The sequence below is a fragment of the Ensifer adhaerens genome (assembly GCF_028993555.1).
GTDB classification, from domain to species: Bacteria; Pseudomonadota; Alphaproteobacteria; order Rhizobiales; family Rhizobiaceae; genus Ensifer; species Ensifer adhaerens_I.
The window spans coordinates 1,811,608-1,868,176 of the sequence record NZ_CP118611.1 but is presented as its reverse complement, the minus strand read 5'-3'; the positions used below and the strand labels follow the sequence as shown (position 1 = coordinate 1,868,176).

The 56,569-nt window shown below is 60.5% G+C and carries 52 protein-coding genes and 4 pseudogenes (2 of these 56 running past the window's edge); 32 read left to right on the top strand and 24 right to left on the bottom strand.

Going from position 1 to position 56,569, the window contains the following annotated elements:
* On the bottom strand, positions 1-325 hold the beginning of the coding sequence (locus PWG15_RS36595; protein ID WP_425536776.1) for a class I SAM-dependent methyltransferase. It extends 341 nt beyond the left edge of the window; 325 of the gene's 666 nt are visible here — the first part of the coding sequence; it begins with the start codon at positions 323-325; its stop codon lies off the left edge, out of view.
* 425 nt (positions 326-750) lie between these two features.
* Here PWG15_RS36595 and PWG15_RS28650 point away from each other — a divergent pair, with 425 nt between their 5' ends.
* From PWG15_RS28650 to PWG15_RS28610, 9 genes are all read left to right on the top strand, one after another.
* On the top strand, positions 751-1,179 hold the full coding sequence (locus PWG15_RS28650) for a GSU2403 family nucleotidyltransferase fold protein (RefSeq protein WP_342457060.1): 429 nt from the start codon (positions 751-753) through the stop codon (positions 1,177-1,179).
* Between the two features lie 597 nt (positions 1,180-1,776).
* The gene (locus PWG15_RS28645; RefSeq protein WP_275024884.1) at positions 1,777-2,364 is read left to right on the top strand and encodes a hypothetical protein; all 588 of its coding nucleotides are present in this window, start codon (positions 1,777-1,779) and stop codon (positions 2,362-2,364) included.
* 22 nt (positions 2,365-2,386) lie between these two features.
* Positions 2,387-3,064 carry a hypothetical protein gene (locus tag PWG15_RS28640; protein ID WP_275024883.1) on the top strand — a complete coding sequence of 226 codons (678 nt, stop codon included), beginning with the start codon at positions 2,387-2,389 and terminating at the stop codon, positions 3,062-3,064.
* 6 nt (positions 3,065-3,070) lie between these two features.
* Positions 3,071-4,426 carry a hypothetical protein gene (locus PWG15_RS28635; RefSeq protein WP_275024881.1) on the top strand — a complete coding sequence of 452 codons (1,356 nt, stop codon included), beginning with the start codon at positions 3,071-3,073 and terminating at the stop codon, positions 4,424-4,426.
* Position 4,427: 1 nt separating this feature from the next.
* Positions 4,428-6,602: a hypothetical protein gene (locus tag PWG15_RS28630; protein ID WP_275024880.1), complete on the top strand. Its 2,175-nt coding sequence runs from the start codon at positions 4,428-4,430 to the stop codon at positions 6,600-6,602.
* A 19-nt stretch (positions 6,603-6,621) separates the two neighbouring features.
* Entirely contained in the window at positions 6,622-7,698 is a 1,077-nt protein-coding gene (locus PWG15_RS28625) for a hypothetical protein (protein WP_275024878.1), read from the top strand.
* Positions 7,699-7,711: 13 nt separating this feature from the next.
* Positions 7,712-8,560: a peptidoglycan-binding protein gene (locus tag PWG15_RS28620; RefSeq protein WP_275024877.1), complete on the top strand. Its 849-nt coding sequence runs from the start codon at positions 7,712-7,714 to the stop codon at positions 8,558-8,560.
* A 40-nt stretch (positions 8,561-8,600) separates the two neighbouring features.
* Complete coding sequence (locus tag PWG15_RS28615) at positions 8,601-9,329, top strand: hypothetical protein (protein WP_275024876.1); 729 nt, start codon at positions 8,601-8,603, stop codon at positions 9,327-9,329.
* Positions 9,330-9,425: 96 nt separating this feature from the next.
* Entirely contained in the window at positions 9,426-10,175 is a 750-nt protein-coding gene (locus tag PWG15_RS28610) for an amidohydrolase family protein (RefSeq protein WP_275024874.1), read from the top strand.
* Here the strand turns inward: PWG15_RS28610 and PWG15_RS28605 are convergent.
* Positions 10,151-11,548, bottom strand: a complete 1,398-nt coding sequence (locus PWG15_RS28605; RefSeq protein WP_275024873.1) for a sigma-54-dependent transcriptional regulator — start codon at positions 11,546-11,548, stop codon at positions 10,151-10,153. The two genes, PWG15_RS28610 and PWG15_RS28605, sit on opposite strands and share 25 nt — an antisense overlap.
* 768 nt (positions 11,549-12,316) lie before the next feature.
* Between PWG15_RS28605 and PWG15_RS28600 the strand changes: the two genes are divergently transcribed.
* Positions 12,317-12,826 carry a PTS sugar transporter subunit IIA gene (locus PWG15_RS28600; RefSeq protein WP_275024872.1) on the top strand — a complete coding sequence of 170 codons (510 nt, stop codon included), beginning with the start codon at positions 12,317-12,319 and terminating at the stop codon, positions 12,824-12,826.
* Positions 12,827-13,155: 329 nt separating this feature from the next.
* Entirely contained in the window at positions 13,156-14,934 is a 1,779-nt protein-coding gene (locus tag PWG15_RS28595; RefSeq protein WP_275024871.1) for a cation:proton antiporter domain-containing protein, read from the top strand.
* Between the two features lie 748 nt (positions 14,935-15,682).
* Here PWG15_RS28595 and PWG15_RS28590 read toward each other — a convergent pair.
* From PWG15_RS28590 to PWG15_RS28575, 4 genes are all read right to left on the bottom strand, one after another.
* A complete protein-coding gene (locus PWG15_RS28590) occupies positions 15,683-17,302 on the bottom strand; it encodes an MFS transporter (RefSeq protein WP_275024870.1) in 1,620 nt (539 codons plus the stop codon).
* A 53-nt stretch (positions 17,303-17,355) separates the two neighbouring features.
* Positions 17,356-18,354 carry a glutaminase A gene (gene glsA / locus PWG15_RS28585; protein ID WP_275024869.1) on the bottom strand — a complete coding sequence of 333 codons (999 nt, stop codon included), beginning with the start codon at positions 18,352-18,354 and terminating at the stop codon, positions 17,356-17,358.
* A 239-nt stretch (positions 18,355-18,593) separates the two neighbouring features.
* Complete coding sequence (locus PWG15_RS28580) at positions 18,594-19,631, bottom strand: AI-2E family transporter (protein WP_275024868.1); 1,038 nt, start codon at positions 19,629-19,631, stop codon at positions 18,594-18,596.
* 89 nt (positions 19,632-19,720) lie between these two features.
* Positions 19,721-21,163 carry a metal-dependent hydrolase family protein gene (locus tag PWG15_RS28575; RefSeq protein WP_275024867.1) on the bottom strand — a complete coding sequence of 481 codons (1,443 nt, stop codon included), beginning with the start codon at positions 21,161-21,163 and terminating at the stop codon, positions 19,721-19,723.
* A 133-nt stretch (positions 21,164-21,296) separates the two neighbouring features.
* Here PWG15_RS28575 and PWG15_RS28570 point away from each other — a divergent pair.
* The 6 genes and pseudogenes from PWG15_RS28570 to PWG15_RS28545 form a co-directional block, all read left to right on the top strand.
* Positions 21,297-21,434, top strand: a pseudogene (locus tag PWG15_RS28570) (DUF1194 domain-containing protein); the annotation flags it as partial.
* A gap of 992 nt (positions 21,435-22,426) precedes the next feature.
* Positions 22,427-22,621, top strand: a complete 195-nt coding sequence (locus PWG15_RS36490; RefSeq protein ID WP_342457074.1) for a sulfatase-like hydrolase/transferase — start codon at positions 22,427-22,429, stop codon at positions 22,619-22,621.
* Between the two features lie 86 nt (positions 22,622-22,707).
* Entirely contained in the window at positions 22,708-23,889 is a 1,182-nt protein-coding gene (locus PWG15_RS28560; protein WP_275024865.1) for a M14 family metallopeptidase, read from the top strand.
* Between the two features lie 112 nt (positions 23,890-24,001).
* Positions 24,002-24,307 (top strand): hypothetical protein, encoded by a 306-nt coding sequence (locus PWG15_RS28555; protein WP_275024864.1) that lies wholly within the window; start codon positions 24,002-24,004, stop codon positions 24,305-24,307.
* A 513-nt stretch (positions 24,308-24,820) separates the two neighbouring features.
* Entirely contained in the window at positions 24,821-25,864 is a 1,044-nt protein-coding gene (locus PWG15_RS28550; RefSeq protein WP_275024862.1) for an IS110 family RNA-guided transposase, read from the top strand.
* Between the two features lie 211 nt (positions 25,865-26,075).
* A pseudogene (locus PWG15_RS28545) lies at positions 26,076-26,834 on the top strand (LysR family substrate-binding domain-containing protein).
* A 29-nt stretch (positions 26,835-26,863) separates the two neighbouring features.
* Here the strand turns inward: PWG15_RS28545 and PWG15_RS28540 are convergent.
* The 4 genes and pseudogenes from PWG15_RS28540 to PWG15_RS28525 all read right to left on the bottom strand — a co-directional run bounded on the left by PWG15_RS28540 (position 26,864) and on the right by PWG15_RS28525 (position 29,097).
* On the bottom strand, positions 26,864-27,067 hold the full coding sequence (locus tag PWG15_RS28540) for a cold-shock protein (RefSeq protein WP_275027241.1): 204 nt from the start codon (positions 27,065-27,067) through the stop codon (positions 26,864-26,866).
* Between the two features lie 174 nt (positions 27,068-27,241).
* Positions 27,242-27,655, bottom strand: a pseudogene (locus PWG15_RS28535) (2'-5' RNA ligase family protein); the annotation flags it as partial.
* Between the two features lie 188 nt (positions 27,656-27,843).
* The gene (locus tag PWG15_RS28530; protein ID WP_275027240.1) at positions 27,844-28,593 is read right to left on the bottom strand and encodes an exonuclease domain-containing protein; all 750 of its coding nucleotides are present in this window, start codon (positions 28,591-28,593) and stop codon (positions 27,844-27,846) included.
* A gap of 132 nt (positions 28,594-28,725) precedes the next feature.
* Positions 28,726-29,097 carry a hypothetical protein gene (locus PWG15_RS28525; protein WP_275024861.1) on the bottom strand — a complete coding sequence of 124 codons (372 nt, stop codon included), beginning with the start codon at positions 29,095-29,097 and terminating at the stop codon, positions 28,726-28,728.
* 435 nt (positions 29,098-29,532) lie between these two features.
* Here PWG15_RS28525 and PWG15_RS28520 point away from each other — a divergent pair.
* A pseudogene (locus PWG15_RS28520) lies at positions 29,533-30,313 on the top strand (DUF1194 domain-containing protein).
* Between the two features lie 94 nt (positions 30,314-30,407).
* On the opposite strand, the gene PWG15_RS28515 reads toward PWG15_RS28520, so the two are convergent.
* From PWG15_RS28515 to PWG15_RS28490, 6 genes are all read right to left on the bottom strand, one after another.
* A complete protein-coding gene (locus PWG15_RS28515) occupies positions 30,408-31,430 on the bottom strand; it encodes a GlxA family transcriptional regulator (protein ID WP_425536775.1) in 1,023 nt (340 codons plus the stop codon).
* Positions 31,427-32,521 carry an ABC transporter ATP-binding protein gene (locus PWG15_RS28510; protein ID WP_275024858.1) on the bottom strand — a complete coding sequence of 365 codons (1,095 nt, stop codon included), beginning with the start codon at positions 32,519-32,521 and terminating at the stop codon, positions 31,427-31,429. The genes PWG15_RS28515 and PWG15_RS28510 overlap by 4 nt, the downstream gene beginning before the upstream one ends.
* Positions 32,518-33,345, bottom strand: a complete 828-nt coding sequence (locus PWG15_RS28505) for an ABC transporter permease (RefSeq protein ID WP_275024857.1) — start codon at positions 33,343-33,345, stop codon at positions 32,518-32,520. The genes PWG15_RS28510 and PWG15_RS28505 overlap by 4 nt, the downstream gene beginning before the upstream one ends.
* Positions 33,342-34,187, bottom strand: coding sequence for an ABC transporter permease (locus tag PWG15_RS28500; RefSeq protein ID WP_275024856.1), 846 nt, complete (start codon positions 34,185-34,187; stop codon positions 33,342-33,344). The genes PWG15_RS28505 and PWG15_RS28500 overlap by 4 nt, the downstream gene beginning before the upstream one ends.
* Before the next feature lie 104 nt (positions 34,188-34,291).
* Complete coding sequence (locus PWG15_RS28495; RefSeq protein ID WP_275024854.1) at positions 34,292-35,425, bottom strand: polyamine ABC transporter substrate-binding protein; 1,134 nt, start codon at positions 35,423-35,425, stop codon at positions 34,292-34,294.
* A gap of 89 nt (positions 35,426-35,514) precedes the next feature.
* Complete coding sequence (locus tag PWG15_RS28490) at positions 35,515-36,429, bottom strand: LysR substrate-binding domain-containing protein (RefSeq protein WP_275024852.1); 915 nt, start codon at positions 36,427-36,429, stop codon at positions 35,515-35,517.
* A 98-nt stretch (positions 36,430-36,527) separates the two neighbouring features.
* On the opposite strand from PWG15_RS28490, the gene PWG15_RS28485 reads away from it, so the two are divergent.
* The gene (locus PWG15_RS28485; protein ID WP_275024851.1) at positions 36,528-37,313 is read left to right on the top strand and encodes a creatininase; all 786 of its coding nucleotides are present in this window, start codon (positions 36,528-36,530) and stop codon (positions 37,311-37,313) included.
* 67 nt (positions 37,314-37,380) lie between these two features.
* Here the strand turns inward: PWG15_RS28485 and PWG15_RS28480 are convergent, their stop codons facing one another.
* Positions 37,381-38,595, bottom strand: a complete 1,215-nt coding sequence (locus tag PWG15_RS28480; RefSeq protein ID WP_275024850.1) for a M24 family metallopeptidase — start codon at positions 38,593-38,595, stop codon at positions 37,381-37,383.
* 140 nt (positions 38,596-38,735) lie between these two features.
* On the opposite strand from PWG15_RS28480, the gene PWG15_RS28475 reads away from it, so the two are divergent.
* Complete coding sequence (locus tag PWG15_RS28475; RefSeq protein WP_342457076.1) at positions 38,736-38,984, top strand: hypothetical protein; 249 nt, start codon at positions 38,736-38,738, stop codon at positions 38,982-38,984.
* Between the two features lie 29 nt (positions 38,985-39,013).
* Here the strand turns inward: PWG15_RS28475 and PWG15_RS28470 are convergent, their stop codons facing one another.
* The gene (locus PWG15_RS28470) at positions 39,014-39,796 is read right to left on the bottom strand and encodes a pyrroline-5-carboxylate reductase (protein WP_275024849.1); all 783 of its coding nucleotides are present in this window, start codon (positions 39,794-39,796) and stop codon (positions 39,014-39,016) included.
* 2 nt (positions 39,797-39,798) lie between these two features.
* Entirely contained in the window at positions 39,799-40,518 is a 720-nt protein-coding gene (locus tag PWG15_RS28465) for a GntR family transcriptional regulator (protein ID WP_057248657.1), read from the bottom strand.
* 199 nt (positions 40,519-40,717) lie between these two features.
* On the opposite strand from PWG15_RS28465, the gene PWG15_RS28460 reads away from it, so the two are divergent.
* The 10 genes from PWG15_RS28460 (at position 40,718) to PWG15_RS28415 (ending at position 49,998) form a co-directional block, all read left to right on the top strand.
* Positions 40,718-41,548: a substrate-binding periplasmic protein gene (locus tag PWG15_RS28460; RefSeq protein WP_275024848.1), complete on the top strand. Its 831-nt coding sequence runs from the start codon at positions 40,718-40,720 to the stop codon at positions 41,546-41,548.
* Positions 41,549-41,621: 73 nt separating this feature from the next.
* Positions 41,622-42,392 (top strand): amino acid ABC transporter ATP-binding protein, encoded by a 771-nt coding sequence (locus PWG15_RS28455; protein ID WP_275024847.1) that lies wholly within the window; start codon positions 41,622-41,624, stop codon positions 42,390-42,392.
* 11 nt (positions 42,393-42,403) lie between these two features.
* Positions 42,404-43,072 carry an amino acid ABC transporter permease gene (locus PWG15_RS28450; RefSeq protein WP_275024846.1) on the top strand — a complete coding sequence of 223 codons (669 nt, stop codon included), beginning with the start codon at positions 42,404-42,406 and terminating at the stop codon, positions 43,070-43,072.
* 10 nt (positions 43,073-43,082) lie between these two features.
* Positions 43,083-43,748, top strand: coding sequence for an amino acid ABC transporter permease (locus tag PWG15_RS28445; protein WP_275024845.1), 666 nt, complete (start codon positions 43,083-43,085; stop codon positions 43,746-43,748).
* A gap of 35 nt (positions 43,749-43,783) precedes the next feature.
* Positions 43,784-44,662, top strand: coding sequence for a dihydrodipicolinate synthase family protein (locus tag PWG15_RS28440; protein WP_275024844.1), 879 nt, complete (start codon positions 43,784-43,786; stop codon positions 44,660-44,662).
* A gap of 63 nt (positions 44,663-44,725) precedes the next feature.
* Entirely contained in the window at positions 44,726-45,958 is a 1,233-nt protein-coding gene (locus tag PWG15_RS28435) for an NAD(P)/FAD-dependent oxidoreductase (RefSeq protein ID WP_275024843.1), read from the top strand.
* A 36-nt stretch (positions 45,959-45,994) separates the two neighbouring features.
* Positions 45,995-47,464: an aldehyde dehydrogenase family protein gene (locus PWG15_RS28430; protein ID WP_275024842.1), complete on the top strand. Its 1,470-nt coding sequence runs from the start codon at positions 45,995-45,997 to the stop codon at positions 47,462-47,464.
* Positions 47,461-48,492, top strand: coding sequence for a proline racemase family protein (locus PWG15_RS28425; RefSeq protein WP_275024841.1), 1,032 nt, complete (start codon positions 47,461-47,463; stop codon positions 48,490-48,492). Before PWG15_RS28430 ends, PWG15_RS28425 begins: the two co-directional genes overlap by 4 nt.
* Complete coding sequence (locus tag PWG15_RS28420; protein WP_275024840.1) at positions 48,489-49,241, top strand: SDR family NAD(P)-dependent oxidoreductase; 753 nt, start codon at positions 48,489-48,491, stop codon at positions 49,239-49,241. The genes PWG15_RS28425 and PWG15_RS28420 overlap by 4 nt, the downstream gene beginning before the upstream one ends.
* Positions 49,242-49,245: 4 nt before the next feature.
* Positions 49,246-49,998: an SDR family NAD(P)-dependent oxidoreductase gene (locus tag PWG15_RS28415; protein WP_275024839.1), complete on the top strand. Its 753-nt coding sequence runs from the start codon at positions 49,246-49,248 to the stop codon at positions 49,996-49,998.
* A gap of 847 nt (positions 49,999-50,845) precedes the next feature.
* On the opposite strand, the gene PWG15_RS28410 is transcribed toward PWG15_RS28415, so the two are convergent.
* The 3 genes from PWG15_RS28410 to PWG15_RS28400 form a co-directional block, all read right to left on the bottom strand.
* Positions 50,846-51,001 (bottom strand): SHOCT domain-containing protein, encoded by a 156-nt coding sequence (locus tag PWG15_RS28410; RefSeq protein WP_425536774.1) that lies wholly within the window; start codon positions 50,999-51,001, stop codon positions 50,846-50,848.
* 367 nt (positions 51,002-51,368) lie between these two features.
* On the bottom strand, positions 51,369-53,015 hold the full coding sequence (locus PWG15_RS28405; protein ID WP_275024837.1) for a caspase family protein: 1,647 nt from the start codon (positions 53,013-53,015) through the stop codon (positions 51,369-51,371).
* Between the two features lie 15 nt (positions 53,016-53,030).
* On the bottom strand, positions 53,031-53,216 hold the full coding sequence (locus PWG15_RS28400) for a hypothetical protein (RefSeq protein ID WP_275024835.1): 186 nt from the start codon (positions 53,214-53,216) through the stop codon (positions 53,031-53,033).
* A 292-nt stretch (positions 53,217-53,508) separates the two neighbouring features.
* On the opposite strand from PWG15_RS28400, the gene PWG15_RS28395 reads away from it, so the two are divergent.
* Positions 53,509-53,709 carry a hypothetical protein gene (locus PWG15_RS28395; RefSeq protein ID WP_275024834.1) on the top strand — a complete coding sequence of 67 codons (201 nt, stop codon included), beginning with the start codon at positions 53,509-53,511 and terminating at the stop codon, positions 53,707-53,709.
* 371 nt (positions 53,710-54,080) lie between these two features.
* On the opposite strand, the gene rpsU is transcribed toward PWG15_RS28395, so the two are convergent.
* Both rpsU and PWG15_RS28385 read right to left on the bottom strand, forming a co-directional pair.
* Positions 54,081-54,311, bottom strand: coding sequence for a 30S ribosomal protein S21 (rpsU, locus tag PWG15_RS28390; RefSeq protein ID WP_057249963.1), 231 nt, complete (start codon positions 54,309-54,311; stop codon positions 54,081-54,083).
* Between the two features lie 167 nt (positions 54,312-54,478).
* A complete protein-coding gene (locus PWG15_RS28385; RefSeq protein WP_275024833.1) occupies positions 54,479-55,273 on the bottom strand; it encodes a L,D-transpeptidase in 795 nt (264 codons plus the stop codon).
* A gap of 678 nt (positions 55,274-55,951) precedes the next feature.
* Here PWG15_RS28385 and serA point away from each other — a divergent pair.
* On the top strand, positions 55,952-56,569 hold the 5' portion of the coding sequence (gene serA, locus PWG15_RS28380; protein ID WP_275027239.1) for a phosphoglycerate dehydrogenase. It continues 621 nt past the right edge of the window; the window shows 618 of its 1,239 coding nt (coding positions 1-618); its start codon is at positions 55,952-55,954; the stop codon falls past the right edge of the window.

Here is a 56,569-nt window from a genome sequence, read left to right as displayed (position 1 = left end):
CAAAGCGGGTGGCTGCGGCAGCAAGCGTCTCCTCGATGTCGCCGAGCAGCAAGTGATTCTGTGGCGGCGTGCAGTCGGCGAAACAGTCGGTCTCGCGATCCAGCACATAGATCTCGCGGTCCGGGAGATGGATGCGCAAGTGGTCATAGGTGCGACCGTGACCCAGACCCATCTCGAACACAATGCCCGGACGGCCGGCTATCTCTCGGAAGGCCCATTCGAGGCAGATGCGCTGGGCCTCCAGGCGGAAGAGCAATTTTTCGAGCCGGGAGTCTCTACGTCTCCCTTCAGCACGCGGTTCGTTCAATCTGGCGTCCGTCGGCATAATTTTCGTCCTTGGCGCGGTGTTATCATTCGTCAGGTGTCGGCCTCTCTCCAATCCGATCCACTGGTTGCGGTGAGCGGCTGAACCGACCTATGGTCCTTAGTCGGCCCTCGACCTACATCGGTGTGACGCCGTCGGTGGCGCCACAGTCTGAGCCATTTCATGCCGCGTCTCCACTTGGACAGAAAAGCTGAAGGTACTCGAAGCAGGGCGTTCAATGTTCCTGGGGGCGAGGGAGCGTCCACGACTTGATCAGTTTGTGAAGGAAAATTGGATCGCTGCCTATTGTCCTTTGGGGAGGCGGGCTCGAACGCTTTCAATCGTCGGGCGAAACGGCCAATGCCCTGTTGATCGCGCTGAAAACTTGGCGGCCGGGAACGGCTTATGCAGATAGGCGATGCAGCCCCTGGGGGTCAGATGACCACATGGATAAACCGGCCGATATGCCAGCCCTTGGTGGAGTCTCGGCCGAACCGCTGAGGTTCCTGGACTTCCTGATCTATGAGCCGATCAGAGCCGTCATGCTGCACAAGTCAGGCCTCAGCGTGATGGTACCAGCTCCGGAGCGCTACGCGATCCACAAGCTGATTGTCGCCAGCCGCTGCGTCGTTGATACGCTTGGTTCCGCGAAACGGGACGAGGACTTGAGGCAGGCCGTTCTCCTGTTCGAAGCACTCGATGTCGCCAATCGGCTCAATGAGCTGTCGGACGCACTGCACGAGGCATGGGAGAGGGGAGAGGCCTGGCGCTCCGCGATCAAGACCGGAATCGGCTACATGAGCCGCGCTGATCGGGCGAAGACGGAAGCGTTGTTCAAGGAACTCGGCGTCGATCCCTTCAAGGAAGATAGGTAGGGGCGGCTATTTCACAGATTAGCTGCTTGTTTCTGACCAAGTACTCGCGCCGATGCCGATCTTTGGATCGCGGCGCGATCCCCATTGTGATGTCGAAGAATTCCCAACACAGAACTTCGGCATCTGAGATCATGACCTTCAGGTCGGCAACGGTACGCGCTCTGTGATCTAGTAGTCACCCTTCGCCTTCCAGCTTTTGTACACCAGTTGCGCCGCCTGCAGTATTCCCGTCCTTGTCCATCGCCATCGTGAGATGATCAGCCAAGGTTGCTGCGACCAGCACCGACCTTTACCGAAAGTGCACGCCGGCACTCCCAATCTTTGCTGTTCAATCCTGGCTTTCAGCCGGCAGCAATCCGGGCAGCGGTGACCTTGGCAGCCCGCAAGAGAGCAGCGCGGAGGGGCTTGCGCTGCGCCGGATGGTCCCGACCAGAGGCGAATCGGACTTCGCCTGAAATCAGTACCCATCGCCCTGATTGCGAAGCTGCCTTCGCCCGGCGGGCCTGATTTTGCTTGAAATTCCGGCTGACGCGACTTGGCACGGAGCTTGCAATCTCTGTTTCAGCGCAGCTGGTGGCTGCCTATAGGAGCGTTGGCATGAGCAACAGGCTTCTCACCTACAATCCTGAGACCGAGGGCGCAGAGGGCCTTCTCATAATGGGCGTGCCGACGCGAGCGGCGCAGCCTCAGCCATCGACCGAGCTTGAGGAGCTCGAACTCGGCAGCGCCTTTCTCGAGGCCACGAGCAACAGCGAACTGGCCAGCGTCGTGAACCGGATTCTTCGTCATGGGGCATTGCTCGCCGGCAGGCCTATCGACCCGCAGGTCGTGCAGCACCTTGGATCGCGCCTCAACCGAGCCGGTCAATCCGTCAGGACTTTGCTGGCGCCGCCTGCGGGTCCAACCGACGCTGACCCTTCCGAGGCGATGGAGCGCATCACCGGCGCCGAGCTGGAAGGCCTGAGCGATGAGGATAAGGAATTCGAAACTGCGCGAGCGTTCGTACGCTTCGCCATGGAGGCCGGGCGCCTCGCCGCACGGGCGCCCTGGACCCAGCCGCCGGCTGCGATTGCCACTGCCGCGGCCAGGGTCGCGGCACGTCGCCACGCACCGGGATTGGACTTCGTCCAGCTTGTACCGGGTTTCCGGGCGCGCCGCGCCATCAGACGTCAGAGCTTTGCTTGAAAACCCAACCCAGGAGAGCGTCATGCATGACATCGACCGTACCCAACTGGAATTCCAGGAAGCTTCCCCATTCCAGAACGAGGAGTTCGAATTCCAGGAATTCGAATGGGGCTCCGGCCAGTCGGAGCTCAGCGAGAACGAGGAAATCCAGCTCGCCCACGAGCTTCTGGCCGTCAACAACGAGCAGGAACTCGAGCAATTCCTCGGCGACTTCATCAAGAAAGCCGTCAGCGTCGTTGGCCAGGCTGCGAAGTCGCCCATCGGCCAGGCGATCGGCGGCGTGCTGAAGGGCGTTGCCAGGAAGGCCCTGCCCATGGCCGGCCAGGCCTTGGGCGGTTACATCGGCGGCCCGCTGGGTGCCAAGATCGGCACCGGCCTTGCGAATGCGGCCGGCAGGGCGATCGGCCTCGAGCTCGAATTCGGCGAGAACGAGGAGTTGGAGTTCACCGGCGCCCGCCAGTTCGTCCGCCTCGCCTCAGACACTGCCAGGCAAGCGACCAACGCGGCCGCCGCCGGAACGGATCCGCGTACTGCGGCCCAGCAGGCCGTGGTGGCCGCCGCCCGCAAGCATGCCCCGGGGCTCCTTGGCCCTGCGGGCGGAGCGGCTTTGACGGCTAGGGCCGGCGGTATGCTCGGCCAACGTGCAGCCTCCGGCCGCTGGGTCAGGCAGGGCAACAGGATCGTCGTATACGGAGCCTGAGCTGCCATGGCGATCGACCCATTCACATTTCGCATGCTCGAGGAGGAGGCGCGCGGCCTTCAGACGCGGCTCGACCGCGTCAAGCCGTTCGCCTTGCTCGAGCCGATGGTGCCGGCCGCCAATCTGTTTCCGAATGCGCAGTCGGCGATCGAGAGAGCCCTCATCGACGGGCGAAGAGAGCTAAGGCGCCTGATGGCAAGCTTCCTTGCCTGGCTGCAACGCGCAAGGGCCGCGGCGACACCGGCCGATGCGCAACGACGCCTCTCGATCCTGCGCCTCAGGTTCCACCAGGTGCTCAACGAGTTCGACATGTACAGTGACGTCATCACGCAACGCAGCGAGCACGACAACGGGCCCTGGCTCTCAGGGCTCGATTCGGTCGCGGCCGATGCGCTCACTCTGCAGGGCCAATTCTACGAGCTGCCGCCGGTCGTGTGTCACCTGGAGCGCGGGCCCGGCGCCGCTATCCGCCGGGCGCGCACGCGACTGCCCGGCGGCCGCACAAGTCCGGTTGCGGTTATCCGCGTCCCGCGCGAGCGAATGGTCGGCAGCGGCATCGCCTCTTCGCTCATTCACGAGACCGGGCATCAGGCGGCTGCGCTGATCGAGCTCGTTCCCTCGTTGCGCGCCATGCTGAAACCGCTCAAGGAGCAGGCCAGCCCCGACAAGGATCTGTGGGCGATCTGGGATCGCTGGATCTCCGAAATCGTCGCGGATTTCTTCTCGGTGGCCCGTGTCGGCATTACCTCGACGATCGGCCTGATCGGGGTCGTCAGCCTGCCGCGCGCCTTTGTGTTTCGCGTCGACGTCAACGATCCGCATCCAACGCCGTGGCTGCGCGTGAAAATCAGTGCTGCGATCGGCCAGGCGCTCTACCCGCATCCGCAATGGGCCCGCATCGCGGCCCTGTGGGAACAGCTCTATCCGCGCGAGGGGCTCGACCTCGAGCGCCGTACCCTGTTCGAACGCCTCGAGACCCATATGCCGCAGTTCGTGGCGCGGCTCGTCGAGCATCGTCCGGAAAAGCTGCGTGGACAGACGCTGCCCGAGGTGCTGGAGGTCCAAACCCGCGCACCCATGCAACTTGCGCTGATGTTCCAATCATGGTCGCGGGCGCCGGCGGGCATGTACCGGGCGCGGCCGACGGTTGTTTTCGCGGTGCTGGGACAGGCCCGCGCCGACGGCAAGCTCTCTCCGGAAGACGAGAGCGTGCTGATCGGCAAGCTACTGACCTTCTGGGCGCTAAAGTCGACGCTCGACACCAGTTACGCATGCGCCCTCACGGGCGAGACCCTGCGCGGGGGACCTTTCCCTGCTGCTATCCGATCCCCGAACCCCAGTCTGACCATCCAAGGAGGATGAGATGAGCCCGAGCACCGTTTCCGACAAAGTTCGCATCACCGTCCATGTCAGGGGCCTCCTGAGCACCGGCCTTCGCGTGTGCCTGACCGGCGTGGAGGTCGCCATCATCGATGACCGGACGATCGTCACCCAGATCAAAAAAGGCAAGGATGTCATCGGATACATCGTTGAAAATTGGGACACCATCCATCACGAGACGACGAAGGCGGATGGCAAGGCCAGGTTCGAGATTCCGAGGCCCGACGACATGGAAGAGGACTATGCTGTCGTAGCGCGCTTCCATAACGACGACATAAAGGAGCAGAAGCCCTTCCTGCTCAACCAGGACGGCGAGACGAGCATTGCGCTTAAGCTGCACCTCACCGACAATTTCAAGATTTATGTGACCTCGCCCGACCAGACTTCATTCGTGGAGGTTGGCACTCGGTTGCCGACGCTTCCCGTGGGAAAGAGCGCCACGTTCAAGTTCCGCTGGCCCACGGGCAAGGCGAACGTGCATGCACAGCTTCGCGCTTCGCTGGGCCGCGTTGCGCCGGCTGCTCAAGATATCGAAGAGGGTGGCATGCTCGACAGCGAGTTCGTCCTGACGGCCGACCGCCAAGGCGAGGTCCATATGGTCGGTGGCTTCGGGAACGTGCCTCACCAAGGTTTCGACTTCGTCAATGATGCGACCTCGTCCGGTGTTATTGCACCGCCGGAGCCGTCGGCCGTTGTCGGCCCCGTCACCGTCACCATGCAGCGCGCGAGCTCGTTCTCGACCAGCGACATCTCGGTCGGGCCGGAGATTCGCCGTGGCACCGACGCGCTCCTGTTCAAGAACTACTTCGATTTCATGGACTGGGTGTTCTGCGGCGATCCGCTCGGAACCGGCAATCCGATCGATAAAGGCCGAACCAGGGACATGCTGTCCCGGACTACAAGGCGTCGGGCGCTGCCCTTCACGGACACCGATGCCTACCGCAACATCAAGGTCGCGACCGAAGCGTTCGTGATGGCGAATTGCGGTTTTCTCGGCGATGCGACCAGCTATACCCAGGACGACGCTGACTTCATCACAAACCGCGTCGTCGTGCCGACGAACATTGGCGATTTGGCCACCTGGCTCGGCCGTTATCTCGAATTCGACTTCCAGGCGCAGGCGGGGCTGCTTCCCTATCTTGCCGTTATCCGGCGCAAGATGGCCGACGAGCCGATCAAGCAGACCGATATCGGCGACGTCGACCTCGAGCTTGATCCGAACGATTTTCATGAGCAGGTGAGCCGCTGCTACGGGATACTCAAGTCTCGGCTGACACAGCCCTGCCTGCTCGAGCTCATCTGGTCGTACTGGCAGGAAGAAGGGATGCTCGTTCAAGCGATGAACTCGATCACGCGACGCTTCCAGAACATCCGAGGGCCGATGCAGAACGATCCTCTTGCCAACATGGAGGTCGACCCGTTGCGGCCGCTCAACAACCTGCTCTGGGGTTACATCCAGGACGAGCAGCACCGCTTGAGCGTCGTCAGGCGCAACTACGAATATGACCACCACTACGGGCTGAGGCTTTCGGGCAAGGCCGTCAACAACATGCGCCCTGCTGACAGCCGGTCGAAATTCCTGGAGGCCTTCCACACGCTGCTCTCCGTCGTGTCGCGCTTCTACCGGCTCGACGACGACACGACCGTCAAAGCGGACGCGTTCCCGGTGCTCAACGCCCTGAAGGAAGCGCACCTCATCCTGTCGCAAGGCGCGCACAACCAGTTCGGTGACCTGCCTTCGACGGCGCGCATCGAGATGCTCATGCAGCAATGGATACTCGCCCGACCCGAGTTCCGCGAGTTCCTGCCGACGCGCATCATGGTCGCCTATCCCGAACCCTGGATGGATCGTGTTGACGCCATGAAGAAGCTGCAGGGATGGTCGGACACCAGCAGCCTGCACTTCCGCAACCTCGCGATCTTTGGCGAGCAGGTGCTGCTGTCGGTCCGTTTCGGCAATTGGGCCGACGTCAACGATCCCTATAGCGCGCTGAACTGGGCTCGCTACTGGCGCTCCGAGATCCAGGGCTACCTGCATGCCTACAGGTCGGCGACCGGCATCGACTTGTCGCTCGACGTCCAGAACGCGCGGATCGACGCCACCATGCCCTCGGTGCATCTCGTCAGGCGCCTGGACGAGCAGCGGCGCCTGGTCTGACCGCGAGGGAGTGCGTGCCATGCTGGACTTCACGTCCGCACTCTATCTCGGGTTGGACCATCCGAGCGCATCGCTTGCCCCGTGGCAGGCGTTGACGCTCGGCCGGCCCGCCGCCCTCGATGAGCCCCCGGGGGCGCGCCTGCTGGCGCGGGACCTGGCGCTGCTCATGGGCGAGGAGGCTGGGCTGCTTTATCCTTCGACGCTGCACCTGTTCCGCGATCTGTTCCAGGCCGCCGTGTCGAAGGAGAGCCTTCTCATTTTCGACGCTTCATCCTATCCGATCGCACGCTGGAGCGCCGAGCGCGTCCAGCTCGACCAGGTGCCGGTGGAGACCTACCGGCACCATGATACGGCCAGCTTGGAGCGGCGGCTGCGAAAGGCGCGCCGCGCCGGGCAGCGCCCGGTCATCGTCACGGATGGGCTTTGCCCATCCTGTGGCCAGGTAGCGCCTCTGCCCGCTCTATCGCGCCTGGCGGCCGACATGGGTGGGCGCCTCGTGATCGACGACACGCAGGCGCTCGGTGTGCTTGGCCGCAACCCGTCGCCGGCCCAGCCACTTGGCCTGGGCGGTGGCGGCTCGCTCGCCTGGCATGGCCTGTCCTGTGCCAATATTGCGACGGGTGCGTCGCTCGCCAAGGCGTTCGGCGCGCCGCTGGCCGCGCTATGCGGCACCAAGGACTTCGTCGCGCGCGCCGCGCGTGATGGGGAAACCCGTGTTCACACCAGCCCGCCGTCGGTCGCGGACATGGCCGCGGCAAGGGGGGCGCTTGCGGCAAACTGCAGCGCCGGCGACACCTTGCGTGCGCGCCTGGTGCTGCTTGTCGAGCAACTTCGCGCCGGCGTGAGGCGGATAGGTTTGCAGGTCAGGAGCCGGCTACCGGTTCCGATGCAAACCATCGCCATGCCTTCCACCGACGCGGCGCGAGCCGCGCTGGAGTCTCTTGCCGGCATGGGCGTGCGCGCGCTGGCGACCCGTTCGTGCGGCGAGGGCAAGCCGAACCTTTCGTTTTTGGTGACTGCGCGTCATGCGCCGGCCGACATCGGCCGCCTGCTGGCCGCGCTGGAGCGCATCGCGGACGGCATTTCGGCCGCGTGAGACAGGAGGCGTTATGAGCACGATCCCGACCATCGACCCGTTCGCGGCGCAACTGGAATTCGAGCGCTCATCCAGGACCGCCCGTGGCGTAGCCACGGGAACGAGGGGTGGACAGCCGCTCCGCCCGACGCGCTCCTCCCAGCCGCCATACACTCCCGCCTGGCGCAGGCGGCGATCTGGCGGCCCGCGCTACCCGACGATCGGCCCTGCATACGACGAGCCGGATCCGCAGCCAGCGCTGCGCATGGCGGACGGAGAGCCGGCGCTTCCGGGCAGCTCCGAATATGTCCGCTGGGTGCAGGACACGCTCAACACTGCTCTCGGGACCACGCTTAGCGTCGACGGCGTCATGACCAACTCCTTACGCCAATGGATACGCGCCTTCCAGCGGCGTTGTCGCTTGCCGGTCAGCGGCTTCATCGGTCCGGATACCGAAGCCGCGTTACGCCGGGTCCGGCGCGACCGTGAGCAGCGCGAGTTCGAACTCGAATGGGAGCTATCGGGCGAGGCGCTGAGGGCGGAAAACGCGCTCGCGGTTGCCAATGCAAAGCCCGTCGCGCTCGTGCTGAAGTCGCTGGGAAAGCAGAAGATTCCCGGCCTCTACCGCTTCCACACGTCCACCGGCAAGTTCTACACCGGCAAAGCCGTCGATCTGCGCCGCCGCCTCGTCCAGCACATGTGGTGCCTGTCGCATTTCGGGAAGACCGCAAGAGGCATGAAGCTCGCGCTCCACCTCATGAAGGACGCCACGGAAGCGCAGGTACGTGCGCTCGAAAAGAAGATCAACGAGCATCACAAGAACGATAACAACCGCCTCAACAGGGTCACCGAGCTGGAGGTCCTCGCGCTCAACGAAATCTGAACACGCAATCATCATGTCACTCTAACAACAGGAGGCTAGTATGCATCCGCTGAGCTGCAATTGCCCAAACTGCCGCGCCGCGGCAGGGGAATTTGAACTGTATGGAGCTTTCGAGGCCGGCGAGCTCCTCTCCGAGAACGAAGAGTTCGAACTGGCCATGGAACTGCTCTCTGCCCAGAACGAACAGGAGCTTGAGCAATTCCTTGGCGGCCTCTTCAAGAAAGTCGGCGCCGGTCTGAAATCGGTCGGCAAGTTCGTCGGCAAGAACGTGCTGCCCGTGGTCGGCCCGGCGCTGAAGTCGCTTGCCAAGGCCGCACTGCCGATCGCCGGCGGCGCGCTCGGTTCGCTGATCCCCATTCCCGGGGTCGGAACGATGATCGGCCGGGGGCTGGGCCAGGCTGTGGCCAGCGCGCTCGAATTGGAAACCGCGGGGATGAGCCCGGATCAGGCCGACATCGAGAAGGCCCGCCGCTTTATCAGGATTGCAGCAACCGCGATCGCCGACGCCTCGGCGGCGCTCGGAACCTCGCCGGTCGTGCCCGGTTCTGCGCCTGCCGAGCAGATTGCGCGCAGCGTCGTGGCCAACGCAACGCGCCGTCATGTGCCTGGCGTGAATGCCACCGTGTTGCGGCAGGTCGCGTCCGGAGCCCGCACGTCGTACCCCGCGAAAGGGCTGGCCGCATCGGGTGGGGCTTCGGCGATCGCGGGAAGGGCTGCGGGCGGCAGGTGGTGGCGCCGCGGCAACGCCCTGGTCATCGAAGGCGTGTAAAACTTCCTGTCCGCCGCCACGGCTGTCCCCAACCCTTTCGGGACGAGCCCGGCCGTGGCGGGTCGGGTCCGGTAACCGCATTGAGGTTCTCTGGCCATGATCATCGACTGCCATTGTCACGCCGGAAAGGGCAACGGGCTCACGCAGCCTGCCGACACGTCCGCTCCGCTTGGCCGGTATCTCGCCCGTGCACGCGAGGCCAATATCGACCGCACCATCATCTTCGCGGCGTTTTCCGACGGCTACCTTCTGGCCAATCGGGAAGTGGCGCGCATCATTGCCGGCAGGCCCGATCGCCTTCTCGGCTTCGCCTTTGTTCACCCGGTCGCCGACAAGGGCCGCGTCGAGATGATGATCCGCGAGGCGGTAGTGTCGCTGGGCCTCGTCGGCATCAAGGTTCATCGTCACGACGGGCGCATTACCCGCGAGATCTGCGAAGCCGCGCGCCGCTATCGGCTTCCGGTCCTCTATGACGTCATGGGTGAAGTTTCGGTCGCCGAAATCCTTGCCCAAGAATATCCGGATGTACCGTTCATCATTCCGCATCTCGGTAGTTTCGCCGACGATTGGAAGGCGCAGAGCGGGCTCATTGACCATCTGGTCCGGCACAGGAACATCTTCACCGACACTGCCGGCGTACGCCGTTTCGACATTCTCGAAGAGGCGGTCAAACGCGCCGGCGCCAGCAAAATACTGTTTGGGTCGGACGGGCCCTGGCTGCATCCCGGCGTCGAGATCGCCAAGATCGAGGCGCTTGGCCTCAACCCCGAGGACCGCGCAGCGGTCCTCGGCGGCAACGTGCTCAGGCTTGTCAGTCGCGTTCAGGGGTTCTCGGTCGCCGCGTGACGAGCGCCGGCCACGGCCGCTTGGCCGTGACCGGCGCGGCGCAGTTGCAGCGCGCGATCGGTGATTCCGAGGCGGCGCGCGGCGCGATGTAGGTTGCCGCGCTCCTGTTCGAGCGACAGGTTGATGGCAGCGTTGGACACGGCGCGGCCGATTTCCTTCAGGCCAATGCCGTGATCGAAGGCGTGCTGGATTGCCAGCAGAAATCCGGGCTCGCCGAATGGTTCGGGCGGTCGGCCGCCCACCGGCCGATCGTCGAGCGGAAGCGCCCCGATCGTGATCGGCCCCTTGCCGACATGGCGCGAATGAAGACGCATCACCAGTCGTCTCAGATCGCGCACGTTACCTGGATAGTCACGGCTGACGAGATAGTCGGCCAGGGCCGGTTCGATTTCGGGAGCGGCGGCGTCGCCGCTAGCAGCCGTCAGGAAATGCCGCGCCAGCGGGAGGATGTCGGCGCGCCGCTCGCGCAGCGGCGGCGGGTTGATCACCCAGTCGGCGATCCGATAGTATAGGTCGCCGCGAAAACCGCCTTCAGCCACGAGTTTCTCCAGGTCGCGGTTGCTGGCGCAGATCAGGCGGAACTCGGTGCGGTTCCACACATTGCCGCCGACCCGCTTGTAGGTACGCTCCTGGATCACGCGCAGCAGCTGCGCCTGCAGTTGCAACGGCAGTTCGCCGATCTCGTCTAGGAAGAGCGAGCCGCCGTTAGCGAGTGCGAAGGCGCCGTCACGCTCCGTGATAGCCCCGGTGAAGGCGCCGCGTTCGTGCCCGAACAGCTCGCTTCCCGACAGCTCCGGAGACAATATCGTGCAGTCGACGACGACCAGTTCCGGCTTGCCTGCCCGCTTGCTAAGCTTGTGAATGGCCCTGGCGATCTGCTCCTTGCCGGTGCCGGTCTCGCCGATGAGGAGCACGTTGCCCAAGGAGTATGCGGCCGCCTCGACCAGTTTTCGCTTCAATGATTTCCAGCACAGCGAGCCACCGACGAGGCTTTGCTGAAGCGTGTCGCTCTCAACCAGCTGCGCGATCTCGATCCAGCGCGTGAGGCGCGCCGCGATTTCCTCAGGCAGCGCACGCTCGTTGCTCCAGTCGAGCACGTCCATGGCGCCTGCGTTGAGAAGCTCCCACCGCGGATCTGCCGCACCGTTCGAACCCGGGACCAAGACAACGATGAGCTGGAAGCGCTGTGACAACTCCTCGATATAGGCGATGAGCGCGGCATCGACGTCCGAGATGAAGGCAATGCAGTACTCGGTGTCGCCTTCGCGTTCTGCAAGCGCGTCCTGAAAGCCGAACTCCGACAGCCGGCTTCGCACGACATCGACGGCTGCCCCCGTGCCTGCGAAACACAAAAAACGGACCGGATACCCCATCGCGGCCGCTCCATATCAAGGGGCGATGGTTAAATCCGTAAAACCTACCGCGTCGAGGCGCGTTCGATCACTTGCTTGGGGCAAGTGCCGCCTTCCCAGGCCCGGCCAATGCGCAAAAAGAGGTGGCGCACATCATTTGACGGAATTTCAACACCATCGTTGCCGACTCGACTATCACGATTACGCTGCGCTGACACTGGGCAACCTCTCGGCTGCCATTACGAAGATGCGAACCAAAAGAACCACAGTCCCTGCCCGGCGCGTGGGCCAATCTTCAAGCTAGGGAGAGTATCTCGCATCATTGATGAGTTCAACCAAACCTGGGTCTTCCTCAATTTGTGTGGTTCATTCGCCGTTAACGATAATGCCGCAATGGGCGGGCATGCGAACCAAAACGAAATGGGCATACGGCCCAGGTCAACGTTCTGAGCGTCGCGCTCACCGATGATGAGAGCCGCGTTGTTTCCAGTGGGGGATCACCCGCATTCGCGCAAATGTGGCATGACAGCCGCGCGATGGCCTTCGACGACGCCGTCGAACGGCTGCACTTGACCCGCTTCCACGTATCTGGCCGCAATTGAGCGGCGGTCGATTGGTGACCAACAGATGCCTCTTGAGGACGGTTGTCCCCGCTCCGGAAGACTATTGGGCGTGTGCTGAATGCGACGTTGCTTGAAATTGGAGGGACAATGCGCCCGTTCAAAATTTGGTAATATGGAGTGAAAACAGCGCGATCTTTGCCGGCCAGAGAGAAGCGGGGAGGAGAAGATGAATGATGAAAAACTCGGCTTTGAGGATGACTTGATGCTCGGCGTGCCGGCGAGCGGTGGGCGGGCGGTTCTCCAGGCCATTTCATCTCACCTGGCGCAGCGCACTGGCGTCCCAGCCAGTGTCGTTCTAGACGGCCTGCTCGACCGAGAGGCTCTTGGTTCTACGGGTTTCGGGGAAGGCTTTGCCTTACCGCACGCGTTTATTCCGGGTTTGATAGCTCCGGCCAAAGTCCTTGTTACCCTGCGCGAACCGATCGAGTTCAAAGCACCCGACGACGAGCCAGTCGATATCTTTCTCGCGGTGATATGGCCCTACGATCAACACGAAGGTTTCTTGCAATACCTCTCCAAGCTTTGTCGTGTCTTTCGCTCGAAGAAGTTGTTGGTGGCCCTGCGAGGGGTACGATCTGAAACAGAGGCCTTAATCGTGATTTCGGCGGCCACTTGCACAACTGCTCCAAGTGCACAAAGCCCTGCCAAGGCCTCATATGGCCGGCTCGTGCGGTAGTTCGATGCCCTAAATCGCGTGTAGCGCATTCGGTGGTCGCTTCGCGCGGAGTCTTGGCTGGCTCGGCGTAGGAAACAAGCTTGTTCTCCCGTTTCCAGCGCCGCTAGCCAGCCAGGCATTGGCCATGGACGCGGGTTTGGGAGGCGTACGAACCTGCTGACGTCACGAAGCTCTTCGTGTGGGTGCGGAACCGTCGTCGTGGCCAGCCTGGGGTACCACTCCCGGGGGCATTCCTCTGAAAATGAGAGTAGAATCCTTCAGGGGAGGAAAGAGATACCAGTCGGCTTGGTATGAGCCCGTCACTCTGAACCTATGGTTGTGAGTAATCGATGACGCCAGGACTAGAAAACTACAGGGAACTTCTGCTTTTTCTGACGACGGCCGGCGTCATAGTGCCACTGTTCGGGCGATTGAAACTGAGCCCGGTTTTTGGGTTTCTCGCAGCCGGCGTCCTGCTTGGTCCCTTCGGTCTTGGAGCACTCGTAGGAGATTGGCCGTGGCTGTCTGCAATCTCTATCACTGACGCCGGACAGATCGCGCATCTTGCGGAATTCGGCGTGGCGTTCCTGCTTTTTATGATCGCGCTTGAGCTGTCGTGGAGCCGTCTTCTGTTAATGCGCAAGCTCGTCTTCGGATTGGGCGGCTTGCAGGTTCTCACCTCGACAGCCGTCCTCGCGGCCGTCGCGGGCATGCTGGGCCAAACGCCGGCGTCAGCGGTGGTGCTTGGCAGCGCGCTGGCCATGTCGTCGACGGCGATCATCCTACCGTCGCTTGTCGAGCGCAAACTGCTGAACACGACGGTTGGACGGGCCAGTTTCGCCGTGCTGCTCCTTCAGGATTTCGCGGTGGCGCCTCTCCTGTTCATGGTGACGATTTTGGGCACACGTGGGGGGACGGGGCTCGGCGCCGGCCTGTTATACGCCCTGGCGCCTGCTGCAGTGGCGCTTTTCGCGATAGCCGGCCTTGGTCGCCTCATTCTGCGACCTTTGTTCAAGCTGGTCGCGACAACAAAGAGTAACGAATTGTTTGTCGCTGCATGCCTCTTGGTCGTAATCGGTTCTGGTCTAATCACAGCCCTCAGTGGTCAGTCGATGGCGCTCGGCGCTTTCGTTGCAGGTCTCTTGCTCGCTGAAACCGAGTATCGTCGTCAGATCGAGGTTACCATCCAGCCCTTCCAGGGGCTTTTGCTTGGGCTCTTTTTCGTAGCCGTTGGAGCTCGCCTGGATCTTTCCGAGATCATTGCTAACCCGGTCGTCACCCTCGGCGTCGCGATCGGGCTGTTTGCCATCAAAGCTCTGACCCTCTTTCCCGTCGCGCGTATGTTAGGGCTGACGACCCGTAATGCCCGCGAGGTCGCGCTCGTACTAGGACCAGGCGGCGAGTTCGCATTGATCCTTATCAGTGCTGCTGTGGCAGGCAATGTGGTCCCTGGTGCCGTTGCCGCCACTGCTACGGTCGCGGCAACCTTGACGATGATCGGCGTTCCCTTGCTGGTGCGCCTGTTAGGCCGCGATCGGGCATATACCGGTACGGCTGATCCTTCGTTTGCAGGATTAACGCCCCAGCATGATGACGGCTTAGAGCGTGTAATCGTCGTTGGGTATGGACGTGTCGGGCAACTGGTCGCGGAGATGCTCACGCGACATGGGTTGAGGTTCCTGGCGGTCGACGCGGATCCCGTGCTTGTAGGCAAGGAGCGAGGGCGCGGCACTACGATCTATTATGGCGATGCCACCCGAGTCGAGTTGCTTCGACGCTGCGGAATCCAGAGTGCTCGCGCGCTTGTTGTGACCTTGGATAATGCCGAGGCGGTGGCGTCCATCGTCTGCTCTGCAAGATCCGAGCGGGCGGATCTCACTATTGTCGCCCGCGCACGGGATGCGGTGCACGCAACCGAATTATACGAACTCAAAGTGACGGATGCCGTGCCAGAGACCATCGAAGCCAGCCTCCAGCTGTCGCAGGCGGTGCTCGTTGGCATCGGTATCCCGATGGGCCCGGTGATAGCATCCATTCACGAGCGGCGGGATGAATTTCGCAAGATGCTTCAGCCAGAGGACGGTTCGAAAACGGAACGGCATGCGATCCGGCCGCGGAAATCGAAGTGAGTCGAATATGGGTACAACCATTCATGCCAAGAAATGGGCCGCCGGGCTTGCCGGCCGTCATAGAGTTCAGTGCAGTGGGGCGCTCGCCGCCTGCCGCTCTTTCCCTGTCATGGAAGGTTCCTGGTCGATTTGAGGTGGACGGCCAGAAGTTCGACCGCAGGCAGGATGACGCCGTTTTCACGCCCGCGTCGTGGATGTGGCGCGGAACTGGTGAAGTTCTCACGAATGTGAGCTAGCAGTCCGTCATCAAATAAACCTGCATCGCACTGCTCGCCCAAAGGCAGCCCCGGAAGCGTCGGGAGAGTATGCTTGGCTAGAGTGACTGTAGAAGACTTCGCTTCCCACGCGCGGGATCATTCCCACAGACTCGCCTGGTGGACGCGGCGGGCGTGCTCCGTATAGGTCAACAACAAAGGCCGGCGCTGGCATGTCGCGCTGTGTATAAAGTATTTCCTTGCGCTAGAGTCATGGACCCAGCGGCCCGTTACGGCAACGAAAGTGTTGCTGCCGGCCTCGGTCTGTTGCAGAGGCTCCACGTCTCTGACCGGATTGTGGTCGGAGTCCGAGATAGCTAAGACTCGATTCAAACAGCATGATCATGGCGAGGTTGACCGACGCGAGCGTTAGCATTGCGTAGTCATCAGCCAGCGACGTGTAAAAGGGCAAACTGCGAAGCTGCTGGCGCCGTACGCGTCCCAAGGATCCTCAGCAAAGCGAGGAGGCGTACGAATCCGATGACAGCCACTGATTACCTGTCCGGGATTTCCCCCGGTCGGTAGCTCGGCAGCCGTCCCGCTGGGAGCAACGCCAGAAGCGCAAGTCCGGCCATAATCAAAAAGCCGACCTTCAGGGCCAGGAGCCTTGCGTCCGTATTGATGCGCAACGCCTCCTGCTTTTGCTCAGGCGTGGCTGTCGTCGCTTGAATGACAGACGCCAGGTGATCGTTGCTGACGAAGGTGATGCTATCGAGATTGACCTGGGATTGGATTTCGATTGGCAGAGTAGGATTTGCCGCCAGTTGACGCATGACCGCCGAACTTAGGAGGCCCACGAGCAGAGCGCCTGAAACGGCAGTTCCGACGGCTGCGGCAAGGTTGTTGGTGGTTCCTCTCAGGGAACCGACGTCTCCGGCCAGATGTTTCGGAGAAGCCGTCACCAGCACATTGAACAGGAGGGTAACCAAGGATCCCTGACCAACCCCGAACAGGATGAGCCCCAACAGTACAGGGCCAGAACTCCAGTCGTTACGGACAACGAACGCAAGCCATAACAGCGCGACCGCGCAGGCAGCAAAGCCGAACCGGCCGATCTGTCGTGGGGTAAGCCTCTCATAAAAGCGAACGATCAACATTGCTGCAAAAAAGACGGTCAGGTTGAAGGGCAACATAGCGATTGCCGTCGCAAGGGGCGAACGTCCTTGGACAATCTGAATGTACAGCGGAACGGTAAAATTAAGCGCGGCCTCAAGTGCGACGACTGAGAACATGGCATAAACGGCCGCCCTTTCCTGAGGAGAGTCAAGCACTTCCAATGGCAGCAGTGGTGTACGCCCGGACGCTTCGCGACGTCGAGTCCACAGGAAAAAAGCCTGTCCGAGTAGAATGCCGACGACAATCATGATTGGAGCCGGTGAAACGCCGAGGAGGTTAAATGGGGCATTGGGACCCGCCAGGATCATGCCCCAACCATTTAGATTGTTGAACCCGAAGCTGATCAGAATGATCGCACTCGCGGCAAACAACACGCCGACTACATCGATTTTCACCTCAGGACGTCCTTGATCCGGCTTCAGGCGGAAGCTCAGGAAGAGAACGATGGCTGAGACGGCGACGAGGATGCCAAAAACGGGCCTCCAGCCAATGTATGTGCCGAGCACACCGCCAACCAAGAATGCTAGAACGCCGGCGCCGGCGCGCGCAGATCCCAAGGCACCGAGGGCGGTCGCCTGCTGACTGCCGCGATAATTTTCCGCAATCAATGCGACGAGCGCCGGCACGATGACAGCACCGGCAGCGCCGCAAAGGCCCTGGGCCGTGATCATGGCCGTTGCATTCGGGCTAAGCGTCATCAAGATTTGCCCCGCCCCGAATACAACGACTGCCAAGCGGAATACCTGCAACGCACCAAAGCGTTGAACGAGCTTGGCACCAAGCATGACGAAACCCGCCACGATCATGGAATAGGCAACGATCCCCGTGGCAATCACAGTTGGCGCCACACCGAAACTGTCGACCATACCCCCCAACGCCACTGGCAACGAGGCAACGTTGAATGACATAATCGCTTGGCCGAAGGCGATCGCGACCATCGGAACCCAGGATGCGTGAGCATCCATGTCAGCGTCGGGCGCGGATCCGGCAGTGGACATGGTTCGCTTCGCTCCTTCGCGAATAGCCGCCTATGGCGATGAAATGACCTCGATTAGTTGCCTGAAGACGAGATCAGCAGATCAAGCCCGAGCCGTTGCGACAGGAATTGTGCAACGAGTTGTCCTTTGACGCTGTTGCCGGCTTCGTCGAGAGGCGGAGCGAAGGTGCCCAGGCCACCCTTGCCGGGTGAAACCGTCACGATTCCGCCTCCGATCCCGCTCTTGCCCGGCAGCCCTATTTCATAGAGCCAATCGCCAGAAGCTTCGTACAGGCCTGCCGTCAGCATGACGGCCAAGGCGTAGTGGCAAACCTCCTGCTTAACGACCCGATCCCCCGTGATCGGATTGATGCCGCCATTGGCAAGGGTCGCTCCCATGACGGCAAGATCGCGTGCGCTGACATTCAGCGAGCATTGCCGTGTGTAAAGCTCCACTGCTTCAATCGGGTCACAATAGATGCGCCCCACACTCTGAAGCATCCACGCGATGCTTCTGTTTCTGGCGTTGGTTTTCGAGGCCGATTCGTAGACCTCTTCGTTCACACGGAGATCCCTGCCGGCAAAGCGATTCAGGCCCTGAAGGATGAACTGCCATTTCGCCTCACCGCTTTCACCGGGAACAAGGCTTGTCGTGGCGATTGCGCCAGCGTTGACCATGGGATTGGTGCGCCCTGCAACATCCCTCTCGACGCCCGTCAAGGAGTTGAACGCATATCCGGTGGCATTGACCCCAAGTCGGTCGCGGGCGCCAGTCGCGCCGATCACGTCGCAAATCAGAGCGAACAGAAACGGCTTTGAAACACTCATGATCGTGAATTCGTGGTCGGCATCGCCGACCGAGAAGACACGTCCGTCGAGCGCCACGACACAAATGCCGAAAAGATCACTCGGCACATTCGCAAGTGCTGGATAAACCTGAGAATTGTGGCCGAGATCAACGCCGGCAAATCGCTCGTGAGCGGATGTCACCAACCTGGAAACTGCGTCTGCTGGGGGCAGGCGGCCAGTCGAAACATAGACGTTCTTGTCGCCAGACGAATCCACGAGCTCCATGCACTTGATCCCTTGTCGCAGAGATGAATTGTGACTGGCCTTAGGAATTCTTGCTGTGATTGTGAGCGTAGAATGAAATGGTCATTTTCACAAGCGAAAGAAAAAGCACAATTCATGCGACGTGGTTGGATGCAGATGAATACCGTCTGGTGACCGCTGTAATCTAATATGGGGAGCAGAAATATGAAAGCATAAATGGCGCGTTCAGTAGTATTCTAGGTAGAATGTGTCGCCAATTCCTACTCTCTTTCTCCGGCGGGTTTCTGATCAACGTCGATACACTCGTGGCCATGCGCCAACAGGGCAGCAACCCACCGTGTCCCGTCAAAACAAGCACAATAGACAGTGAATGCAATCAGGATCGGAACTCCGATAAAGGCGCCCGGCAACCCCCACATGAAGCTCCAGAAGAATACGGCAAAGATCACGGCAAATGGCGAGATTGCCAACGTCGCCCCTGTCAATCGGGGTTCGAGATAACTTCCGATGATAAACTGGATGATGCTGAGGCTGGCGAAGATGAGGAGAGCCGTCTGCCAGGATTCGAACTGGCCGATGGCAAAGAGGGTCGGCAGCGCTGTTGCCACCATCGGGCCGAGGAACGGAATGTAGTTGAGAGCGAACGCGATTGCACCCCATGCACTCGCGAGTTCCAGGCCTGCGCTGAGCGCGAAAAGCCAAACGACAAATCCTGTCAGGATACTGGCGAAGGTTCGAACGAGCATGAAGCGGCGTAATTTGATGCCGATTAACCGATGCGCCATGACAATGCGTTGGCCGAAAGGTTGGACTGCTGGCGAGAGCAGACGTGCATTGAAATCGTCAACCTCCAGCAGCCCAAGCATCACGAAGATGAACACGAGTACGGCAGATCCGGCGAGGCTGTTCAACTTTACGGCTATCGTCTGAGTAACCCCGACCAGCCAGGAGACGTCGAAACGGTCTGTCAGGGGTCCTAAGATAGCAATTCCGTGCTGCTCCAACCACGCCGTCCATGTCAAATAGGTGGTCTGGAACCTGTCTGCGTTCGCAAGCAGCCAATGTCCAAGCTTGCCAAAACCCCAGACAACGGAAGATCCGATAACGATCGTAATCCCCATCGTCACCAGAAGGGCGATCAGCAAAGCGAGTAGTTTCGGCATCCATCGTTGTAGGCCGCGTTGAAGCGGCCAGATGTTCGCGATGATAAACAGGGAAAAAGCCAGCGCAATGAAGATCGAATGGCCCGCAAACAGCAGAGCGAGCACAAGAATTCCTGCCACCAAGGGCCCCGTCATCGGCATTCCTTTCTTGCGTGGCTCGAGGTTGAAGTCCAGTCCGCATGACTGTCCGGCCGCTTTCTGCTGTAGCCGACGTGGCGGCCGGTCTAAAACGCTTTCTTATGAAGGACGCCGTCTTTCATGATGACCAAGAGCTTCCCCGCTGGATCTTCCAGGAGATGGATGTCATCGAGCGGATTGCCATCGATGACGAGTACGTCCGCGAATGCGCCTGCCTCGATGACGCCGATATTGCCGGGATAGGGGTTGCGAAGGTTGGAGAGCGCCAGCAATGCGGCGTTTCCGGAAGTCGCCATCTGTAGAATTTCCGCGTTTTTGTACCATTGGCTCAGGTGGGTCAGCATGATGTTTTGCCGTGGGCCGAGATCCGGAGAAAACAGGACGTCGGAGCCCCATGCTGTCTTGATGCCGTGCTTGCGCGCAAAATCAAAGATTTTCGGCGTGCCGGCAAAGATCTGCTGAACGCGTTCCAGTCCTGGCCCGCTTTGGGAAGCCGCGTCCGCCATCGTCAGGAAAGGCTGGGTGCTGAGCCAGACGTCCTTTTCAGCGATCATTTTCGCCGTGTCGTCGTCCATCAGATGAGCATGCTCGATGCAGGCCACTCCGCCGGCGAGCGCCCGCTGGATGGCCCTCGGCGTATAGGCGTGGACGGCGACATATGTGTTCCAGTCCTGCGCGACATCGACTGCGGCGCGAATTTCCTCTTCACTGAAGGTCGTCATATCAAGCGGGCTGCGCGGCGAGGAAACTCCACCACTTCCAACCAGCTTGACCTGGGCTGCGCCTCGCAGGAGTTGCTCGCGCACACGAAGCTTCAAGTCGTCGATACCGTCGACGATCGCCGAGCCGCCCATCAACTCGCTGGTGCTCAGCCTGTCGCCGTCGCGCGGTATTTCGGTTGGCAAACGCAGATCGCCGTGGCCACCTGAGGTCGTGATCATTGCCCCGGAAGGATAGATACGCGGACCTGGTATCAGCCCGTCATCAATCGCCTGCTTGAAAGAAAAGACCGGGCCGCCTAGATCGCGCACGGTTGTGAACCCGCGCGAAAGAGTGCGTTCTGCCTCCGCTGTCGAAGCGGCAAAGATGATCCCGGGATCGCCTGCCAAAAGGATATTTAATGGCACGGCCGCAAAGATCGTGTGCCAGTGCGCGTCAATCAGGCCCGGCATGAGGACGCCATCGCGGCAGTCGATAACAGTAGCGTCCGCTGGAGGAGGGCTGTTTGAACTGTCTATGGAGGCAATCTTGTTGTTCTCCACCAAGACCTGTCTGCCGATTTCCAACACACCGGATTTCCCGTCGAAAAGTCGAACCTGGCGAAACAAGATCCTGGAAGGGGCCATAGCAGCTCGCGCTACAGTCGGCGTTGACAGCGTTCCAGCGAGGGCCGCAGTGCCGATCAATCCCAGGAAGTCACGACGCGAGAAGCATTCTAGGCTACGGGAAACCGTCTGCAGGGCCGGGTTAAAGCAGTGACACCCAGTGCGGTGTTGGAGATGTTGGTATTTTTGACCGAAACGCAGCATGAGCTTGATCCTCAATCGATGAAGTCGTGCATGGTTTGCGCGGAGCGCGGTCGTCTTAGATGTCACAACAACAACTTAGAACTGTCCATGAATAATCAAGCCCTGGCCCGGTGAGCGAAAGCTCTGTTGATCTTTGCTCCAACAGTGTACCGGATGGTGGCCACCGCAGTGCATCCCGGATGTCGATGTGGCACTCGTGCGCGTGGTCGACATGTCTGGCTCAATGGACATGCGGGAGGCTCGTATGCAGCGTTCCGGCTACCTGAAGGCGTACGACGGCGGTTGCCCGCCGGTCCTTCTTCGCGAGCAAGGGGCAAGCTCCCCGTGGCTTGCAGTGTCTTTCCAAGCGCGATGTATGAAGCTTTGAAGAGCTGGGCGGAAAAGGCTTATCCGAAACTCATCCACGACAAGAGCCTCCCAAAGAACAGGCACTTCGCGCCCTGCGAACAGCCCGGCGTATATGATCTCGGAAATTCGTGGCGGCTTGAGGTCGCTGCACTAGGCCAAGCAACCGTTTAGAGACATATGCAGGCGCGCAGAGGTTACGCGCCTGCATGGACTCGCAGGCTTCTGGACCGCGTAACAGGAGGACATCAACCTTACTTTGCAAGGCAGGCGAATGTGAAGTCTCGCGCCAGGATGGTCGCGAGTTCGACTTGGTTCAAGGCGGAGGGATAGGACACATCCGTGCTGCCGGCTTTCGGTCGTCGAGTGGTAAGTACGCTTTACTACCCATGATCTGGACGCCCAGGGAGCGTCAAGAGCGGATACCTGGCCAGTGTGATCCGAGCGTCTCGATTGGGCAGGAAGCGGTCCGACCGGTTTTGGGAGGAACTCGTGAGAATGCAGACATTCAATCCGATGGGATCGAAGTTCTTGAGCTGACCCAACGTGGTCATTCGCTGCCCGTGCGCGCAGGTCCGCAGGAGGGTCGAACGCAGACGTCAGATAGCGACAAAGTTAGAAAATGGGTTACCATTCCTTGGCGCAGCCGGTGGAGGTCTGTGCATGAGCTGGATAAGGGGTATCCGCGCCGCAACGACTCTGGCTACCGGTCTTTGCGCATCCCAGTCGACGATGGCACAGGATGCCAAGCCCAACATATTATTCATCCTTGCGGACAACCGGTGCTACGAGGAACTGGGTTCTTATGGCGGAGGAGTAACGTGGCCACGCCGCGCCTGGATCGTCTGGCCAGCGAAGGGCTGCGCCTCACCAACGTGAGCATGGAGGGCGCAGTGCACGCCGAGTCGATCCGCGCTCATAACGGGATCCTTCGCCATCCGGTCCGGCACGCACTCCGTCCCGTTCGGCGGCGTCGCGGACGGTCTGACGCAATGGGAAGTCACAATAGGCGAGTCAGTGTCCGCGGCAGGCTATGCGACGGCGCTCTTCGGCAAATGGCATCTGGGCAGCGACAACGGCCGGTTCCCAAACGACCAGGGCTTTGACGAGTAGTATGGCATCCCCCGCACAACCGACGAGGCGCTCTGGCCGAGCGCCGTCAGTTACTCGGCCGACGTAACATCGCAAAGGAGTTCATCATGTCGGACAAACCAAATGAAGGCCTCGATCGCCGCGATTTCATGCTTGCATCCGTCGCGACGGTCGGCGCCGCAGCCGCCCTCGCGGCCAGTGCCGGCGCTGCGAAAGCTCAAGGTACGGCCGCATCGCCTGGCGGGACGGTCTATACCGGCGAAGTGATCCAGGGGAAGAAAGTCGTCAGCGCGCTCGACGTCAACGACCTGGAGCCCGGCAAGAAGCACCTTCTGTATTTTCAGGGTGTGCAGATGCCTACTGGGCAGCATTGGTATGTGTCCGTGACGGTCGCCAAGGGGGCAAAGCCGGGCAAGCGCGGCGTCCTGACCAGTGGCGTGCATGGCGACGAGATGAGCTCTGTGCATACGGTCCAGACCGTGATAAACCAACTTGATCCGGCTGAGATGTCGGGCACGGTGATGGCGGTCACGGACATATCCCGCCCTGCCCTGGAAAGCATGCAACGCAGATGGCCCAATCAAGGCAGGGGCATCGACCTGATCGACATGAACCGGGTGTGGCCCGGGAACGAGGACGACGTATTCGCGGCCAACCGGCACGCCGGGCTGCTGTTCAACAGGCTGCTGCGGCCGAACGCCGATTTCGCGATCGACTTCCATACCGGAACGACCGGATTCGAGGCCACCGCATTCAATATTGCCGAGATGGAAGTACCCGAGATCAAGGCGATGGTGGAACTCTACCCCATCGGCCAGATTTTCGACAATCCTACATATCCCAGTGTCCTGCATAACGCATTTGTCAGTGCGGGCATCCCGTCCTTCTGCCCGGAGATCGGCGCTGCCCGCCACTTGGACCTCGAGATGATTCCGCTGTTCGTGGAGGGGACGATGAACGTCCTCAAACATCATGGCATCGTCGCCGGACCCATGGGCCGCACGGGCAAGGACGTGACTGTCTTCATCGGCAACAGTGCCTTCCCAATCCTGGCCACCACGGGCGGGATCGTCGAGTACCTAGTCAAGCTCAACGACAAGGTCGCAGCCGGACAGAAGGTGGCCATCCAGCGCAACAGCTTCGGCGAGGTGGTTGCGGAGTATACGAGCGTCGTGGCCGGAGAGATGGCTGGCAAGCGCAGCGATGCAATGGCCGAGCCCGGTAACCCCTTGGCATTTATCCTATTCAACAGGCCGGAGCCGGGCGTCGGCGAGGTTTATCCGGAATGAGAACGTGGCGCCGATCTGGACGCGCTCGGCAGGCGCCGTGTCGAAGGACGGCCACAGCCCTGCAACCGGTGACGATTGCCCCACGAACAGCACGATGAACTCGGAGATTATCATGCGTCACCTTCTTCTCGCGTGCGTTGCCCTGGCTCTTGGCTTTGCAGTGCAAGTAGCTGTGCCGGCCACTGCTCAAGGCGTCACGATCAACATCAATATCGGCACCAGCCTCAACAATGGCCGCGCCGTCACCTGTCGCGAGGGCGAGCGTATCCTGCGCAGTCGCGGTTTCTGGGACATTCGACGCGTCGATTGCCGCGGGCGGTTTCTCGTCTATCGAGCCCGGCAAGGGGCAGGCCGGTTCGAAGTTGCCGTGGCTGCGCACAATGGCCGCGTCGTCGACCTTCGCCGCCTCGGAAGGTGATCATCCGGGCAATTATCCAGGCACAATGCATCCTTCACGGACGGCCGCGGGAGATGGTCTCCTGGTGCGCTCGGCCGGGTGGCCATGTCTTCAAGAACGCCGGGGAGTGAGGTCTTGGGGACACTCCTGAGTAAGCTTGCACGATCATTTTTCACCGCTGGGATACTGGCACGGACCCTCTCGACTGGCATCTGGGTTGTCGGGCTCCTGCTGTCGCGGCGGCGGGCGCTTGCTGAGACTCAGCACCTCAATGGCTGCTTGTGGCGCGATGCCTGCCTTCAGGAAGCGGCGAGGCCGATCTCAACGGCCGCCATGCCGGCGCAAACCTGCCGTCCCCGCGCAACGAATTGACAGTCCGCTTCGGGCCGCAGGGAGCTGTGACGCGGGCAGATGGGGTATTCGGCTCGAGGCTGAACCTCCGCTTTGAATAGGTAGAGGAGGGTGCTGCACCCCGAGCGATGATAGACGTGGTCATGTTCTACAACAGCCACAAGCATCGGAAAGGAGCGCAGCGTGAAACACTATAGCGGCCTGGATGTATCGGTCAAAGAAACGGCGGTCGGCATCGTTGATGAGGCAGGGCGTGTCTGTCGGGAAATGAAAGTCGTCAGCCACCCGGAGGACTTAATCGCCATTCTACAGGACACGAGGTGGAATTTTGAACGAGTTGGCCTGGAGGCAGGTCCACTATCGCAGTGGCTGTTTGAGGGGCTCGCCAAAGCGGGCCTACCAGTAATCTGTATCGAAACCCGTCATACCAAGGCCTTCCTCAACGCCCAGCCAAACAAGACCGATCGCAATGATGCTCGCGGTATAGCGCAAATGATGCGGGTTAATCTTTATCGACCGGTGCATGTCAAAACACTGACGAGCCAAAAGCGGCGCGCCTTGCTGACAGCGCGCAAGCTCCTGCAGGAGAAAGCAATCTCCATTGAGAATGACATACGGGGTCTTCTGCGTAACTTCGGTCTGAAGGTCGGAGCCGTTGGTGCGCTGAAGTTTGAGGAGCGGATCAGTGAACTCATTGGCGACATCGCTGATATCAAGGAGATCGTAGGGCCCCTGCTAGCGGCACGCGCGAAGCTCAGGCTCGAGTTCTCTCGACTGCATGGGAAGGTTCTGGACATCGCGCGCAACGACGCGACATGCCGACGGCTCATGACGGTTCCAGGAGTAGGACCGATTGTGGCTGTTGCCTTCAAGAGCACCATCGACATCCCTCAAAGGTTCAAGAACTCAAAGACAGTCGGCGCGGTCCTGGGGCTAACTCCGCGTTTGCATGAATCCGGAGAGAGCAAACGGATCGGCGGCATCTCCTGTTGTGGTGATGCAATGATGCGGACGCTCCTCCATGAGGCGGCACAAGTTCTTTTGTCCATCACAAAGAAGTGGTCGTGGCTGAAGGCTTGGGCGATGAGCGTGGCAAAGAGGCGAGGTCGGGCCAAGGCGATTACTGCGCTGGCCCGCAGGTTGGCCGTAATCATGCATCGCATGTGGAGCAACAACACACCGTTCTGCTGGACACGAGAAGAGCTGCCGAGCGCATCACACGGGTAAGCCAGGCAGCCTTCGTCAAGCGATTCCGCGGACAGCGGAGTGATGTCCCTCGCAGGACGGCGAATGAAGCAAGTTCGCACCTCCCCTGGTATCGATCGTCTCAGCGATCAGAACGCTACGGGCAGATTGATCTGCTTCATTCTTCTGACCCCATGTTGGGAGAGCTGAAACAGCTGATCCCGGAGAGAAGCGAGACCCTGCGATGGGATGAATCGACGAAAGCGGCGCAGCACTTGACGCCAGGACGCCGAATAGAGAAGGAGAGGTGTTCTACGATCGGGCGCTGCGGATCCTGGGCGATGTCGGATTGTCGATGGAGGTGGCGCGATCGGTTGCCGGCAAGGCGGCGAGGGCGATCAAGATCGGGACCGTCTTTCAGGCGACTATTGGCATGTTGCCGGCGTTTCTGTCTCGCATCGGTCGGAAGTTTCCTGATGGCGAACTGCATGTGACGAGTGGTTCGACTAGCGACATCATTCGCGGACTGGAAAGCGACCAGATCAATCTCGGCTTCATCCGTCCGGTCGAAAACATCGGATCCTTGCGATTCTTTTCGATCGCGCATGAGCGTTATCTGCTGGCGGTCGAAAAGACGAGCCGGCTGGCGTTTCTTAGCGAGATCGACATCGAGGATCTCCGCTCCGAGAAAATCATCGCCTTTTCCCGTCAGAACCTCTCCTATTCGGAACGCTATTTCTCCGAGATGTTCGAGACCCATGGGCTGACCGGCAACATCGCCTACAGCTGTGACGACACCTTCTCGCTGGTGTCGCTCGTCTCCGCTGGCCTTGGCATCGGCTTTGCACCGGAATGGACAAAGGATCTGCCGAATCGAAACTTCGAGCTTCGTCCGGTCAGGGACGTCGATCTGAAGATCGGGCTTGGGATTGCCTGGAACAAATAAGACCCAACCGCGTCTCGCGACGACATCATCGATATCGCCCGGTCGCTGGCGCGGCCGGGCAGGTGAGGGATGCAGCGATGGTAGTTCCGAGTCGTTCAGGCTGACCTGACGTTTTCGGCCTTCGATTTTCCGGTTTTGCGGTCCTGGCCAAGCTCGTAGCTGACCTTTTGGCCGTCGCGCAGTGAGGTTGCGCCTTCCAGCGCCGACACATGGACAAAAACGTCCGTTCCACCGTTGTCGGGCGTGATGAATCCAAAACCCTTGTCCTGGTTGAAAAATTTAACGGTACCGGTTGCCATAGTTATCCTCGTCAGCTGAGTGGTCTGCGTTTTGCGGCTGAACCTTATCCATCGCTGGACGTTGCGGCAATCGTGCACCGTTGCGAAACTGACCGTTCTTTCGAGCTGCCAAGGCCCGCCTAGATATCTCCAGAGGTCCAGGCCTTCCAGCATCACCGGATGCGGTTTGAAATCGTGCGTCAGTTGCTGGTGTAAAGTGTCTGCTACTGACCTCGAAACTTTGTTTTGGACGGTGACATGCGGCTGCCACCTCTGCATGTCCTGACCACCCAGCCATGGCATGAAAGCGGATCTTAGCTCTGCATAAACCTGCTCAAGCGCAAGGCTTCTTATCGTGAACGCGACGCCCGCGCCGAGATGGCAAACACTGGCTACCTCCGCTCGGATGTGGCTACGCTTGGTGGCAGTGGCCTGCAATTCTCCGGCGATCCGCTCGAGGTGTTCACCCGGCAGTCGATGAAACATCGTCAGGTGAGCCCGAAGGAAGTTTCGATCCGACGGAAAGTGCGCCTTTCTAAGGCGATCTAACGGTTCAAGGTCTGTTTCCGCGATCCGGGCGGTGAGGATGAGCGGTTTGCGGGTCTTCAAGCCAAAATCCTGTCGATGTTGGGCAGAGGCGGCGTGCTTTACGATGGCAGATGTGCAAACCAGGCTGCGTAGGGACTGTTCTTCACGAGATGGCTAAGATCCGCTTACCCGTCGTCCCACCAGATGGGGCGCGTTCACCAAGCGCTACCTTGGCATCGCCCATCATCTGCGTGACGCACGGGCCCCTCTCATAGCAAGGTTCGCTGCATTGGCTCGACGGCAGCGGTCGGTTCGAATTCACCTCGCCTTTGCAACTCGGTCTGAGCGCTGAAGCGGATATCGCTATCTCTATCGCGAAGAAATTCCGTGAGCGTCTCGGTGCTAAGACGATCCCAACCCTTCCCACGATCTGGCCCGGAGGGCACGCGCGGCAGCAGCCCCGGCTCAGCACTCCACGCCAGCAGCTGATCGAGCGATGTCGCGTTCAACAGGTCGCGCAGGTGATGGGCGGTGACATAGGCATCCGGCATGCCTCGATGGGCCGGCAGACCTATCTCGTGAACGAGCCCTTCGGGCATACGTTGGTAGCGAAGCATCTGGTTGGAAAATCGCGGCAGCTCGGGCCAAACCCGTAGGGCGCACTTCCAGGTACAGATCCAGGGTAAGCCGCCCGTGAGGCGAGGGGTGCAGTACCGTTGTTCGAAGGCCGCACGATGTGCGGCAAGAACGTCGATCCTGCCGGGCGGACGCAATACTCCGGGCGCGACATCTTTCCAGTAGGGCGCGCCGGAGACTTGCTCGTCGAGAATATGGTGGATGGCCATCGTGTCGGGCGAAATCGGTCGCCCGGGATTGACCATCAGTGCGCCACGTTCATCGTTGACGGCCCATCGTCCCTCTTCTTCGAGGATGACATCCTGCCACCCGATCTCGCAGACGTCATTCGGTCCGTTGCCGGCCGTTTCCAGATCGATGACGCGAACGCGGGATGTCGACACTGCTTGCTGTTCTTTCGTCCTATTGCGGTCGCCATGCTTTTGATGCGAGCCGGCCACGGGTTTCTCGCCGCCTGCTCGTCGAGGGTGTTTCGACCCTTGAAGCCGTCTGGTGATCGAGGCAGCGGCGTCAAATTATCTAGGGCAGCAAGGTATCGCCTGCCACTTCGAATGACGAGCGTTGAGCAAAGTCGAATTGCCGTCCACCACCAACCACAGCTCGTTGCCCAAGGACTGAACCGTCAGGGGTTTGCGTTTCTCCTGATTGCCTTTCGCCGCGGCCAACATGTGGCGATTGGCATTGACGATGCCTCTTTCGCGCGCACGCGCGTTGACCAACTGCTTGAGCGGAATAAGGAGGTGTGGTTGGCCAAGGTCGAAGTAAAGCGAAGGATCGTCCGGAAGCCGAGCGAGCGTGAAGGCGATATTCTGATCCAACTCGATCTCCACAACAGCGCCGTCGGGCCTGAGAGTGGGATACTTGAGCGACATTTCTTCAGTTTTCATTGAGTGCCTCTGGGAGACTTGTGATGCTGACGCTACAGCGAAGGATACTTCGATCGCTATGGGTTTGAAACGTGCGATCCGCTGACCGGCAGTCCTGTCCAGTTGAAGCATGGTGAGTTCATATCCAACGACCCAGCAACAGATCGTAGGCGACGGTTCGCTTCAAAGCGAAGATCTGGTGGTCGGCTACCGGCCCGGGGTGGCGCCGACCCAGAGTTCCACGTTCAAAGCCGTTCAATTGTGCCTGCTTTCGTTCGCGCGACACGGTGTCGTTTGGTTTTTCCCCAGTGGCGTGGAAGGCGAGGCCGGCCGCCCGGGCAGCGCGAGAACGCTGTCTAAGGAAAGCCGGCACCGATCGCTTGTCAGGAGCAGCAGCTAACACTGTCTGGCCACCTTGTGGTATCCTCCGGGATGACACCGTGAGGGGGCTCTGCGATGGTTCGCGTGCTGGTGTTGATCCTTGCTTTGACAGCGTACCCGATGGAGGCCACCGCAGCGCCTCCGGATGTCGATTTAGAACTCGTGCTGGCGGTCGACATGTCGGGCTCTATGGACGTGGCGGAGGCGCGGGTGCAGCGCCTCGGCTACCTAGACGCTCTCCGACACCCGGACTTCATCAATGCCATCAAAAGCGGCTATCTCGGCCGCATTGCCATCGGCTATTTTGAATGGGCAGGGTCGGTAGATGTATCGTCGGTCGTAGCCTGGCAGGTGATCGAAGACGCCAAAGATGCCGAAGCCTTCGCCGCTATGCTCGAAGCCCGCCCGATCGGTACGCGACACGGCACCTCGATCTCGAACGCAATCCTCTTCGGCATGAAATTGATTGAGTCCAACGGCCATTTCGGGGTGCGCCGCATCCTCGACCTCTCAGGCGACGGGCACAACAACGCGGGACTGCCTATCGCACTCGCTCGCGCTGATGCCTTGGCGCGCGGGATCGTTATCAACGGATTGGTGATGCTTATCAGGCCCACCAATTCCACCGTTCCGCTCGACCGATATTACGCAGAATGTGTCATCGGCGGTCACGGTTCATTCATGATTCCCGTGAGAGAGGCGAAGGGCTTTGCGAGCCGTGCGCCAGAAACTACTCATCGAAGTGAGTGGCCGCACGTCTGACTGGGCCCTGCGACCAGCCGCTGTAACTGCCCCGGTAGACTGCCGGGTCGGGGAGAGATACCCCAGCTTTCTCGAACCTGTTTTTCCGGAATGAACTACTAGCGAAACTCCGAGCGCCGCGTTGGGGCAGGCGAGTGATGGGAAAAACATCTCCATAAAACGCGGTGGGGCGCCGCGAACTGGCTCGATCACGTCGATTGCTGCGCTCTGAGCCGGCTCGGCGACTGGCCGTAGGCCTTTGCGAATATTCTCGAGAAGTGCCCGGCGCTCTCGAAGCCAACTTCGAGGGCGATCTCGATCAGCGATGCATCCGTCTGCGTGAGAAGATGCTTTGCGCGCTCCAGTCGAAACTTCCGGTAGACGAGGGCCGGCGACATCTTCGCCTTTTCCATGAACAGCCGCTCGAGCTGGCGTCGCGAAAGCCCGACCGACGAGGCTAGATCAGGGATCGAGAGCGTGTTTTCAGTATGCTGCTCCATGATGATGAGGGCAGCGTTCAAACGGGGATCATTGCTCTCGATTGCCAGCGGCTTTCGCGGTTGAACATGAAGTTGCGAGCGCGCCTTGTCGATCTGCAAGACCTCGAGCGCGTTCCGCTCCGCTTCCTTGCTGATATGAAGCCGCACGATATGGGCTGCCATGTCGGCAGCACTGCTGCCACCGGCACAGGATCCACGGCTGCGGTCCAGATTGAACAGGCGATCCGAGCGAACCTTGAGATCCGGAAAACGCTCACGGAACGCCTGGTAGTGCAGCCAGCTGACGCACACATTGTGTCCCGACATCAGGCCTGCATCAGCCAGGATGAAGGTGCCTGTGCAAAGGCCGATCAACGGAACTTTCCGCGCCGCCGCCTTCTTGAGGAAGCCGACCGTCTCGTCGTCAATCGGGCTTTCGCTGTTGAGCAGACCGCCGACCACAATGATGTAGTTGAATTGAACGGGGTCGACGAGGCCCGATGTCGGCGCCACCTGCACGCCGCAGCTCGAAGTGATCAGATGCCGCGTGTTGCCGAGCACCTGCCAGTCGGCGCGGATGCGGCCGGACTTGTCGAGTTCGTCGCTCGCAAGCCGGAGGGTGTCGACGAACAGGGCGAAGGCGGAAAGCGTGAACGACCGGGCAAGGATGAAGCCCACCCGGAGCAGGGGTCTGATCGGCGGCTTCGTCGGTGTCTGGTAGGCCGATCGCGGAAGGATGGTCCCGTGCATCATTCACCCGGCAGGATATGCGATGCGTCCGGCCGCCAGGACACCCAGACGCGTGCGCCGGGCTCGAAGTTGAGCCGGTCGAGTTCGTCGTGGCTCTTCTGCGCCTTGATTTCGATCTGGGCCAAGCCTTCGAGGTGAACCACGGCGGTGGCTCCGACGAATTCCTCGCCGACGACGGAGGCTTCCAGAGAGTTCCACTCCGCGGAGGGCCGTTCCCGGCTGAGATGAATGCGGTCGCTCGATATGGCGAAAGTCGCCTCGTCGCCCGCCGAGAGGTGTTTGGTGCCTCCGCCTGCCACCTGGAACTCACCCGCGGGCGTCGCGACCGTCATCGTGCCGGCATTTAGACTGGAAACCTTGCCCGGGAAGATGTTCGACGATCCCAGGAATTCGGCGACGAAGCGGGTGCGCGGGGTACGGTAGATCTCCTGGGGCGTACCGATCTGCTCGATCTTGCCGCGGCTCATGATCACCACGCGGTCTGCCATGGAGAAGGCCTCGGATTGACTGTGGGTGACATAGACGAAGGTGATCCCGAGTTCGCGCTGCAGATTGGAAAGGACGGTCTGCATCCGGACCTTGAGATGGGCGTCGAGCGCCGAGAGCGGTTCGTCGAGCAGTAGGATCTCCGGTTCGGTGACCAGCGAGCGGGCGAGCGCCACGCGCTGGCGCTGGCCGCCGGAGAGATGCGCCACATTGCGGTCGGCGAATTCCGATATCTGCATGCGATCGAGCCACTTCTCGACACGCTCGCGGCGCTCGGCCTTGGGCACACCGCGCATGCGAAGACTGAACTCGACATTTTCACAGACCGTGAGGAAGGGGAATAGCGCCAGGCTCTGCCACACCATCGGTGTGTCGCGCTGCCAGGTGGGCAGGTCGTTGATGCGCTTTCCGGCGAGGCGGATTTCGCCTTCGCTTGGCGTTTCTAGCCCGGCCAGCATCCGGAGCGTCGTAGTCTTGCCGCAGCCGGAAGAGCCCATGATGGCGAGGAATTCGCCCTTGCGGATCTCAAGATTGATCGGGCTGACGGCGGTGAACTTGCCGTAGCGCTTGGCGACACCGTCGAAAGTGACGAGAGGCTGCTGGGTCATGCGCTGCTTGCTCCGTTGGTGGCCGCGGAAGGCGCGTTGCTGCGTTTCACGATGAGCATCTGGGCGAGAATCACCAGCGTGATCGAGGCGACGAAGACGAAGGTGCCGATGACGTTGATGCGGGGACTGACCTGGCCCTGGAGGAAGCCGAGGACCTTGACAGGCAGCGTCTCATTGAGACCGGAGACGAACCAGGAAACGGCGAATTCATCGAAGGAAACCGCCATGGTGATCATGAGCGAGGCAAAGATGGCCGGTTTGCAGAAGGGGATGATGACATGGCGCATCGCCATCCATTCTGACGCGCCGAGGTTCCAGGCTGCGGCTTCAAGTGACGGGTCCATTTGAGAGAGACGCAGCCGGGTGATGGCCATGGCGAAAGGCGCGCACATCACGACATGGGCAATGATGACCGAGTGGATCGCGCCCGACAGGCTTATGTTGGAGAGGAAAGCCAGCATGGCGAGGCCGAGGATGACGACTGGAATGGTCGGCGGTAGCATGGCGAGCGCGACATAAACCGTCTTGCCGAAAAAACTATAGCGGAAATCCGTGTAGGCGGCGCCGAAGCCGAGCACTGTCGAGAGTGCTGAGACCAAGACGCCGACGATCAGCGTGTTGAGCAGGCCTTCGAAAACCAGTGGATCGTTGGCGACCGCCTCGTACCAGACGGTGGAGAAGCCGCCGAGAGGGAGCGAGGGAAAGCGGTCGATATTGAACGAGAAGACGAAGCTTGCCGCGATAGGCGCGAAGATGAAGGCAAGCGCCAGCGCGATGTAGGTCTTCAGCGCCCAGTCGATGGCGATGTTGCGGTCATGGGTCATCTTCCGCGCTCCCTGTAGGCAATGCGAACGGCGGCGAAGGCGACGGCGAGCAGGGTTGCGATCATGGCCAGCGCGATCACGGCGGCCCGGGGCCATTGCTGGCCGGACTTGGTCGTGTCGGTGATCAGAATCGACAGCGTTGGGGGATCGCCGCCTCCGAGATAGAGCGGGCTTACGAAATCGCCGAAGGTGAGGATGAAACAGAAGAGGGCCGCCACCACCAGCCCAACCTTACCGGCGGGGATGATGACTTCAAAGACCGTCCGCAACCGGCCGCAGCGCAGGTTATGGGCCGCCTCGATCAGGTTTCGGTCGACGAAGACCAGGCTGAAGAGTTGGAGCAGGATGACGAGAGGCAAGCTGAGCGTGAGATAGCCGACCATCTGGCCGAAGACGGAGTTGAGCATGCCGTAAGGGCCGAGGCCTATCTTGGCAAAGAGCGCGTTGAAGATGCCGTTGTCGGAGAGGAAGATCTGCCAGGAATAGATGCGGACCAGGTAGCTGGTGAAGAAGGGCAAGACCATCAGGAAAACGATCCAGCGCCGCGCCTGTTCCGAGAGCTTGAAGGCGATCGCATAGGCGCAGGGAAAGGCGATCGCGCTGGTGATGATCGCCGTCGAGGCCGAAAGTAACAGTGTCCGGACATAGGCATCCCAGAAGACGCCGCGGCTCAGAACATGTGACCAGTTGCTGAAGACGAAGGCCGGCTCCATGCGAAAATTCCGCACGGTCCAAAAGCTAAGTGCCACAAGGAAGACGAGCGGCGTCAGGAAGAAGACGAGTTGCCAGAGCAGCAGCGGCACTGAAAAGGCCATGCCGTAGAGCGTGATCGATTTCCGCATGCGTGGAGCCCTCGGACGGGAGGTGTACGCCGGCCGCTTCCGGGCGTGGTCTGGCTCGGGAGCGGGCAATGCGCCCGGTCCCAGAGCCGCGGCGAGCGAGGGTCTCATGCGCCCTTGTACCCGGACCAGAAGTCGTTCCAGTCCTCCAGGCTCTGCTGGATCGGCAGCTGGCGATACTGGATCCGGCCAGAGCGGATGAGGTCCATAACATTGCTCTGGCCGAGCAGCATGCCCTGACGCTTGGCCTCGTCGGGCGTTTCCTTTGCCAATAGTTCCCAACCCTTGCGGCTAGGAATCAACGCCGGGTAGGCCGACATGTTGGCCGATTTCACCTGGCCCTTGGCCGAGGTGATATACTGGATCCACTTCTTCGCGATGTCGGCCTTGGCAGAGCCCTTGCCGATCGAGAAGCTTTCGGTCCATTGCAAGCCGCCTTCCTCAGGGATGATGCTGCGGACTTTGCCGCCATTCTTTTCCAGCGTGCCGGTGATCCAGTCACCGATGCCTGCCATGGCCAGCATCTGACCATTCTGGAGCGAAGAGAAAGTGCCACCATAATCGAAGAAGCCTCCAATCTGCGCCCTCAGCGTCGCCATCTTGGCCTGAAGCTTGCCCCACGCGGCTTCGTCGATATCAAAGGGAGATTTATTGCCGTCCAACAGGCTGATCTGGCCGAGATTGGGCAGATGCCAGTCAAAATGGCCGACCTTGCCCTTGAGCTTCTCGTCCCAGAAGACGCTGTAACTCATGGCCCGCTTCTCGGTGATCGCCTCGGTGTTGTAGGCGACGCCGAGGAAGCCGAAGCGGGTCAGGATCGAATAAAGCTTGCCGTCCAGCCAATGACCGGCAAACTGCTGGAACTCGGGGAAGTAGTCGTCGAACGGATAGTCCTTCGGGTCAAGTTCCTCGATGTAGCCGGCGACATTGAGCTGCTGCACGTACTCGGCATCAGAGAGAATGATGTCGTAGGTACCGGGAGGGGACTGGGCGATCAGGCCCATCATGTTGTCACCGCCGGTATAATATTTCGGCTTGAACTTGACGTTGTGTTCGGCCTCGAATTCAGACACCACATCGGGCTCGGCATGGCCGTACCACGCCAGCATATTGATTTCAGTTGGGGCCGCAAATGCGCGGCGATTGAGCAATGGTGTAGCGAGCACGGCTCCGCCGATGGCGACGGACGTCCTCAGAAAACGGCGTCTTGTGGTCGAGAGTGTCGCTATATCTTTGGTCATGGCGTTCCCCTTTTCTGTTGTTTAGGGAAGGCTATGCACCGTCATTCCATTTGAAAAATTAATTGTCGTAATTTGGGTATTTGGGAAGCTTATTGATGGACGAGTTGCGCAGGTCTGCGGGTCGGATCTCCTGAAACGCCTGCTTCGTCGAGCCGCGCGATGACATGGTTGACCAACCTTATGCCGGCGTCGGAGAGTCGCGGATGCTTGTAGAAGAGTCCGACGCGGATTTCCGCCATTGGCGGAAATCCGTCATCCTCTGTCAGCGCGCGCATGCCGGAAAGCATGGTGTAGCGTGTCAGCGCGCTGACCCCGAGCCCATTGACGACGGCATTCTGCAGGCCTGCGATGCCCGGTCCCGTATAGGCGATGCGCCAGCGCACCTGTGCGGCATCCAGCGCCTGGATCATCCGCGTGCGATAGGCGCAGCCCTCAGGGTGTGCTGCGAGCGGCACGCCTTTGGTCGTGTCGAGGCTGTCATTGTCAGCACCAGCCCAGATCGGTCTCTCGATCCATGATCGCGAGAGATATTGCGTGTGTTCGCTATTGGCCATGGCAACGACGATATCAAGTTCGTCGGCATGCAAGCGTTCGAGGATTTCGGCACTCCAGCCGCAATACAGCTCGAGAGAGGTCTCCGGATGCTGGCGGGTATATTCGGTGATCACGCCCTGAAGAAAGGCGACTGCATAGTCGTTGGGAAGGCCGATACGAAGCACGCCTGAGATCTTCGACCGGTTGAAGTAGGAAGCGGCTTCGTCGTTGAGCCGCAAGATTTCCCGCGCATAGCTCAACAGCATCTCGCCCTCAGAGGTCAAAAGCAGCGAGCGCCCGACCTGCTTCACGAGCGGCGCGCCGACCAACTCCTCAAGCCGCCGCATCTGCAGAGAGACCGCCGGCTGGGTGCGGCCCAGCGCGTCGCCGGCCTTGGTATAGGCGCCGAGGTCGATCACAGAGACGAAGGTACGCAGCAGGTCGGTCTGAAAGTTGACGATATTCCGCATCGGATTTGCATTCCTTATGCAGCGATCACGAATATAAATTTCCCATATCATTGGGTGAGGCTCAAATCAAAGCTCCCAATCCGAGGAAGGAGCTTGCCATGCCTGAACACAGTGTCTTCGCCGCCGAACTATCCTGGCCCAATTATGATGCCCGCGTGAGGGACGGATCGACGCCGATCCTGCTTCCTGTCGGCTCCATGGAGCAGCACGGTTGCCATATGCCGATGAATGTCGACGTGCTGCTGCCGGTGGAATTCGCCCGTCGGGTGGCTGGACCGACCGGCGCCCTCGTCGCGCCGCCCTTCACCTATGGCTACAAGTCGCACCAGAAATCCGGTGGCGGCAATCATCTACCAGGCACGACCAGCCTTGACGGCGCGACGCTTGTTGCTGCGCTGCGCGACGTGATCAAGGAATTCGCACGCCACGGCGTGCGCAAGATCTGCCTGGTCAACGGCCATTTCGAAAATTCCTGGTTCATCATTGAAAGCATCGACCTGGCGCTACGCGAGCTCAGATGGGGCGGAATCGACGACATGAAGATCGTCGTGCTCTCCTATTGGGACTTCGTTGACAAGGCGACGATCGCGCGTCTCTATCCCAACGGTTTCACCGGCTGGGATCTCGAACATGGCGGCGTGTTGGAGACCTCGTTGATGCTGGCGCTCTATCCGCAGCAGGTGATGTTGGAATGCGCGGTCGATCATCCGCCCGCAAGCTTCCCGCCTTATGATGTCTATCCCGCCAAACCGGAATGGACCCCGTTTTGCGGCACGCTGTCCTCGCCGAAGGAAGCGTCTGCCGAAAAGGGCGAGATCCTGCTTGAGGTTTGCGTGGAAGGCATCGTCAAGGCGCTTGAAACCGAATTTCCACGCAAACCTTGACGTGAAAGATGGCGGGGAAGGCAAAGCCGACCCCCGCCAACAATGACGCCTACAGGGGAATGCAGCGTCAGTTCCTGACGACGTTGTGCTCAGGGCCGAAGGGGAAGCCAGTGATATTCTCGGCGCCGTCCTCTTTGACGATCAGGATATCATGCTCGCGATAGCCGCCTGCGCCCGGCATGCCCTCGGGCAGCATGACCATCGGTTCCATCGACACGACCATGCCAGGCTCCAGCACCGTCTCGATGTCTTCGCGCAGCTCGACGCCCGCCTCGCGGCCATAATAGTGGCTGAGTACGCCGAAGGAATGGCCGTAACCGAAGGAGCGGTATTTCAGGAGATCCCATTCGCGATACATCTCGTTGAGCTCGACGGCGATATCCTTGCAGCGCGCTCCCGGCTTGATCAGTTCTAGGCCGCGGCGGTGAACGGCGACGTTCTTCTCCCAGATGGCGAGGCTGGCGTCGTCCACATGGTCGCAGAACAGCGTGCGCTCGAGCGCTGTGTAGTAGCCGAAGATCATCGGAAAGGTGTTAAGCGAGAGGATATCGCCGGATCGGACCCTGCGATTGGTGACCGGGTTATGTGCGCCGTCGGTGTTGATGCCCGACTGGAACCAGGTCCAGGTGTCCATCAGCTCGACATAGGGGAAGGTGTTGGCGATCTCGCGGGTCATGGCGTTGGTCGTGGCGATCGCAACCTCGTGCTCCGGTACGCCAGCCTTGATGGCCGCCACGCAGGCGGCGCCGCCGATATCGCAGATGCGGGTGCCATGGCGGATCAGTGTCTGCTCCTCCTGTGACTTGATCGTCCGCATCCACATCGAGGGCTGCCCGACATCGACAAATTCGACACCGGGCAGCGCCTCTTCCAGCTGGCGGCGGAAATCGAGATTGACGTTATCGAACTCGATGCCGATGCGCTTCGCACCTTGGGTCAAATGCCGCGCGGCGCGGTAGAAGTTGTCGCGGCGCCAGTCGGTATAGGTGATGTTGTCGCCAAAGCTGCGGCGCCAGGGCTGGCCGCCGTCGATGCCGGCGGAGATCGTGGTGGCATTGTCATGGTCGACTACCATGCCGTACTTGCGGCCGAAATAGCAGTAGAGCCAGCCAGAATAGTAGTTGATGCAATGGTAGGAAGTCAGCAGCGTCGCATCTACGTTGTTCTCCGCCATCCAGCCGCGCAGTTCGTTCTGCCGGCGGCTCATTTCCTCGGTCGAGAAGGGGGAAAACTCCTTTTCGCCATTATGCCATTTCATCACGTGCAACATATCGTCGGTCATCGGGCTTTCCTCCTGCGAATGGATGAGACAGCTCGAAGCTAATGGCGACGATCACATTTCAGAAATTTATTCAGCTGATGTTGAAATAAGCGCGACTTATTTCGCCCAAAACATCAGCGCGCTTTCGCGGTAGAACCGCGATGGTCGTCTTCAAGCCCCGCCGTTCGAGCTCTTGGAATGCTTGTCACTGGCCGACGCAGTCCATCGAGCGAGCGCTTGATGGGATCCTCGTGCCAGAACGTTTGATACGGCGCGAGCGCTTTGGCGATCTGCGCGGGCGCTTCGATCCGACGGTGCAGCCGCTCTGGCTGCTCTGGGTTGAATCGGCCGCAAACGGCACGCGACCCGGCTCGGTAGAAGTTGATCGAGTGCTTACCAACGTCGGCTAGGGCAAGGTAACGCTTGGCCAAGCGCGCCATCAACGATTGATGCGTTCGAGCACTCTGTCGAGCGCGCGCGTAAGCGCATCTGTTCCGCCCGTCTTGTCGAAGTCCCGAAACACCTGTTCGTTCAGGCCGCCCTTGGTGGCAAACTCGCGGCTCATCTCGACGAAATCGACCTTTGGGCCGGCGAGAAGTGCGGCTTCGGAAAGGCCGGCAAACAGCGGCGCGAGATAGGCGCGGCCTTTTTCTTCCGGCAGGCCATTTTGGGCGAGCCATTCGGTCGTGCGGTGCATGATGCCGAAATAGGTGGCCATCAAGGCGCTGGCTGCGGCGAGAAGGTCATATTCCGCTTTGGTCTCGCATTCGACGGCGTTGCCGAGCACGTCGAAGATCGCGGCCGTCTCTGCGTCCGCCGGGAAGACGGCAGTGACACCCTTGCGGCGGGCAACGAAAGGCAACGGGATCGCCTGGGTGAGATGCACACCTGGGCCGATCCATGCGAGGAGCGTTGGCCTGTCGGTTGCCGCGATCACACTGATGACCTTCTGGCCATCGCGAAACTTTAGGGGACGAACAACGTCCTCGGCGACTTGCGGGCGGATCGCCAACACGACCGTGTCACAGCCATCGACGATCGCCTGGTTATCAGCCGATACGCGTACGCGCGGGAATTCGGAGGCAAGCTTGGCCGAAATATCCGCGCCGCGTTGAGACACGATGATCTGTGGTCCGGCGGCAGGCTCGACGAGAAGGCCGCGCACCATCGCATCCGTGATGGTGCCGGTGCCGATAAAGCCGATTGTTTCGGGAAAAGGCATGACTATTCCGCCGCCGCCAGCGGACCAAACGACACCTCGGTGGTGTAGTTTTCGCGCAGGAAGGCGATGAAATTGTCCTGGAACTGGCGGGTGTGGGCATGCGCCAGCTCGTCGGCACGCTCGACATCCTTGGCGCGGATCGCCTCCAGCATCAATTCGTGCTCGTCGGTCAGAAGGTAGCCGTCACCGGTGCGCTCCAGGTATTCGAAATGGAGGTGGAGCATGCGTTGGCCCTGGTTCAGGAGCCGCTCGTAGAACGACGCCAGATAGCCGTTCTTGCCCGCATAGGCGACCGCCATGTGAAACTGCTTGTTGGCCTCCGACATCTTCAAGTGAATGCCGGTTTTGACCGCTATTTCGAATTCCTTCTGACGCTTCGCGATGATCTTCAGGTCCGCCTCGGTGCGCAACGCGGCGGCGAGCCGCGTGTTCATGCGCTGGGCGACGTCGAGCGCCTCGACATATTTTGGAAAGCTCGCCACCTCGATGGGAGCGACGATCGTGCTGCGGTTCGAAAGCGTGACCACCAGATCCTCGCCGGCAAGCCGGATCAGGGCCTCGCGCACAGGTGACCGTGACATGTCGAAGCGTTCGGCGAGCGTCATCTCGTCGAGCAACTGGCCCGGCGGCAGGGTCAGTGCAAGGATCTCATTGCGCAGCGTGTCGTAGACGCTTTTCCAGCCCGTCCCGCGCACCCGTTTCATTTCAATTTCGTCAGACACTTAGGTCCCTTTCAGTCTCTCCCGGTCATTGGGCCAGAAAAATCGGCACGCAGCAATCGTAAACTTTCCGCTTGACTTTGTCGACACGGAGACGACATAGTTTCATCAGTCGACACGGAGCCGACAAGAAAACACTAAGAACGGCCGAAGCCGACAGGTGGAACCGCGCGTCTCACGCGCTCAAAATTGGGGAATGCACATGCTTAGAAATGTGATGACGTCTGCTCTGCGGGCGACGGCCGCGCTCGCCCTGACGGTCGGGCTTTCGACCACGGCAATGGCCGAGACGGCCGAAGGATACTGGCAGGCTGTGCAAAAGAGCGGCACGCTGCGCTGCGGCGCCGCTGTTGCGCCGCCCTATGTGATGCGCGATCCGGCAAGCGGTGAATACTCCGGCTTCTTTGCCGACCTTTGCCGCGAATTCGCCGAAGTACTGCAGGTGAAGCCCGAATTCGTCGACACGACCTGGGACAACATCGTTGCCGGCCTCCAGGCCGGAAAATGGGACGTGTCGCTGGCGCTGAACCGTACATCGGCCCGCGCCATGGCTGTCCAGTTCTCGGTCCCGGCGATGGAGTACCAGATCTCGCTTGCCTACAATAAGGACAACCCGAAGATCCCATCGAGTGCGGCTTCAGTTGCCGACATCGACAAGGCGGACGTCACGCTTGCCGTCATGTCCGGCACGGCCCAGGACAAGGCGATTTCCGCCGCAGTCAAGACAGCGACGATCCTGCGCCTGCCGACCAACGACGAAACGCGCCTTGCGGTCGTTTCGCGTCGTGCCGACATCCTGGTCGATGCCTCCGACACAAACCAGCTTTTCACCCAGTCGAACCCCGACTGGGCGGTCGCGCTCAATCCGGCGCCGGCGCTCGCCAAGCAGGGCGTCGCGTTCGGATTGCCGCATCAACTTTCGGCGTCAGATGTCGAAGTGGTCAACATCTTCCTCGAGGAGCGGGTCGCGACCGGCCACGTGGATGCCCTGATCAAGAAGGCCGTGGATGACGTCCTGAAGGCCGGCAACTGAGCCCGGTCACCGAGCATATGGAGCCGCCGGTGGCGGCTCCCCTTCCGGGACCCTGAGGTGGAGAGTTTGGACGATGTCGGATAGTGCCGCGCTGGTTAAGATCGAAGGACTACACAAGAGCTACGGCGGCGTCGTGAAGGTGCTGCAGGGCCTGGACATCGAGATGAAGGCGGGCGACCGCGTTGTCGTCATCGGCCCGTCCGGCGGCGGAAAGTCCACGCTGCTACGCGTACTGATGGGGCTCGAACAGATCGACAGCGGCTCCGTCGTCTTCGGCGGAAAGCCCTACATCTCTGCCAATGGCAGCGGCAAGACCGCAATTGATGCCAAGGTTCGCCGCTCGATCGGTATGGTTTTCCAGCACTACACGTTGTTTCCGCATCTCGACGTGATCGGTAACCTGATCCTTGCGCCGATGAAGGTCAGGGGAGAGAAGAAGACTGAGGCTGAGGCGAGAGCGATGGCTCTGCTGACGCGTTTCGGTCTTGCGCAGAAGGCGAATTTCTACCCGGCGCAGCTTTCAGGCGGGCAGAAGCAGCGTGTCGCCATTGCCCGTGCCCTCATGCTTGATCCGAAGCTCATGCTGTTTGATGAGGTCACATCCGCGCTTGATCCTGAGCTCGTGGCCGAAGTCGAGCAAGTGATCCTGCAGCTGGCCAACCAGCAGATGCCGATGGTGATCGTGACCCACGACATGTGGTTCGCCAAGAACATCGCGTCGCGCGTCATCTTTTGCGCCGGCGGCGTGGTCGTCGAGGACGGACCTCCAGAACAGGTGCTCGGCTCACCCAAGGAAGAGCGGACACGCGAGTTCATCGAGCGGGTCTTCCACATCAAGCACTAAAGGGGCGAACGATGAACTACAGTTTCGACTTCGCGTCCGTCTTTCGCAATTTCGGACCGCTCTGGGATGGCCTCTTCGTCACCATCGAGTTGACGATCGCCGCCAATGCCATCGGACTGACCTTCGGCTTCGTTCTGGCATTGCTCGTGATGAGCCGCTCGCCGCTGGTCCGGCTACCGGTCACGCTCTTCATCGAGTTCTTCCGTTGCACGCCGGCGATCATCCAGGTCGTCTGGTTCTTCTACTGCGTGCCCATGCTCTTCAACGTGTTCCTCGGATCGGTGACGATGGGCATCATGGCGCTCGGGCTCAATCTCGCGGCATTCAACGCGGAGGCCTATCGTGCGGCAATCCAGGCGGTGCCAAGGGAGCAACTGGACGCTGGCGTGGCGCTCGGCCTCACTCCGTTCCAGCGGGTGCTCTACATCGTGCTTCCGACGGCGGTCCGCAACTCGATACCGGTTCTCCTGACCAACGGGATCAGCATCTTTCAGCAAAGCGCGCTGGTCGCAATCGTTGCCGTCCAGGACCTGATGTACCAGGGCAAGTCCTTGGCCACGCAGACTTACCGTCCGATCGAGACCTTCACGATCGTCGCGCTCTTCTATTTCGCCGTGTCGTTCCCGGTTTCCCAGATCGTTGGCTATCTGGAACGCCGCCGCGAAGCCCTGGCAAGCTGAGGAGACAACGATGACCTTCAACTTTGCCGTGGTCTTCAAGTTCCAGGAGGCTCTTCTTCTCGGCCTCTGGATGACGCTCAAGCTGACCCTGATCTGCATTGTGCTTGGCTGTGCTCTTGGCTTCGTCCTCGCACTTGCAAGAACGTCGAAGAATGCCATCCTGCGAGGCGTCTCAAGCGTCTATGTCGAGTTTTTCCGTGGCACGCCGGTGCTCGTGCAACTCTTCTGGATCTTCTTCTGTCTGCCGCTGATCCTCGACGTTGAGTTGTCCAACATGACGTCCGGCGTGATTGCGCTGACGCTCTATATGGGTGCAATCAGCAGCGAGACGTTCCGGGCTTCGCTCAAATCCGTGGGTCGCGAGCAGCTCGATGCCTGCGTAGCGCTCGGGCTTTCCTCCTTTGCGCGCACCACCAGTGTCATCCTTCCGCAGGCTGTGCTGCGCGCCGTGCCGACGCTGCTGTCAAACTGCGTCAGTCTTTTCAAGGAAAGCGCGCTCGTCTCGGCGGTCGGCATGGCCGATCTCATGTTTGTTGGCCAGAACATCTCCAACAACACCGCCCGGCCGATCGAAGTGCTGACGATCGTTGCCCTCATCTATTTCGCCATCGCCTTTCCGTTGACGCGCGCCGTCACGATCATCGAGCGACGCATCCTCAAACGGCTGGCCGTCTGATGCCACCCTTCAATCCCACGAACGGAGACACTCCCATGAAACTCTCAGGCGTCATGCCCGCCCTCGTCACCCCCTTCGATCGCCAAGGCAAGATCGACTTTGGGGCGTTCGCAAAGCATCTCAACAATCTCAGGGCGGCGGGCGTCACGGGTTGGGTACCCTGCGGTTCCTCGGGCGAATACAGCTTCATGTCCGATGAAGAGCGCGATGAGGTGCTGAAGTTCGTCAAGGAATTCGCCAAGCCCGGCGAAATCCTGATCGCCGGCACCAATGCGCCATCGACTGCCGGGGTCATTGCCAACACGCTTCGCGCCAAGGCGATGGGCTACGACGCCGTGCTTCTCGCAACGCCTTTCTATACGAAGCCCACCCAAGCCGAGCTGGTGGCGCACTTCAAGGCCGTCCTTGAGGCGACCGACATGAATATCGTGCTCTACAGCTATCCGGACAAGGATGGCGTGGAGCTTGGCTGGGAGGTTCTCGACGCGCTCGCCGACGACCCGCGCATCATCGGCATCAAGGAAAGCTCCGGCTCGCTTCAGCGCGCCATCGGCATTGCGACCCGCTACGAGGGACGCATCCAGCTGGTTTCCGGGTCGGACGACATCGCGCTCGATTTCATGATCTGGGGCGCCGAGAGCTGGATTTGTGGTCCGGCCAACTGCATGGCCAAGGCCGTCTGCGACCTCGACCGGACCTTCAAGTCCGGTGATCTCGCCAAGGCCAAGAAGCAGATGGCGACGCTCTACAAGGCGATGAACATCCTGGAATCCGGCAAGTTTGTGCAGAAGCTCAAATACGGTTGCGAAGTGCAGGGCACCCCGGTCGGCGAATGCCGCGCACCGCTCGGGGCGCTGACCGACGAGGAGAAGGCTGAATTCCGTGCCGCCATGGAGCCGATCCTCAATTGGTAAGCGAGTGCGGCCGAGCGGACGTCCGGCCGCCATCCAACGAAAACGAGCAGGAGCAGGGCTAGCATGACCACCGTGGTTGTCGGCGCAGGCATCATCGGTACGACCATCGCCTACGAACTGCAAAAGCGGGGGCGGCGAGTGATCTTGCTCGACAAGGGCGAGGTTGGGCGCGGCGCATCCTATGGCAACATGGCATCGATCGCCGTGACGGAGTTCATGCCGGCATCGCGCCCGTCGGTCTGGAAGCAGATCCCAGGCTGGATGCTTGATCCGGAGGGCCCTGTGCGTGTCCGCCCGGGATACATGCCCAGATTGCTGCCCTGGTTCGCGCGCTTTGTCGCCGCCTCGCGACCGGCCAAGCTTCGACAGTTGGAGGCCCAGGGTGCCGCGCTCTGCAGGCGCGTCTACGACGACCTCCTGCCTCTCTTGCGCGAGACCGGGCTGGAAGGCGAATTGACGGAAGAGGGCTGTCTGTCGCTCTACAGCAACGAAGCGGAGTTCCGCGCCGACCGCGAACACATCGAAATCCTCGAACGTTTCGACTTTCCGCATCGGCGTTTGACGGGTTCGGAGGCACGCGAGCTGGAGCCGGAGCTGTCGGACGGGATCGGCATCGCCGTACTCTTTCCGCAGAACCGGAGCCTGCGCGACCCGTTCCGCCTGGTCACGAGCCTTGAGCAAAGGTTCACCACACTCGGTGGCGAATTCCGTCGCGGCGCCGTCGCCGGCTTCGAACGGTCCGACCGCATCACGGCCGTCCGGCTCATCGGCGGAGAACCGATCGCCGCCGATGAGGTCGTGATTTGCGCCGGTGCCCATAGCGGACTGCTGTCGAAAATGCTGGGCGAACCGATGCCGCTTGAAACCGAGCGTGGCTATCATACCCAGATCATGGCTCCCGGCGTTTCCATGCGCCACTCAATCATCTGGCCAGCCCGCGCCTTCATGGTGACGCCGACGGCAGGCGGTATCCGTGTCGGCGGCACGGTCGAGATGGCAGGCCTTGATGCAGCACCCGACTATCGCCGCTCGAAGATCACCGTGCGGCGGGCGCAAACGGCATTGCCGAACCTGCGCTGCGAGAACTTTACCGAGTGGATGGGCCATCGTCCGGCGTTTCCGGACACCGTGCCTGTCATGTCGGCCTCGGGCAAAACACCCGGCGTCTTTTACGCCACCGGCCACGGTCATCTGGGGGTCACCTACGCGGCAACGACCGCACGCCTGATGGGCGACCTCATCACCGGCCACACGCCGCCCATCGACATGCGTCCCTATCGTGTCGACCGCTTCTGACGCGCGGCCCGCACAAACGCATCCAGTGAGGACACCATGCAGAACAAGCTTTTCATCGATGGACAATGGACCGCACCAGCCGACGGAAGCACGCTTCCCGTCATCGATCCAGCGACCGAAGAGGTCATTCACCATATCGCCGCCGCCGGCGCTGCAGAGGCCGAAGCGGCCGTGAGGGCGGCCCGCGAAGCCTTCGACAACGGGCCTTGGCCGCGCCTTTCGGGCAAGGAACGGGCGAGATACCTGCGCGCGATGGCGCGGGGCATCCGTGATCGCCTGCCGGAACTGGCGCGTCTGGAAACCCGCGACAACGGAAAGCCGTTGCCTGAGTCGGAGTGGGACCTGGCGGACGCCGCCGGCTGCTTCGAGTTCTACGCCGACCTCGCCGAGGAACTGGATGACGAGGTCGAAGAGGTAAAGCTTGCCGATCAGCGCTTCGTCTCCAAGGCCGTGCGCGAGCCGCTCGGCGTCGCGGTCGCCATCGTTCCCTGGAACTATCCGCTTCTCATGGCCTCGTGGAAGGTGGCGCCGGCGCTTGCGGCCGGCTGCACCATGATCCTGAAACCCGCCGAAACCACCTCGCTGACGGCGCTGGAACTCGGCGCGATCGCAGAGGCCGCTGGCCTTCCCAAAGGCGTGCTGAACATCCTTTCCGGCAAGGGCTCGGTCGTCGGCCAGGCGCTGGTCGAGCATCCGCAGGTGGACAAGGTGGCTTTCACCGGATCGGGCCCGGTCGGCTCCCGCATCATGGCCGCCGGTGCCAAGGACATCAAACGCATCAGCCTCGAACTCGGCGGCAAGTCGCCCTTCGTTGTCTTTGCTGACAGCGATATCGAGAAAGCCGTCGAATGGATCATGTTCGGTATCTTCTGGAACCAGGGTCAGGTGTGCTCGGCGACTTCAAGGGTTCTGGTGGAGGCGCCGCTCTACCCGAAGCTCCTGGAGCGGCTGGTCGAGGAAGCCAGAAGAATCAAGATCGGCAACGGCCTCGATGAGGGCACGCTGCTCGGGCCGCTCGTCAACAAAGGACAGTACGAGGATGTGCTTGGCCACATCGAGCGCGCCGTCGAACAGGGCGCAAAAGTTGCCTGCGGTGGCCGGTACGACGGCTTCGGCAAGGGCTTCTGGGTCGCGCCGACGATCCTCACCGACATGACGCTTGAAAGCGATGCCTGGGTCGAGGAGATCTTCGGTCCGGTCGTCTGTATCCGACCGTTCGAGGCCGAGGAGGAAGCAATCCGCCTCGCAAACGATTCCCGCTTCGGCCTTGCGGCAGCGGTCATGTCGGCCGATGACGAACGCTGCGAGCGTGTGGCGGCGGCCTTCCGGGCGGGCATCGTCTGGATCAACTGCTCGCAGCCGACCTTCACCGAGGCGCCCTGGGGCGGCTACAAGCAGTCCGGCATCGGGCGCGAGCTCGGCCGCTGGGGCCTCGACAACTACCTCGAGACCAAACAGATCACCCGCCTCGTCAGTGATGAGCCCTGGGGGTGGTACCTGAAATGACCTTCGACAAGGCGCTCGATCTTTTGCTCGTCCATTGCCAGGGGGAAAGCGGCAATGTCCTGATCGGTGGTGCGCCCGAGATTCCGGGCGTAACCATTCTTGAAAAAATGAACTACCTCAACAACGTCGACCCGTCATTGCGCCTGTTTCTGACGCGTGAGCCGCGGGCGCAGGTCGTTCATACGACAAACCTGCTTCTCAATCCGACCCGGCCGGACGCGGATGCTGCCTTCATCGTGCTGCAGCCGGATCGCGCCCACCCGATGTCGGGCTCAAACTGCATCTGCGTGGTAACTGCGCTTTTGGAAAGCGGCCGGGTGGAAATGATCGAACCGGAAACCATCGTGCGGCTCGACACGGCCGCCGGGCTGATCGTCGCGCGGGCGCGGTGCGAAAACGGTCGATGCCTTTCGGTCAGCCTCGACAATGTACCAGCATTTGTTCAGCAGCTTGACGTTGATATCGACACACCCAGATGGGGACGGATCAAGGGCGACATCGCCTTTGGCGGCGTCTTCTATGCGCAGATTGATGTGGACCAGGTTGGGCTTCGCATCGTGCCGGGGGCTGCCCGCGCACTTGCCGAGGCGGGGACCGAGATCAAGTCGCTGCTGGCGGAGCAGGTTGAGGTCGAGCATCCCGAAATCCCCAGCCTCAACGAGATAGCCTATATGATGTTCCGTGACTATCAGCCGGACGGATCGGTCATCACCTGCACGACGCTGAAGCCGGGCCGTGTGGATCGTTCGCCCTGCGGCACCGGCTCCTCGGCCAATCTCGCGATCCTGCATGCGCGCGGGCAGGCGAAGATTGGAGACAGACGTGTTTCGCGCAGCATTATCGGCGGCACCTTCACCGCGGAAATCCTGGGCGAGACGACGGTGGGTGGTCGTCCCGCGGTTCTGCCGCGTATCACGGGCCAGGGCTATGTCTTTGGACGTCAGCAGCTGCTCCTGGACCCGCATGATCCATTCGCTCAAGGTTTTGCCATGTCGGACACGTGGGGACCACAGGTGGGGGAGCTATGAAACTCAAAGGACAAACCATTCTTGTAACAGGTGCAACCGGCGCCATCGGGCAGGCGATTTGCCAAGCTCTCGCGGCAGACGGCGCGAATGTCGTCGTCCACTATGGCCGCAATCGTGATGCCGCCGAGGCGCTTGTGAACGCGCTTGGCGGCAGAGGCTGGTGCGTGCCGGCCGATTTGTCGGATCCGGCCGGCCCTCAAGTCCTATGGGATCAGGCCGTCTCCGTTGCCGGCAGGCTGACTGGTCTGGTCAACAATGCCGGCATCCGTTCCGAGGTTGCGGTAGACGCGCCAATGGATGAATGGCAGCGGGTCTGGGCGCGAGAAATGCGTGTCAATTTCCTCTCGGCGGTCGATCTGTCGAAACTCGCCATCCTGCATTTCCGCGCCCATGGCGGTGGGCGCATCGTCAACATGGCGAGCCGTGCAGGACAGCGCGGCTACACCTCCAGCGCCATGGCTTACGGCGCCTCGAAGGCGGCGCTGATCAACCTCACCAAGTCCATCGCGCTAAGTCACGGCCATGAAGGCGTGACTGCCGTGGCACTGGCGCCCGGATGGGTGCGCACTGAAATGGCCGAAGCCTATATCGCCGAGCATGGCGAGGCTGCGGCCTTGGCCGGCATCCCCATCGCCAGGATGGCTGCGCCCGAAGAGATCGGCGAGATCACCGCATTTGCCTTCCGTCCTTCGCAAGCCTCTCTTAATGGCGCTGTGCTCGACGTGAACGGCGGCAGCTATCTGAGGTAATTCCATGCGTTTCAAGAACAAGATCGTCATCGTCACCGGTGCAGCAGGCGGTATTGGCGGGGCGATCAGCGCCCGTTTTGCGGCCGAGGGCGCCAAGGTCATCGTCACCGACATGAATGGGGAGGGCGCCGAGGCGACCGTCGCGGAGATTGTGGGTAACAGGGGCAGCGCGCGCGCACTCGCCAGCGATATCTCCAACGCTGACGGTTGCCGCGCCATCATCGACAACGTCATTTCGACCGAAGGGCGCATCGATGTGCTTTGCAACAATGCCGGCATCAACCGCCGCGGCAATCTTCTCTCGCTGACGCCGGAGGATTGGAGGGTAAGCTTTGCGGTCAATGTCGATGCAATGTTCCATCTGTGCCAGGCGGTGTTGCCCCACATGATCGAGGCTGGCGGCGGCGCCATCGTCAATACGGCATCCCAGTGGGGATTGTATCCCGCACCGAACCACATCGCCTATAACGTGACGAAGGCAGCTGTCGCGAGCTTCACGCAGAACCTTGCCCGCGACTACGCGCCGAACAAGATCCGCGTCAACGCGGTCTGCCCGGGAGAAATACACACGCCCATGCTGGAAGCAGGTGTAAAGCGCTCTGGGCGTACAATCGCCGACCTCGACAAGCTCGTGCCCTTCGGTCGCATCGGCAAGCCGGAGGAGGTTGCCGCCTTGGTCGCCTTCCTTGCGTCCGACGAGGCAGCCTTCGTGTGCGGATCGCTGGTGGAAATCACCGGCGCACAGGCGGTCGCCTGACAAGAGTTGAAGACGTTCCGCTTCTCTGCAAACGCCGAAGAGACGAGAAAGCACCGAGCCGACGGAGGCATTGCTACGGAGCACTTGGCCGCATGGGTGTGCCAGAAAGCGGCAGCCCGGTCCAAAAATGGTCGCATATTGTATCGGACGAACCTTGCCGGAACAACGCGGAGCGCCTCTTACCAGACTGGGACGAACTCCGCGGTCACATCGCAGACATCCAACCAACTCGCGATGTTGCGTGAGACTGGTCACCTTAATTCTGATTGGCTGTCCGAATACACACCGTCGATGTCACGAAGCGCCAAGATCGCAGCACAGACTCACGAAATGCGCTCCCTGACGGGGTTTGGTGTCAAATATTGCCTGGACGAGGACGGCGATGACGGTTTGCGCGACATGTGTGGGGTTCAAGTCCTCCCTCTGGCGGCCCGCAGCGACACCAAGCGTCTTACCGGGAGGCGACGCCGCTCTTGCCAAAGCGACGGCCGCTGGCGGGGCACAACATTAGGTCTTACCTAGCGTCGCAAAGGTTCATCACCGGACATGCGAGGCGGATTGAGCGTCAATAATCGAAACGAGGATCAGAAGTCCGTTTGGGCCGAGCGATTGACGTCCGTGCCGAGACACCTATTCACCGGCAAGCAACCTCCGACGTCATCCCTTCGGGTCGAATCCGGATTGTCGCACTCGGCTTGCTAGGCGATCGGGAGACGCAGGATGGCATGGGTTTCGGTGAGCGGGCGCGAGCTCAATCGGTTGTCGAAGTTCATTGACGGTCGTCCTCGCCCGCGCGGCTCGAAGAAGCCTGCCATTGACCTCCGTGGCAAGCCCCGCTGATCGGGTGCTATAGTCGGTTGAGCAACTCCGACTTCTTGGCCTCGAATTCCTGATCCGTGAGAATGCCTTTCGCATGAAGTGCCGCGAGGCGTTCGATCTTGTCGAAGATGTCCTCATCCGACCGAACCGTCTCCGGCGCTGGATGTGCTCCCTGTTGTGGCATGGCGGGATCTGACGCGGACGATGCGAATATCGACGGCGCAGCCGTGGTGGCGGATGCCTTCGGTAGCCGGGGTGTTGCCGTTTCAAGCCGGCGGAGTTGGCCCGCTGAAATCCATAGTACTCGTCTGGTGGCAGCGCGCGCTTGCCAAGCGAGGTCTAACCAAACACGTTCATGGGAACGAAGGGGAGGGCCGACATCCTACTCGAAACAGTTGCAGCGCGTTCTGATGGGGAATGGGCGGACGCGCCAAGAATGGGGTCCGTTTCTAATAGGGCTCAAGATCGCGCTGGCCAATAATCACGCTTCTTGGCACTGCCGTCGGTTGGTGCGGCGTTGTCACTACGCCGATGGCGTCATCACCTTCGCTCTACATCTTGTTCATGGAAATTGTTCCCGAACAGCCGCTGCCTGCTCCCGTCCCCCTAAACCTGCCTGTTCCTTTGCCCCCTTTTATCATTCCCGTCAGGGTGTTGCCGCCTTTCCTCCCTTTATGGACGAAGGTGTGGGCAATATTGACGGACCCGTTGCTGGAGATTTTTCCCGAAAACCCAGAGTTGGACGAAATTACGCCGTTTCGCACGAAAAGGAGTGTCGAGAGTTCGCGCCAGTCGCCGCAGTCTGTCTTCGCGTGCCGCGTCAAGTTCCATTTGCCGTCGAAGACACTCAAGCCAAGCCCCACGCAGCGGTCGTCGCGCACCACCATTCCGTTTCCACAGACAAGCGGACAGACGCGGCTGCCGGTCGCCTTCAGCCCGTTCAAAAGCTCCTCCGTTGGTGTGAGCGATGCAAGCTTGAGCCCCCTGCGTTCGGCGTATTCTTTCAGGGCCTTCTGACTGCTCTCACCCCACTTGCCGTCGATCTGGCTGAGGCATCCGATCCGCGCCAGTTGACTCTGGGTAGCGAGCGCGAGGTCCCCGGCAGCCATGTGGCCGGCGGACGAACCTGACGCCTGGGCCTCTGGGGTGGTCTGCTCGAGCGCGGCGACGTTGGTTTGGCTGGCGTTGTCTTTCGGGTCTACGGCGCGCTTGGAATCCGTCTTCTCCTGTTCCGTCGCGTGCCGTTCCTTTTCGCGTTCTGCGATTGCCGCAATCTTCAACTTCGCAAGCGTTGCGAACGCGCCATTGGGGTATTCCTGAAGGTATGCTTCAAAGAAGCTGTTTGCGGTCAGATCCTTGATGGAATTCCAGTATGCAAGCTCCACGGATCTGTCGGGATCTGTCGTGGCGGCCGGACTCGTTGCCGTGGCCGCAGCTGGCGACGGATTGAGAACGACGGGGCCCGTCAGGGATGAGCTGTCCCAGGGAACCTGCTTGCCATCAGTGGCCTGTAAGACTGTGCGACGCACTGCAATCAGGTCATCCGTTATACTCTGCCCGGGCGTGCCGAGGTGGTTCAGCAGCGCCGTCGTGAAGGGGGAGTTTCTGCCAGCGCCGTCAAGAGCAACGTTTCCGGGCTGCGTGGCGAACGCAATCAGCGAGCCCACGCCGGTATCGAGTTTCGCCAACCCCCGGCCAACGGCCATGGATCGGGTTCCCATGGAGCGGGCCAATGTCGCAGCGAGCGGATTGTCGCGGCACGCATCCAGGAAGACCAGACTGACCCTGGCGTTACGCTCCATTGCAGACAGCACAAGTTCTATCGGCAATGCCTCGAAATCCAGATCGTTGTTTGAACGAAGCTGCGCGTCGATCGGGATTATGTAGTTGCCGCCGTTTACCTGCAGCCCATGACCGGCATAGAAAAAGAGCGCTACGTCGGCGCCCTCGACCTTGCCGACAAATTCTCGGATCGACCGGCGCATTCCCGTGAGATCGAGGTCGCGGCCCGTCACCACCACGAACCCCATTCCTGTCAATTTCGACGCCATATCGCTGGCGTCATTCTGGGGGTTTGAAAGCTGCGGTGCGTGCTGGTAGGCCGAGTTTCCAATGACCAGCGCGACGCGCTTATCGGCCCAAGCGTAAGAGCTCAGGAAAAGGAGCGAGAGCAAGACGGCCGCGCGTAAGTAATGCATGGCAGCCAGCCCGCACTACCGCCACTTCGGTGTGCGCTGCGCGTTGTTCAGGAGTTCGCGAGCGGTGGCGAACATCCCAAACAGGCGCGTCAAACGACGTTCCTCGTCTTCGCAAAGGCGGTACCGTTTGCAGAAATCATGAACGGACCAAACCTTCGTGGCAGCGTCGGTTTCGAGCTTTTCGGCTTCCAAGCGTTCCATGCTTACCTCCCTGCGCACTCAAATTATACTAAAGTCTAATGTAGTTGAGAATAAAATAGGAGATAGCCCAATTCGGCTAAAGCCAGTCGCTGGCCGGCGTCGGAAAAGCGCGAAGGCCAGCCCGAGCTCTTAAATCTTTGACGGAAGGCGTCATCTAATCACGTCGTCGCTGTGATGTGATCGGGCTAAAGCGCAAGTTTGTAACCCCAATCGCAAAGGTCTGCGATGGGGCCTCGCTATCCGCTAAGCTGTGAAAGCTCGCTTCGCAGGCGGCGACTGGATGGGCCAGTACATGATTGCTCTCAACGGATTCTCAGATGCGGTGACGAAGAACATGATGCTGCTTCGTGATCGCAGTTGGATTGATATTCCCATGATGTACCAAAATGGCCGACGCTCTTTGTTGACGTTGGAGAAAGGCGCTGCCGCCATGGATATGTTTCCCAGAGTAATAGAAAACTGGAACTCAAAGCTAACAGCAGAGGGTGATTGAGCGGTTGCGATCCGTGGCCAGAGCTCGCTTGCACGCTCTTATTGGCGCTCAGTTGGCACAGTAGGTGAAGCCTGCACGAGTATTGTGGCTGTGTTTGCTTCCGATTTGTGCGGCAAGGATCGCATAATGTATCGACCGGAACCCCTATCAGGTCGCCGATAGTTGAGGTCATTCTTTGATGCGGGAGAGCTGATCCAGTGCTTCGTGGTGATCGAAGCCCAAGCAGCGCGAATTTTTAACGTGTACTTTGCGGGTGCTGACTAATCTATTCGAGTTGCACAGCGGCCCCGGACAAATACATGGGCCTGTGCTTCTGAACCACAGGGCGCTGTACCCCACCGTCACAACGGCCGCCCTAAGCGTTCATGAAGCTATCTACTCTTTTTCGGCTTCGACGGGAGCAGGCCTTCGCGTTGCATTTGCTTGCGAGCATTCTTGCGCTGGCGGCTCACCGCCTCGGCTTTCTCGCGTGCCCTCTTGACCGAGGGCTTTTCAAAAGCTTCGCGCATCCGCATTTCACGAAAAATGCCCTCGCGCTGGAGTTTCTTTTTCAGGACGCGGAGCGCCTGATCGACATTATTATCGCGTACTAGAACCTGCATTGGCCGCTCGTAGTTGGAAAATGTCGCTCAACTTACAAGTTTTCGAACTGATTCCAAGTTCACAGTTTGCAGAAATTCGAGTCTTCTAAAATGAAAAGCAAGGCGACGCTGAAACCGGGTCAGGCGCGAAAATCTGGTCCTCGAACCATGCCTCGAGTGGAACGCTTTCACGCCACCACAATCGGGACTTTGGTCGGTGACGCCTTCACCCGGTTGTAAAGGTCGATGACGTCCTGATTGATCATGCGCACGCAGCCGGAAGATGCCTGAGTGCCAATGGTCCACCATTCCGGTGAGCCGTGCACGCGATAGCCAGTGTCGTGGCCGTCCTTGTAGATATAGTGCGCGCGGGCGCCGAGCGGGTTGTCGAGTCCGCCCGGTTGACCGCCCGTCCATTTCACAAGCTCTGGTTTGCGCGCGATCATCTCTTTGGGCGGCGTCCAGGTCGGCCACTGCTTTGTGTACTGGATCTCGGCGCGACCGCTCCATTCGAAGCCGGCCTTGCCGATGCCGACGCCGTAACGGATCGCTTCACCGCCTTCCTGCACCCAATAGAGATGCCGCTCGTTAAGCCGCACCACGATGGTGCCCGGCGCCTCTCCGGTTGGATCGATAACGATTTGCCGCCGGAATTCCGGCTTGACCTTCTGGTATGGGATTGCCGGGATCACGAAACCATTGTCGATCATCGAGGCATACATCGTGCCGTTGTCGGTGATGTTGCTGTCGACGCTGATCGGTGGGATAGCCCCGGTCGGCATGTGGTCAACGCCCGCAGGCGACAAACGAGCGGACGGCTCGAGCGGTTCCAGCGACGGGAGTTCAAGCGCCTGCGAGCAGCCGGATGCACCAAGTAGCGTCATGACACCGAGGCCTGAAAGCACGGTGCGACGGGAGACGACATAACCGGACTCTGAAATGGTGGCGCCGGAGGACGGCTTCTGATCTTGCGGCTTACGCATGCACTCTTCACCCCAAAAGAACGGTCGGCATCATGCCTCCGGCTGGGCGCATTTTCACAATTCATGGTTAAGGAGCCGTAAAACGCGCCTGCCCGCTTCCTTCTACTTGCAAGTCCATGGTGGCAGACGCGATGGCATGGGCATAAGCCAACTCCTCGTCGGAAGGGCTACAATTTTGGTTCTTGGCAGCCCAGGGCGAGCTGCTTGTCCGCGGTTTGAATCCGTTCAAGGCGAAGGCTTGGTGATCGGCTTCCGGTTCCCAGCGGACGATTGCTTACGGGCTGAAGCTAGTACCCAGTGCTGCCGCCTGCTGAAGAAAGGTTTGGAACTGTTCCTCGGGAACATACGAGCCCCCCGTTGTCCAAAGCACGTGAGTGGCCTTCGCCATGCCGTCTGAAACAGCTTGAGCAGCTCATCGTCAGCGACGGTGAAGATGCCGGCGAGCATTTCGCGCATCACCATCGCCGGAGCCTTCCTAGAAAGCGGGATTTCATCAGTTGCAAAATTCGCGGGCCCGTTTCGTGTCCGGATTGTCTGGGAAGGCGCACCAGCCGCCGTACCCGTTGTTGGCATTTGTTCTCGTGCAGTTTGTCTGATGGTCTCAATGACATGTCTTAATGCGCCTTGATGACCTACAATCGACATCGCTTTGTTAAATCCGGATTCGAAAGAATAGCTATGGCCACGCAGCTCTCTCTCCCACGCGATCGAATTTCCGTGCTCCTGCTGGAAGGCATAAGCCAGACTGCAGTAGACTACTTTTTGTCATCCGGTTACACCAACGTCGTTCATCTGCCGAAAGCGCTTGATGACAAGGAGCTCAAAAGCCATATCGCCGACGCGCATATCATCGGCATTCGTTCCCGCACGGAGCTGACGGAAGAGATCTTCGAAGCGGCCAAGAAACTTATTGCGGTCGGTTGTTTTTCTGTCGGTACGAACCAGGTTGATCTGGGGGCGGCGCGGCGACGCGGCATTCCGGTGTTCAACGCACCCTATTCGAATACGCGTTCGGTGGCGGAGCTGGTGATCGGCGAAATCATCATGCTGACACGGCAGATATTCCCGCGTTCGGCTTCTGCCCATCAAGGTGGCTGGGAGAAGTCGGCTGTCGGCAGCCGCGAAGTTCGCGGGAAAACGCTCGGCATCGTCGGTTACGGCAATATCGGCTCGCAGCTCAGCTCGCTTGCCGAAAGCATGGGCATGATCGTACGCTATTTCGATCTTTCAGACAGGCTGCGCCGGGGCAATTCGGAATCGATGGCGTCGCTCGGCGAGCTTCTCGAAATTTCGGAT

What these genes read in the sequence shown, in the direction of transcription:
- PWG15_RS28425 (WP_275024841.1), top strand. Translation starts at nt 47,461, where the DNA reads ATGACCTTCGACAAGGCGCTCGATCTTTTGCTCGTCCATTGCCAGGGG.
- PWG15_RS28415 (WP_275024839.1), top strand. Translation starts at nt 49,246, where the DNA reads ATGCGTTTCAAGAACAAGATCGTCATCGTCACCGGTGCAGCAGGCGGT.
- PWG15_RS28500 (WP_275024856.1), bottom strand. Translation starts at nt 34,187, where the DNA reads ATGCGGAAATCGATCACGCTCTACGGCATGGCCTTTTCAGTGCCGCTG.
- PWG15_RS28630 (WP_275024880.1), top strand. Translation starts at nt 4,428, where the DNA reads ATGAGCCCGAGCACCGTTTCCGACAAAGTTCGCATCACCGTCCATGTC.
- PWG15_RS28605 (WP_275024873.1), bottom strand. Translation starts at nt 11,548, where the DNA reads ATGGGGTATCCGGTCCGTTTTTTGTGTTTCGCAGGCACGGGGGCAGCC.
- PWG15_RS28650 (WP_342457060.1), top strand. Translation starts at nt 751, where the DNA reads ATGGATAAACCGGCCGATATGCCAGCCCTTGGTGGAGTCTCGGCCGAA.
- PWG15_RS28440 (WP_275024844.1), top strand. Translation starts at nt 43,784, where the DNA reads ATGAAACTCTCAGGCGTCATGCCCGCCCTCGTCACCCCCTTCGATCGC.
- PWG15_RS28555 (WP_275024864.1), top strand. Translation starts at nt 24,002, where the DNA reads ATGCGTCACCTTCTTCTCGCGTGCGTTGCCCTGGCTCTTGGCTTTGCA.
- PWG15_RS28435 (WP_275024843.1), top strand. Translation starts at nt 44,726, where the DNA reads ATGACCACCGTGGTTGTCGGCGCAGGCATCATCGGTACGACCATCGCC.
- PWG15_RS28610 (WP_275024874.1), top strand. Translation starts at nt 9,426, where the DNA reads ATGATCATCGACTGCCATTGTCACGCCGGAAAGGGCAACGGGCTCACG.
- PWG15_RS28615 (WP_275024876.1), top strand. Translation starts at nt 8,601, where the DNA reads ATGCATCCGCTGAGCTGCAATTGCCCAAACTGCCGCGCCGCGGCAGGG.
- PWG15_RS28640 (WP_275024883.1), top strand. Translation starts at nt 2,387, where the DNA reads ATGCATGACATCGACCGTACCCAACTGGAATTCCAGGAAGCTTCCCCA.
- PWG15_RS28395 (WP_275024834.1), top strand. Translation starts at nt 53,509, where the DNA reads ATGATTGCTCTCAACGGATTCTCAGATGCGGTGACGAAGAACATGATG.
- PWG15_RS28575 (WP_275024867.1), bottom strand. Translation starts at nt 21,163, where the DNA reads ATGCTGCGTTTCGGTCAAAAATACCAACATCTCCAACACCGCACTGGG.
- PWG15_RS28495 (WP_275024854.1), bottom strand. Translation starts at nt 35,425, where the DNA reads ATGACCAAAGATATAGCGACACTCTCGACCACAAGACGCCGTTTTCTG.
- PWG15_RS28430 (WP_275024842.1), top strand. Translation starts at nt 45,995, where the DNA reads ATGCAGAACAAGCTTTTCATCGATGGACAATGGACCGCACCAGCCGAC.
- PWG15_RS28460 (WP_275024848.1), top strand. Translation starts at nt 40,718, where the DNA reads ATGCTTAGAAATGTGATGACGTCTGCTCTGCGGGCGACGGCCGCGCTC.
- rpsU (WP_057249963.1), bottom strand. Translation starts at nt 54,311, where the DNA reads ATGCAGGTTCTAGTACGCGATAATAATGTCGATCAGGCGCTCCGCGTC.
- PWG15_RS28420 (WP_275024840.1), top strand. Translation starts at nt 48,489, where the DNA reads ATGAAACTCAAAGGACAAACCATTCTTGTAACAGGTGCAACCGGCGCC.
- PWG15_RS28410 (WP_425536774.1), bottom strand. Translation starts at nt 51,001, where the DNA reads ATGCCACAACAGGGAGCACATCCAGCGCCGGAGACGGTTCGGTCGGAT.
- PWG15_RS28595 (WP_275024871.1), top strand. Translation starts at nt 13,156, where the DNA reads ATGACGCCAGGACTAGAAAACTACAGGGAACTTCTGCTTTTTCTGACG.
- PWG15_RS28385 (WP_275024833.1), bottom strand. Translation starts at nt 55,273, where the DNA reads ATGCGTAAGCCGCAAGATCAGAAGCCGTCCTCCGGCGCCACCATTTCA.
- PWG15_RS28445 (WP_275024845.1), top strand. Translation starts at nt 43,083, where the DNA reads ATGACCTTCAACTTTGCCGTGGTCTTCAAGTTCCAGGAGGCTCTTCTT.
- PWG15_RS28620 (WP_275024877.1), top strand. Translation starts at nt 7,712, where the DNA reads ATGAGCACGATCCCGACCATCGACCCGTTCGCGGCGCAACTGGAATTC.
- PWG15_RS28455 (WP_275024847.1), top strand. Translation starts at nt 41,622, where the DNA reads ATGTCGGATAGTGCCGCGCTGGTTAAGATCGAAGGACTACACAAGAGC.
- PWG15_RS28470 (WP_275024849.1), bottom strand. Translation starts at nt 39,796, where the DNA reads ATGCCTTTTCCCGAAACAATCGGCTTTATCGGCACCGGCACCATCACG.
- PWG15_RS28540 (WP_275027241.1), bottom strand. Translation starts at nt 27,067, where the DNA reads ATGGCAACCGGTACCGTTAAATTTTTCAACCAGGACAAGGGTTTTGGA.
- PWG15_RS28475 (WP_342457076.1), top strand. Translation starts at nt 38,736, where the DNA reads ATGGTCGTCTTCAAGCCCCGCCGTTCGAGCTCTTGGAATGCTTGTCAC.
- PWG15_RS28510 (WP_275024858.1), bottom strand. Translation starts at nt 32,521, where the DNA reads ATGACCCAGCAGCCTCTCGTCACTTTCGACGGTGTCGCCAAGCGCTAC.
- PWG15_RS28405 (WP_275024837.1), bottom strand. Translation starts at nt 53,015, where the DNA reads ATGCATTACTTACGCGCGGCCGTCTTGCTCTCGCTCCTTTTCCTGAGC.
- PWG15_RS28400 (WP_275024835.1), bottom strand. Translation starts at nt 53,216, where the DNA reads ATGGAACGCTTGGAAGCCGAAAAGCTCGAAACCGACGCTGCCACGAAG.
- PWG15_RS28635 (WP_275024881.1), top strand. Translation starts at nt 3,071, where the DNA reads ATGGCGATCGACCCATTCACATTTCGCATGCTCGAGGAGGAGGCGCGC.
- glsA (WP_275024869.1), bottom strand. Translation starts at nt 18,354, where the DNA reads ATGGAGCTCGTGGATTCGTCTGGCGACAAGAACGTCTATGTTTCGACT.
- PWG15_RS28625 (WP_275024878.1), top strand. Translation starts at nt 6,622, where the DNA reads ATGCTGGACTTCACGTCCGCACTCTATCTCGGGTTGGACCATCCGAGC.
- PWG15_RS28580 (WP_275024868.1), bottom strand. Translation starts at nt 19,631, where the DNA reads ATGACGGGGCCCTTGGTGGCAGGAATTCTTGTGCTCGCTCTGCTGTTT.
- PWG15_RS28560 (WP_275024865.1), top strand. Translation starts at nt 22,708, where the DNA reads ATGTCGGACAAACCAAATGAAGGCCTCGATCGCCGCGATTTCATGCTT.
- PWG15_RS28590 (WP_275024870.1), bottom strand. Translation starts at nt 17,302, where the DNA reads ATGTCCACTGCCGGATCCGCGCCCGACGCTGACATGGATGCTCACGCA.
- PWG15_RS28600 (WP_275024872.1), top strand. Translation starts at nt 12,317, where the DNA reads ATGAATGATGAAAAACTCGGCTTTGAGGATGACTTGATGCTCGGCGTG.
- PWG15_RS28525 (WP_275024861.1), bottom strand. Translation starts at nt 29,097, where the DNA reads ATGAAAACTGAAGAAATGTCGCTCAAGTATCCCACTCTCAGGCCCGAC.
- PWG15_RS28515 (WP_425536775.1), bottom strand. Translation starts at nt 31,430, where the DNA reads ATGATGCACGGGACCATCCTTCCGCGATCGGCCTACCAGACACCGACG.
- PWG15_RS28450 (WP_275024846.1), top strand. Translation starts at nt 42,404, where the DNA reads ATGAACTACAGTTTCGACTTCGCGTCCGTCTTTCGCAATTTCGGACCG.
- PWG15_RS28485 (WP_275024851.1), top strand. Translation starts at nt 36,528, where the DNA reads ATGCCTGAACACAGTGTCTTCGCCGCCGAACTATCCTGGCCCAATTAT.
- PWG15_RS28490 (WP_275024852.1), bottom strand. Translation starts at nt 36,429, where the DNA reads ATGCGGAATATCGTCAACTTTCAGACCGACCTGCTGCGTACCTTCGTC.
- PWG15_RS28505 (WP_275024857.1), bottom strand. Translation starts at nt 33,345, where the DNA reads ATGACCCATGACCGCAACATCGCCATCGACTGGGCGCTGAAGACCTAC.
- PWG15_RS28645 (WP_275024884.1), top strand. Translation starts at nt 1,777, where the DNA reads ATGAGCAACAGGCTTCTCACCTACAATCCTGAGACCGAGGGCGCAGAG.
- PWG15_RS28480 (WP_275024850.1), bottom strand. Translation starts at nt 38,595, where the DNA reads ATGACCGACGATATGTTGCACGTGATGAAATGGCATAATGGCGAAAAG.